At 64.6% G+C, this 57163-nt stretch carries 53 protein-coding genes, 1 tRNA gene, 1 pseudogene and 1 riboswitch (2 of these 56 running past the window's edge); of the genes and pseudogenes, 26 read left to right on the top strand and 29 right to left on the bottom strand.

Going from position 1 to position 57163, the window contains the following annotated elements; genetic code table 11:
* From OKW38_RS25455 to OKW38_RS25435, 5 genes and pseudogenes are all read right to left on the bottom strand, one after another.
* Window positions 1–748, bottom strand: a pseudogene (locus OKW38_RS25455) (glycoside hydrolase domain-containing protein) (its annotated part extends 248 nt beyond the left edge of the window); the annotation flags it as partial.
* A gap of 13 nt (window positions 749–761) precedes the next feature.
* Entirely contained in the window at window positions 762–1601 is an 840-nt protein-coding gene (locus OKW38_RS25450) for a competence/damage-inducible protein A (RefSeq protein WP_429363583.1), read from the bottom strand.
* Between the two features lie 19 nt (window positions 1602–1620).
* On the bottom strand, window positions 1621–2454 hold the full coding sequence (locus OKW38_RS25445; protein ID WP_429334901.1) for an EI24 domain-containing protein: 834 nt from the start codon (window positions 2452–2454) through the stop codon (window positions 1621–1623).
* A gap of 197 nt (window positions 2455–2651) precedes the next feature.
* Window positions 2652–3650, bottom strand: coding sequence for a sterol desaturase family protein (locus tag OKW38_RS25440; RefSeq protein WP_090800869.1), 999 nt, complete (start codon window positions 3648–3650; stop codon window positions 2652–2654).
* A gap of 90 nt (window positions 3651–3740) precedes the next feature.
* Window positions 3741–4760 (bottom strand): beta-propeller fold lactonase family protein, encoded by a 1020-nt coding sequence (locus tag OKW38_RS25435; protein ID WP_429363582.1) that lies wholly within the window; start codon window positions 4758–4760, stop codon window positions 3741–3743.
* A gap of 580 nt (window positions 4761–5340) precedes the next feature.
* Between OKW38_RS25435 and OKW38_RS25430 the strand changes: the two genes are divergently transcribed.
* Window positions 5341–7851, top strand: coding sequence for a YadA family autotransporter adhesin (locus OKW38_RS25430; RefSeq protein ID WP_429363581.1), 2511 nt, complete (start codon window positions 5341–5343; stop codon window positions 7849–7851).
* 149 nt (window positions 7852–8000) lie between these two features.
* Here OKW38_RS25430 and hrpA read toward each other — a convergent pair whose 3' ends face one another.
* Window positions 8001–12335: an ATP-dependent RNA helicase HrpA gene (gene hrpA, locus OKW38_RS25425; RefSeq protein WP_429363580.1), complete on the bottom strand. Its 4335-nt coding sequence runs from the start codon at window positions 12333–12335 to the stop codon at window positions 8001–8003.
* Between the two features lie 23 nt (window positions 12336–12358).
* Between hrpA and argA the strand changes: the two genes are divergently transcribed.
* From argA to proP, 3 genes are all read left to right on the top strand, one after another.
* Window positions 12359–13747, top strand: coding sequence for an amino-acid N-acetyltransferase (gene argA / locus OKW38_RS25420; protein WP_090800877.1), 1389 nt, complete (start codon window positions 12359–12361; stop codon window positions 13745–13747).
* A 74-nt stretch (window positions 13748–13821) separates the two neighbouring features.
* Window positions 13822–14094, top strand: a complete 273-nt coding sequence (locus OKW38_RS25415; RefSeq protein WP_026225286.1) for an oxidative damage protection protein — start codon at window positions 13822–13824, stop codon at window positions 14092–14094.
* A 745-nt stretch (window positions 14095–14839) separates the two neighbouring features.
* A complete protein-coding gene (gene proP, locus OKW38_RS25410; RefSeq protein WP_090800879.1) occupies window positions 14840–16309 on the top strand; it encodes a glycine betaine/L-proline transporter ProP in 1470 nt (489 codons plus the stop codon).
* Window positions 16310–16375: 66 nt separating this feature from the next.
* On the opposite strand, the gene OKW38_RS25405 is transcribed toward proP, so the two are convergent.
* The 9 genes from OKW38_RS25405 to OKW38_RS25365 form a co-directional block, all read right to left on the bottom strand.
* The gene (locus OKW38_RS25405; protein ID WP_429363579.1) at window positions 16376–16864 is read right to left on the bottom strand and encodes a metallophosphoesterase family protein; all 489 of its coding nucleotides are present in this window, start codon (window positions 16862–16864) and stop codon (window positions 16376–16378) included.
* Between the two features lie 8 nt (window positions 16865–16872).
* Complete coding sequence (locus OKW38_RS25400) at window positions 16873–17142, bottom strand: hypothetical protein (protein ID WP_429363829.1); 270 nt, start codon at window positions 17140–17142, stop codon at window positions 16873–16875.
* A gap of 2 nt (window positions 17143–17144) precedes the next feature.
* Window positions 17145–17720: a TMEM175 family protein gene (locus tag OKW38_RS25395; RefSeq protein WP_184022166.1), complete on the bottom strand. Its 576-nt coding sequence runs from the start codon at window positions 17718–17720 to the stop codon at window positions 17145–17147.
* A 144-nt stretch (window positions 17721–17864) separates the two neighbouring features.
* On the bottom strand, window positions 17865–18218 hold the full coding sequence (locus OKW38_RS25390; RefSeq protein ID WP_429363577.1) for a cupin domain-containing protein: 354 nt from the start codon (window positions 18216–18218) through the stop codon (window positions 17865–17867).
* A gap of 28 nt (window positions 18219–18246) precedes the next feature.
* A complete protein-coding gene (locus OKW38_RS25385; RefSeq protein ID WP_429363575.1) occupies window positions 18247–19644 on the bottom strand; it encodes an FAD-containing oxidoreductase in 1398 nt (465 codons plus the stop codon).
* A 169-nt stretch (window positions 19645–19813) separates the two neighbouring features.
* On the bottom strand, window positions 19814–20002 hold the full coding sequence (locus tag OKW38_RS25380) for a hypothetical protein (protein WP_184063847.1): 189 nt from the start codon (window positions 20000–20002) through the stop codon (window positions 19814–19816).
* Between the two features lie 136 nt (window positions 20003–20138).
* On the bottom strand, window positions 20139–22454 hold the full coding sequence (locus tag OKW38_RS25375) for a putative bifunctional diguanylate cyclase/phosphodiesterase (RefSeq protein WP_429363573.1): 2316 nt from the start codon (window positions 22452–22454) through the stop codon (window positions 20139–20141).
* 330 nt (window positions 22455–22784) lie between these two features.
* Complete coding sequence (locus OKW38_RS25370) at window positions 22785–23075, bottom strand: helix-turn-helix domain-containing protein (RefSeq protein ID WP_090800890.1); 291 nt, start codon at window positions 23073–23075, stop codon at window positions 22785–22787.
* A gap of 48 nt (window positions 23076–23123) precedes the next feature.
* Window positions 23124–24557, bottom strand: a complete 1434-nt coding sequence (locus OKW38_RS25365; RefSeq protein ID WP_429363572.1) for a PLP-dependent aminotransferase family protein — start codon at window positions 24555–24557, stop codon at window positions 23124–23126.
* 151 nt (window positions 24558–24708) lie between these two features.
* Here OKW38_RS25365 and OKW38_RS25360 point away from each other — a divergent pair, with 151 nt between their 5' ends.
* On the top strand, window positions 24709–27042 hold the full coding sequence (locus OKW38_RS25360; RefSeq protein WP_429363570.1) for an FdhF/YdeP family oxidoreductase: 2334 nt from the start codon (window positions 24709–24711) through the stop codon (window positions 27040–27042).
* 47 nt (window positions 27043–27089) lie between these two features.
* Here OKW38_RS25360 and OKW38_RS25355 read toward each other — a convergent pair whose 3' ends face one another.
* Window positions 27090–27593, bottom strand: a complete 504-nt coding sequence (locus OKW38_RS25355; RefSeq protein WP_090800896.1) for a M48 metallopeptidase family protein — start codon at window positions 27591–27593, stop codon at window positions 27090–27092.
* 240 nt (window positions 27594–27833) lie between these two features.
* Here OKW38_RS25355 and OKW38_RS25350 point away from each other — a divergent pair, with 240 nt between their 5' ends.
* The 4 genes from OKW38_RS25350 to OKW38_RS25335 all read left to right on the top strand — a co-directional run bounded on the left by OKW38_RS25350 (window position 27834) and on the right by OKW38_RS25335 (window position 30209).
* Window positions 27834–28604 (top strand): hypothetical protein, encoded by a 771-nt coding sequence (locus OKW38_RS25350; protein WP_090800898.1) that lies wholly within the window; start codon window positions 27834–27836, stop codon window positions 28602–28604.
* Window positions 28605–28861: 257 nt separating this feature from the next.
* Entirely contained in the window at window positions 28862–29080 is a 219-nt protein-coding gene (locus tag OKW38_RS25345) for a hypothetical protein (protein ID WP_429363568.1), read from the top strand.
* Window positions 29081–29449: 369 nt separating this feature from the next.
* Complete coding sequence (locus tag OKW38_RS25340) at window positions 29450–29956, top strand: DUF2778 domain-containing protein (RefSeq protein ID WP_167368599.1); 507 nt, start codon at window positions 29450–29452, stop codon at window positions 29954–29956.
* Window positions 29937–30209, top strand: coding sequence for a hypothetical protein (locus OKW38_RS25335; protein ID WP_429363566.1), 273 nt, complete (start codon window positions 29937–29939; stop codon window positions 30207–30209). The genes OKW38_RS25340 and OKW38_RS25335 overlap by 20 nt, the downstream gene beginning before the upstream one ends.
* A gap of 182 nt (window positions 30210–30391) precedes the next feature.
* Here OKW38_RS25335 and OKW38_RS25330 read toward each other — a convergent pair.
* Window positions 30392–30476: transfer RNA gene (locus tag OKW38_RS25330), tRNA-Leu, on the bottom strand.
* 144 nt (window positions 30477–30620) lie between these two features.
* Here OKW38_RS25330 and OKW38_RS25325 point away from each other — a divergent pair.
* The 8 genes from OKW38_RS25325 (at window position 30621) to OKW38_RS25290 (ending at window position 38311) form a co-directional block, all read left to right on the top strand.
* The gene (locus tag OKW38_RS25325) at window positions 30621–31715 is read left to right on the top strand and encodes a LacI family DNA-binding transcriptional regulator (protein ID WP_187610939.1); all 1095 of its coding nucleotides are present in this window, start codon (window positions 30621–30623) and stop codon (window positions 31713–31715) included.
* 84 nt (window positions 31716–31799) lie between these two features.
* Complete coding sequence (locus tag OKW38_RS25320) at window positions 31800–32882, top strand: ABC transporter substrate-binding protein (protein ID WP_090800906.1); 1083 nt, start codon at window positions 31800–31802, stop codon at window positions 32880–32882.
* Window positions 32879–33703: an ABC transporter permease gene (locus OKW38_RS25315; protein ID WP_429355803.1), complete on the top strand. Its 825-nt coding sequence runs from the start codon at window positions 32879–32881 to the stop codon at window positions 33701–33703. Before OKW38_RS25320 ends, OKW38_RS25315 begins: the two co-directional genes overlap by 4 nt.
* 50 nt (window positions 33704–33753) lie before the next feature.
* A complete protein-coding gene (locus OKW38_RS25310; RefSeq protein WP_090805379.1) occupies window positions 33754–34668 on the top strand; it encodes an ABC transporter permease in 915 nt (304 codons plus the stop codon).
* The gene (locus tag OKW38_RS25305; RefSeq protein ID WP_090800910.1) at window positions 34665–35711 is read left to right on the top strand and encodes an ABC transporter ATP-binding protein; all 1047 of its coding nucleotides are present in this window, start codon (window positions 34665–34667) and stop codon (window positions 35709–35711) included. Before OKW38_RS25310 ends, OKW38_RS25305 begins: the two co-directional genes overlap by 4 nt.
* Window positions 35712–35768: 57 nt before the next feature.
* On the top strand, window positions 35769–36593 hold the full coding sequence (locus OKW38_RS25300) for a phosphodiesterase (protein ID WP_429363564.1): 825 nt from the start codon (window positions 35769–35771) through the stop codon (window positions 36591–36593).
* Between the two features lie 141 nt (window positions 36594–36734).
* A complete protein-coding gene (locus tag OKW38_RS25295; protein ID WP_429363562.1) occupies window positions 36735–37934 on the top strand; it encodes an MFS transporter in 1200 nt (399 codons plus the stop codon).
* Between the two features lie 23 nt (window positions 37935–37957).
* Complete coding sequence (locus OKW38_RS25290; RefSeq protein WP_429363560.1) at window positions 37958–38311, top strand: DUF1493 family protein; 354 nt, start codon at window positions 37958–37960, stop codon at window positions 38309–38311.
* A gap of 23 nt (window positions 38312–38334) precedes the next feature.
* Here the strand turns inward: OKW38_RS25290 and OKW38_RS25285 are convergent, their stop codons facing one another.
* From OKW38_RS25285 to OKW38_RS25265, 5 genes are all read right to left on the bottom strand, one after another.
* A complete protein-coding gene (locus OKW38_RS25285; protein WP_429363558.1) occupies window positions 38335–38766 on the bottom strand; it encodes a response regulator in 432 nt (143 codons plus the stop codon).
* Between the two features lie 20 nt (window positions 38767–38786).
* Window positions 38787–39419, bottom strand: a complete 633-nt coding sequence (locus OKW38_RS25280) for a response regulator (RefSeq protein WP_429363556.1) — start codon at window positions 39417–39419, stop codon at window positions 38787–38789.
* A 162-nt stretch (window positions 39420–39581) separates the two neighbouring features.
* A complete protein-coding gene (locus OKW38_RS25275) occupies window positions 39582–40127 on the bottom strand; it encodes a ferritin-like domain-containing protein (protein ID WP_429363554.1) in 546 nt (181 codons plus the stop codon).
* Window positions 40128–40335: 208 nt separating this feature from the next.
* Window positions 40336–40497, bottom strand: coding sequence for a DUF1328 domain-containing protein (locus OKW38_RS25270; RefSeq protein ID WP_006052455.1), 162 nt, complete (start codon window positions 40495–40497; stop codon window positions 40336–40338).
* 93 nt (window positions 40498–40590) lie between these two features.
* Window positions 40591–40767: a DUF1328 family protein gene (locus tag OKW38_RS25265; RefSeq protein ID WP_090805380.1), complete on the bottom strand. Its 177-nt coding sequence runs from the start codon at window positions 40765–40767 to the stop codon at window positions 40591–40593.
* A 24-nt stretch (window positions 40768–40791) separates the two neighbouring features.
* On the opposite strand from OKW38_RS25265, the gene OKW38_RS25260 reads away from it, so the two are divergent.
* Both OKW38_RS25260 and OKW38_RS25255 read left to right on the top strand, forming a co-directional pair.
* Window positions 40792–42447 (top strand): sensor histidine kinase, encoded by a 1656-nt coding sequence (locus OKW38_RS25260; protein ID WP_429363552.1) that lies wholly within the window; start codon window positions 40792–40794, stop codon window positions 42445–42447.
* A 218-nt stretch (window positions 42448–42665) separates the two neighbouring features.
* Entirely contained in the window at window positions 42666–42803 is a 138-nt protein-coding gene (locus OKW38_RS25255; protein ID WP_018421109.1) for an entericidin A/B family lipoprotein, read from the top strand.
* Between the two features lie 203 nt (window positions 42804–43006).
* Here the strand turns inward: OKW38_RS25255 and OKW38_RS25250 are convergent, their stop codons facing one another.
* The 6 genes from OKW38_RS25250 to OKW38_RS25225 all read right to left on the bottom strand — a co-directional run bounded on the left by OKW38_RS25250 (window position 43007) and on the right by OKW38_RS25225 (window position 47658).
* Complete coding sequence (locus OKW38_RS25250) at window positions 43007–43936, bottom strand: EamA family transporter (protein ID WP_429363550.1); 930 nt, start codon at window positions 43934–43936, stop codon at window positions 43007–43009.
* A 387-nt stretch (window positions 43937–44323) separates the two neighbouring features.
* The gene (locus OKW38_RS25245) at window positions 44324–44566 is read right to left on the bottom strand and encodes a pentapeptide MXKDX repeat protein (protein WP_429363548.1); all 243 of its coding nucleotides are present in this window, start codon (window positions 44564–44566) and stop codon (window positions 44324–44326) included.
* Window positions 44567–44658: 92 nt separating this feature from the next.
* Window positions 44659–45462 (bottom strand): molybdopterin-dependent oxidoreductase, encoded by an 804-nt coding sequence (locus tag OKW38_RS25240; protein ID WP_090800928.1) that lies wholly within the window; start codon window positions 45460–45462, stop codon window positions 44659–44661.
* A gap of 70 nt (window positions 45463–45532) precedes the next feature.
* Window positions 45533–46177 (bottom strand): cytochrome b/b6 domain-containing protein, encoded by a 645-nt coding sequence (locus OKW38_RS25235; protein ID WP_184022043.1) that lies wholly within the window; start codon window positions 46175–46177, stop codon window positions 45533–45535.
* A 48-nt stretch (window positions 46178–46225) separates the two neighbouring features.
* Window positions 46226–47089, bottom strand: a complete 864-nt coding sequence (locus OKW38_RS25230) for a DUF1223 domain-containing protein (protein WP_429363547.1) — start codon at window positions 47087–47089, stop codon at window positions 46226–46228.
* 110 nt (window positions 47090–47199) lie between these two features.
* Window positions 47200–47658, bottom strand: a complete 459-nt coding sequence (locus tag OKW38_RS25225; RefSeq protein ID WP_429363546.1) for a hypothetical protein — start codon at window positions 47656–47658, stop codon at window positions 47200–47202.
* Window positions 47659–48252: 594 nt separating this feature from the next.
* Between OKW38_RS25225 and OKW38_RS25220 the strand changes: the two genes are divergently transcribed.
* From OKW38_RS25220 to OKW38_RS25195, 6 genes are all read left to right on the top strand, one after another.
* Complete coding sequence (locus tag OKW38_RS25220; RefSeq protein WP_176078894.1) at window positions 48253–48654, top strand: GreA/GreB family elongation factor; 402 nt, start codon at window positions 48253–48255, stop codon at window positions 48652–48654.
* Window positions 48655–48796: 142 nt separating this feature from the next.
* Window positions 48797–48914, top strand: a riboswitch (TPP riboswitch).
* Window positions 48915–49002: 88 nt separating this feature from the next.
* Entirely contained in the window at window positions 49003–50934 is a 1932-nt protein-coding gene (gene thiC / locus OKW38_RS25215) for a phosphomethylpyrimidine synthase ThiC (RefSeq protein ID WP_090800936.1), read from the top strand.
* A gap of 145 nt (window positions 50935–51079) precedes the next feature.
* Window positions 51080–51304 (top strand): glycine zipper 2TM domain-containing protein, encoded by a 225-nt coding sequence (locus tag OKW38_RS25210; protein WP_090800937.1) that lies wholly within the window; start codon window positions 51080–51082, stop codon window positions 51302–51304.
* A 243-nt stretch (window positions 51305–51547) separates the two neighbouring features.
* The gene (locus tag OKW38_RS25205; protein ID WP_429363544.1) at window positions 51548–52021 is read left to right on the top strand and encodes a hypothetical protein; all 474 of its coding nucleotides are present in this window, start codon (window positions 51548–51550) and stop codon (window positions 52019–52021) included.
* Between the two features lie 295 nt (window positions 52022–52316).
* On the top strand, window positions 52317–53915 hold the full coding sequence (locus OKW38_RS25200; protein WP_429363542.1) for an L-lactate permease: 1599 nt from the start codon (window positions 52317–52319) through the stop codon (window positions 53913–53915).
* A gap of 291 nt (window positions 53916–54206) precedes the next feature.
* Window positions 54207–55133, top strand: a complete 927-nt coding sequence (locus tag OKW38_RS25195; RefSeq protein WP_429363540.1) for a DMT family transporter — start codon at window positions 54207–54209, stop codon at window positions 55131–55133.
* 169 nt (window positions 55134–55302) lie between these two features.
* Here the strand turns inward: OKW38_RS25195 and bamC are convergent, their stop codons facing one another.
* The gene (gene bamC, locus OKW38_RS25190; protein ID WP_090800943.1) at window positions 55303–56538 is read right to left on the bottom strand and encodes an outer membrane protein assembly factor BamC; all 1236 of its coding nucleotides are present in this window, start codon (window positions 56536–56538) and stop codon (window positions 55303–55305) included.
* Between the two features lie 398 nt (window positions 56539–56936).
* Here bamC and OKW38_RS25185 point away from each other — a divergent pair, with 398 nt between their 5' ends.
* A protein-coding gene (locus tag OKW38_RS25185) for a DUF2844 domain-containing protein (protein ID WP_429355820.1) crosses the window boundary here: on the top strand, window positions 56937–57163 show its 5' end (the start). The gene runs 238 nt beyond the window's last position; 227 of the gene's 465 nt are visible here — the first part of the coding sequence; its start codon is at window positions 56937–56939; the stop codon falls past the right edge of the window.

Here is a 57163-nt window from a genome sequence, read left to right as displayed (position 1 = left end):
CATTGCCTTCGACATAGTTGTCGGTGCTGCTCTGCGTCTGCGCAATCCAGCTTCCGTCCGAGTTGCGCGCGGCGATCGGAGGCGGCGGCAGCGACGTGTTGAGCAGGTTCTGCCAATAGGCCGAGCGGCTCAGCAGCATCTTCTGGATCGTTGAATTGCCCAGTTGGCCGGCAAACTGCGAAATGGCGAAATCGCTGCTCGCGTATTCGAGCGTCGACGATGCCTGCCCCCATTCGCCATTCGTGATGTCGCCGAACTGCAGATAACTGGCGCGGCCGCCGTTCGTGGTCACGCCGTTGCACGCCGTTCCGGGAACGTTGGCCATCTTGATCATGTGCTTCAGCGCGCCCGAGGTATCGAACGCTCGCGCGCCGAATGCATAGGCGCCCGCCACGATCAGCGAGCCGGCTTCGCCGGGCATCACTCCATCCTCGACGTTGTCGTTGACCCAATGCGGAATCGCGCCGCACTGATCCGCATCGTTGACTAGCGACTGCGCCATATCGCTGGTTTCCTGAGGAAACAGCGTGGCCTTGAGCGCAATCAGCGAGCGATGGATGTCCCAGCCCGAAAAGCTGGTGTACTGCGCCGCGTGGCCCGCGCTAACCGTATGGACCTGCTGGTCGAAGCCGATATATTGGCCGTTGGAATCGCTGAATCCGCTCGGCGCCCACAGCGCGTGATAGAACGCCGTATAAAACTTCGTCAGCGCAGCCGTGTCCTGACTACTTACCTGAATCGTATTGAGGGCCCGCTCAGCTTCACGGCTTACCCGTGGCCGCTGCTGCCGCCGCCGCTTCAGGCTCGACGATATCGCCACCGAGCAGATGCACCCCCTCTCGCAGCTTCACGAACGCCGCGGCGACGGCTTCCGGTTCACCCTTCACACCCAGATCGATGTGATGCCGCGCATACACGCCGCCGCGCTCCGCATCCCCTACGCTCGGCAGGCTGAACACCCGCACGCCCGGAAAATCGCGCTCGATTTTCTCCATCAGCGGTGTCACGCGCGACTCCGGCAACTCGAACACCAGCAGCGATTTTTCAGCGTGCGGCGTCGTGTGATGCAGATGCGCGTACCGCGTGTCGAGCACCCACTCGATCATCGGCCAGGCCATCACCGGGAAACCCGGCACGAAATGGTGTTGGCGGATCGAAAAGCCCGGAATCTTGTTGTAGCCGTTCGGAATGATGTCGGCGCCCTGCGGGTACGTGCCCATATTCAGGCGATGCCGGTTCTCGGCCGAGTTCAGATCGAGCGGCGCCGGCGAGTTCGCGGGATACATGTCGCGGATACGCTCCTGAATCAGCTTCGCGGCCTCCGGATGCAGCTCGAGCGGCACGCCGAGCGCGGCCGCCGCGCACTGGCGCGTGTGGTCGTCCGGTGTCGCGCCGATACCGCCCGTCGAGAACACGATGTCGCCCGACGCGAACGTGCGCCGCAGCGTCGCCGTGATGCGCTCCGGATCGTCGCCGATGTACTCCGCCCAGCCGAGCGATAGCCCGCGCCCGCTGAGCAACTCGATGACCTTCGGCAGATGCTTGTCGACGCGTCTGCCCGAGAGGATTTCATCGCCGATGATGATGACGCCAAATGCCATTGCCGCCTCTTTAGTTTGATCAATAGGGAACCGGCGCGACCTCGCGCGCGCCACCAGGCGCTTCCGCCCGCATGCGCTGCAGCGCGCGCAGGCAGTAGTTGCCGAACCATAGCGCCGAGAACACGAGGATGAACGCGTAAATCCAGATCGTCACCGTCGTGATCACCGGGAACAGCACAATCAGCCATACCGACGAAGCCCACAACAGCGTCGGCAGCGAACCTAGCAGGCCGCTCACGATACCGATCAGCAGCAACGGCAGCCGGTGGCGCCGCACCAGTTCGCGCCGCTCGTCGCGCGTCGCATGCAACGAGAGCGCATCGTAGGTCATCACGCGATACGTGAGCCATCCCCACAGCAGCGGCGGAATCAACGCGAAGAACGGCGGCACGAGCCACAGCGGCAACGTGACGATCAGCAGCGCCAGACACAGCAGCGTGGTCCAGAGCGCTTGACCGAGGCTACCGTACCACGTTCCGCCGCGGCGCATCTCCAGCCCGGCGAACTGGCGGGCCGCGAGAAAGCGGATCACGGCCGGCATCGACAGCATGGCGATCAGCAGCAGCACCGTGACGACGATCAGCGGGATCGCCATCGCAATCACGATGAACGGCGCGATGACCGAGTGCAGCGTCGAAAAACCGAGCACGTCGAACAGATGATAAAGCGTGGCGGTGAAAGACCAGTCGTCGAGCCAGGTGCGGGTCGCGCCGGTCAGCGTCTGCCAGAAGAACCACAGGAGTACGCCCCAGCCGACCGTCGCGACGATAAACGGTTTGAAGGTCAGCCAGAGCATGCGCGGATGCAACGCGCTTGCGAGTGCGCGCCCAAACGAGCGCAACAGATCATTCATGCGAGCCAGTGCCTGCGAACGAAACGATGGACGGGAAAATCGCGCCGCGCCCGGGCCAGGCATGCAGGGGCACTGGAGGGTGCGCTCGAACGTGCACAGCATAAACCAAGGGACGCGCCGCCGGCGGAAGTGAGCAGCGCGGCAAAGTGCGCGCTCGAATGGATCCGCAATGGACTCAGAACGGACTCTGAACCGACTCAAACGGCAGCGGTGTCGTTGCCGGGTGCGCGGCGCTTCGATACGAGGCGATGCGCGATGCGCACGAAGGCGAACCAGTGCTGCGCCCAGAATCCATCGCCATAGCGGCGGCCTTCGAGCTGATCGCTGATACCGGTCGGCTCCATATCGCGGCTCCACGACACGCTGCGGAACAACATGTCCCACCACGGGAACAGCACGCCGAAATTGCAACCGTAATTGAGCCCTTCATGACCGTACCCGATCGCGTGGTGACGGCGGTGGAACGCCGGGCTGACGAGCAGCCGCTCGCCGAGCCAGCCGTAATACAGGCGGATGTTCGCGTGCTGCACGCTTTGCGCGAGATTCGTGATCGCGACCAGCACGACGAACTGCGACGGCGGCACACCGATTGCGAGCGCGATCATCGCGAAGAACGACGCCTGCAGCAGATCGTCGAGCAGATGGTTGCGATCGTCGGACCACAGCGACATCTGCCGCTGGCTATGGTGTACCGCATGCAGCTCCCACCACACGCCGAAGCGGTGCTGCCAGCGGTGATACCAGTAGCCGGCGAAATCGAGTACGAGCAGATACATGACGAACGTGACGAGCGGCTGCGTGGTCACGCCGGGCCACAGGTTGTCGAAGTTCAGGTTCGCGATGCCGTGCAGCCGAAGCCAGCCTTGCACGTTGTCGAAGAACGGTTGCAGCGCGAAGAAAAAGAACAGGTTCAGAATGCCGAGCTTGGCGATCCACGTGTACAGCACGTCGACGCGCACGGCCTTGCGGTTCTCCCATTGCTCGACCGGGCGCAGCGCCTCGAGCGGACGCAGGATCGCGTACATCGCGAGCACCTCGAGCACACCGACGATGACCCAGTACAGGCTGTCGTAGGTGTCCTCGTCGTAGTCCATCAGATTGAACCGGAACAGCAGTGGCTGCACCACGTCGACGTACAGCCACGTCTGCGCGGCTGAAACGAAGCTGTCGAGTGAGGAGAAAATCAGATGGAACATGATGCTGGCCTGTTACTTCATCCTTGGTGGCTCGTGGCGTCCTGGCTCTGCCCTGTTGCCCTCAGGCACTGTCGGGCGCCCTCAGGCCCCTCAAGCGCCGTTCGGCGCCGTCACCGGCGCGCGGTCGAAGAAATAAATGCCGTGCGGCGAGCGGCCCACCGAAATGGTCTGGATCAGCTTGCGCGTGTTGAGATCGATGATGCCAACGTGCTTCGCGAAGCGGAAGGTCACCCACAGATAGCGTTTGTCGGCGGAAAGTTCCATATCGTCCGGTCCCGGCATCAGGCCGGTGATGTCGCCGACGTTGGTGAGCGTGTCTTCGTCGATGATGCTGATCGTGCTGGCGACGCGGTTCGACACCGCGACATGCTTGCCGTCGGCGAGCGAGCGGAAATTGTGAGCGCCCTTGCCCGTGTGAATCGTCTTGACGATCTTCTGGTTGCGCCAGTCCACCACGGCGACGCAGTCCTCGCCGGTCATGCCGACGAGCAGGTACTTTTCCCCCGGCGTCATCCACAGACCCGCGGGCACCTTGCCGACCTTCATCTTCCATTTGACGGTTTGCGTGGGCAGGTCGATGGCGGCGAGCTCGCCCGAGATCTGCAGCGAGACGAACACCGTCTTGCTGTCATTCGAGAACGCCATGTGGCTCGGCATCACCGCGAGCGGCAGCCGTGAAGCCAGCGTCATCTGGTTTTTCGGGTTGTCGTAGTGATAGATGTCGAGTCGATCGAGCCGCAGTCCCGTAGTGACGAGCCACTTGCGATCAGGCGAAAAACCGATCTGATAGGGATCTTCGATGTTCTCGACCCAGCGCTGTAACTGCCCCGTCTTCGGATCGACGAACATCAGGCTGTTCGACACCGAATTGGCGACGATCAGCGAGGAATTGTCCGGCGTGGCCATCAGGTGATGCGGTTCCTTGCCCGTGGGCACGGTGCCGACGACCTGGTGGCTGTTCTCGTCGATCAGGCTCAGCGTGGCCTCGCCGGAATTGAGCACGATCACGTTATTGGCGTGCGCCGCCGGAGAAAAAAAGCCTGCGGCGGCGACCAGCACCGCGGTCGCGGCGAACGTGGCACTCAAGCCGGGAAGAAAAAATTTACGCATGAAAACTCGCTTCGGAGAACAACGGTCATTGTAGAACGTTTGCCGGTCCGGGCGGTTGACGTAAGTCACTGGCGACGACCGAAAAATGACGGGTGCGATGAAGCGCGGCCGCGAGCGGGAGGTTTCGTCTGCCACGTTCGGTTTGATGCTCGCGCCGCGGGTTTTCGAGTGAGGAATCAATGTGCTCTCCCTGTCAGGGTCAATCATGCATCAGCCACACGTTAAAATCGCGCAAATGATTATCGGGAACAATAAGAATAATCCTCTTTCCTTATCAATAAAAACCTAGCCGTATTAATATATTTTTTAGCCCGATTGAATTTCGGAGTTTGCTGATATCTGGATTGCACGCGGACATCGGAGAATTCTCCATACGCGCCGCCCCGGTAACGCCTCCCCCATGAATCCCGAGCGTACATCGCCGGGCTGACGCGCGCTCGGCCAAATAACGCAAGCCTTACCAATGACCGGCGTTTTTGTATTTTCAATATTTTCAAACCCACCAGGCAATAACTTGACGTCAAAGTCGGAATACGCGCTGCGTGCCACCAACTACAATAATGCGGAGGATTTTTAATTGATGAACAAGAATATTTCGATAATTCGCCATACCACGTCTCAAATAAAAGTCGCAGCACGGCGAACTGCCTGCCTGCAAACACACCGTGCTTCCGCGCGCCAGAAAAGCATCGCCCGGGCGGTTCGAAGTACCGCGGGTGTTGCAATAGCGGCGGCGGCCCTTTACGTCACGGAAGCGACAGGCGCCGGCGTCGATTCCGTCGAGGTAGGCACGGCCAGCGCGCCCGGCGACTTCGCGGTCGCGATAGGTGCACAAGCCACCGCAAGCGGCAACTCATCGCTGGCGGTCGGCTCGCAGGCGAACGCGCAAAACGACGGCGCGATCGCGGTAGGGGCGAACGCCACGGCACAGGGCGATAGCGCCGTCGCCATGGGCCTCTCCTCTTCGGCACAAGGCGAAGGCGCGAGCGCCTTCGGGCCTTATGCGAATGCGCAAGCGGAACGCGCGACCGCGGTCGGTCTGAACGCGTCGGCGCTTGGCGTCGACTCGGTCGCAGCGGGCTCCGGTTCAATGGCGGCGGACTCGGCCGCCTCCGCGTTTGGCTCCCTATCCACGGCAACCAGCATCGGATCGACCGCGCTCGGCTATGTCGCGCAGGCCGGAGGCGCCAACTCGCTCGCCGCCGGAGCATGGGCCTCGGCGCTCGCGGACTCGAGCGTCGCGCTTGGCAGTAATGCCGTCGTCAGCGGCGTCGGCGCCATCGCCCTCGGCGTTGCCGCGCAGGCACGCGGCGCCTACGCCAGCGCAATCGGCTTCGGCGCAACGGCCGCGGGAGCCGGCGCGATCGCGCTCGGCAGCAACGCAAACGCGAGCGCCGACAATAGCGTCGCGCTAGGCGCCAACGCCAGCACCACGACGGACCTGTCGCAAAGCGCGTTTGTGCCCGTGGGAACGGGCGCCACCCCGATCGCGGCCTCCAGCGCGACGGGCGAAGTCTCGCTCGGCTCGGCGAACAACGAGCGTCGCCTGACCAACGTCGCCGCGGGCGCCGCGCCCACCGACGCGGTCAACGTGAGCCAGTTGAGCGCGGTCGACAACAAGGTCGATGCACTCGCTCAAAGCAGCGCGCTGCATTACTTCAGCGCTGCTGACCCGGTCGACGGCTCCAACGAGGCGCTCGCAGACGGCACGCACGCGCTTGCCGCGGGCAGCAACGCCAGCGCTATGGGCAGCAACGCAACCGCATTCGGCACCAGCGCCAGCGCCAGCGCAACCGACTCGACCGCGATCGGCGCGGGCGCCGTCGCCGGCACGGCCGACGCGACCTCGCTGGGCGCGTCAGCGTCGGCCTACGGCTCCGGTGCGACGGCGCTCGGCTCCAACGCCACGGCGAGCGGCGCCGGCGCCCTCGCGCTCGGCTCCGGTGCCAGCGCAGCCGCCGACAACGCACTTTCGCTCGGATCTAACTCGAGCGCGCTAGTTGCAAACTCCGTCGCGCTCGGCCAGGGCTCGATCGCCGATCGCGCGGGTACCGTGTCGGTCGGTTCAACGGGCAACGAGCGCCAGATCACCAACGTCGCGGCTGGCACCGCCGACACCGATGCGGTCAACGTCGCCCAGCTGAAAGCGGTGAGCGACCAGAGCAGCGCGACCGCAGCGAAGCTCGACGGCGCGGTCATGTACGACACGAACGCCGACGGCAGCATCAACCGGAACAGCGTTACGCTCGGCGGCGATACCACGGAGGGCACCGTCATCCACAACGTCGCGGACGGCGTACAGGCGTCCGACGCGGTCAACCTCGGTCAGTTGAACGCGGCGCTCGAAGGCGCGATCAATAACGCGACGATCGGCTCGGCCGACGCGTTGTTCAGCGCGGCAGGCGATAGCGCGACTGAGAGCGCGCAGGCGTCCGGCGCGCACGCGATTGCGGCCGGGGCGAACGCGCGGGCGAGCGGCGTCAACACGGTCGCCGAGGGTGCGAACGCAGAGGCGGCCGGCACGAACGCGATTGCCGTCGGCGCGAATGCACAAGCAAGCGGCACCAACGCGGCAAGCATCGGAGCGAACGCCATCGCCAGCGGCAACAACGCGACGGCGGTCGGTGCCGCAGCCAGCGCGAGCGCCGACAACTCGGTGGCGTTAGGCCAGGGCTCCGTCGCCGACCGAGCGAACACGGTATCGGTTGGCGCGGCGGGCCAGGAACGCCAGATCGCCAACGTCGCGGCCGGCGTGCGAGGCACCGACGCGGTCAACGTCAATCAGTTGCAGCAAAGCGTGAGCGGCGCGATCAGCGCGTCGAATCGCTATACCGACGACCAGATCCGCTCCGCCCGTCGGGACAGCTACGGGGGCACGGCATCGGCGCTCGCGATGGCAGCTTTGCCGCAAGCGGTGCTGCCGGGACACGGCATGGTCGCCATGGCGGGTGGCACGTACGGCGGTCAATCTGCGCTCGCAATCAGCGTGTCGCAGTTGTCGGACACCGGCAAATGGATCTACAAGGTCCAAGGCAGCACCGACTCTCGCCGACAGTTCGGCGCATCGATCGGCGCGGGGATGCATTGGTGAAATCAGCTCGAGTGAACGTATCGGACCGAGTCCGGCCGCGACGGCGCTCAGAGGACGCTCGGTGTACCCCGCGCGCACCGGTGCGCGGGCCCGCTCATCGGCCGCGGTGCACACCCAGTGTCCAGCGTCCGCGAGCGAGCGCCCTGGCTTTAGCGCTGCATCGACTCCCACACCTTGTGCAGGCGCTTCACCGAAACCGGCATCGGGGTGCGCAACTCCTGCGCAAACAGCGAGATGCGCAATTCTTCGAGCAGCCAGCGGAATTCCGCGAGCCGCGGATCCACGACGCCGCCGCGCTGCGACACCGCGCGCTGATAGTGCTGCAGCAGCGGCTGGAATTCGGCGAACTGGCGCGCGTCGCGTATGGCGTCCGCGCGCAGCTTGTCGATACGCAGCGCCATCCCCTTCAGATAACGCGGGAAATGTGCGAGTTGGGCATACGGCGTATCGACGACAAAACGCTTGCCGATCAGCGCATCGAGCTGATTCTGCAGATCGGTGTACGCGGCCACGAATGGCTTCGCCTGCAGGAGCTTCTTCGTCAGGCTCGCGTATTCGCCAAGAATCTGACCGACCAGCCGCGAAATTTCCTGCGCGAGCAACGTGAGGCGGCTACGCCCTTCGTCGCGGCGGACATGGAAGCTCGCATCGTCGTCGGGCAGCGGATCCTGCAGACACGCGCGGTCGAGTGCGGTGTCGATCAGCTGATCGCGCAGCTCCTCCTGCGTGCCGCGCGGCATGAACTGCATGGCCATTTCGCGCAGGCCTGGCAGATTCTTCTCCAGATACTTGATCGGCTCCTTCAACTGCAGCGCGAAGAGCCGACGCAAGCCCGCCCGATGAATCCGCGCGGCTTCTTCCGGCGAATCGAACACCTCGACGTCGCAATGGGTGCCACGGTCCACGAGCGCCGGGTAGCCAAACAGCGTCTGACCACCACGGCGAATTTCGAGCAACTCGGGCAACTTGCCGAAATTCCACGTGGTCAGGTTTTCATACAGCGCGGTGGCTGGTGCGCCTTCGGGTGTCGCGGGTTGCGGCGCGGCCGCGCCCTTGCCGCGCGACGCGCCACTCTGAGCCAAATCTGGAGAGCGTGCAGGTGCCGCAACACCGCCGCCGCCCGCGTCGGCCAAGGCGGCGCCCGCCGCGCCCGAAACGAGCTTCTGGAAATGCTGCTGCGCCTGAGCGCCGAGCTCGGCGCGCAGTTGCGACAAATTGCGCCCCATCGCGAGCTGCCTGCCATGTTCGTCGATGACCTTGAAGTTCATGAACAGATGCGCGGGCAGCGTCTCGAGCTTGAAGTCGGACTGCTTCATCGTGACCTGGGTCTGCTCGCGCAGGTCGGCGATCAGCGCCTCGAGCAAGCCTCCTCCTCCGAAGCGCTGTGCGCCGTGCCGTTCGGCGAAGCCCGCCGCGTACTCGGGGAGCGGCACGCAATGCCGACGCAGCTTTTGCGGCAGCGACTTCAGCAGCAACTGCGCCTTTTCTTTCAGCATCCCGGGCACGAGCCACTCACAGCGGCGCGCGTCGACCTGGTTCAGCGCGTACAGCGGCACTGCGAGCGTCACGCCGTCGCGCGGCGTGCCCGGCTCGAAGTGGTAGGTCAGCGCCATCTCGATGCCCGCCATCGTCAGCCGCTTAGGGAACAGATCCGTCGTGACACCCGCCGCCTCGTGCCGCATCAGATCGTCTCGGGACAAATACAACAGCCGCAGCTTGTCCTCCGCCTGGGCACTCTTTTCGACCTCGTCGCGATACCAGCGCTCGAACGCGGCGCCGGTATGGATGCCGTCCGGGAGCGCCTGATCGTAGAACGCGTAGATCAATTCGTCGTCGACCAGCACGTCCTGGCGGCGCGACTTGTGCTCGAGCTGCTCGATGTCGGCGAGCAGCCTGCGGTTGTGCGCGAAGAACGCAAGCTTCGTGTCGAACTCGCCTTCGACGAGCGCACCGCGAATGAACAGCTGGCGCGCCCGCGCCGGGTCCTGCTTGCCGAATGCGACGCGCCGCCGGTGATAGATCGGCAGGCCGTACAGCATCGCGCGCTCGAACGCGGACACCTGCGCCGCGCGCTTTTCCCAATGCGGCTCGGACAACGACTTCTTGAGCAGATGCGCGCCGACCTTCTCGACCCACTCCGGCTCGATTTTCGCGATACAGCGCGCGTACAAACGGCTCGTTTCGACGAGCTCGGCGGCCATCACCCACTTGCCTGCTTTTTTCACGAGCGCCGAGCCGGGCCACAAATAGAACTTGATGCCGCGCGCGCCGAGGTAGTACGGCTCGTCGTCGGCTTTCAGGCCGATGTTGCCGAGCAGACCGGTCAGCAGCGCCAGATGGATCTGCTCGAATGTCGCCTCCGCTTCGTTCAGCCGCCAGCCGTGCTCGCGCACCACCGTCAGCAGCTGCGAGTGAACGTCGCGCCATTCGCGCAGCCGCAGTTGCGACAGGAAGTTCTTGCGGCACTCGTCCTGCAGTTGCCGGTTCGATTTCTTGTGCGCGATCGCTTCGTCGAACCAGTTCCAGATCTTCAGCCACTGCAGGAATTCGGAGCGCTCGTCGGCGAACCGGCGATGCGCCTGGTCCGCCTGCTCCTGCGCTTCGATCGGGCGATCGCGCGGGTCCTGCACGGACAGCGCACTCGCGATGATCAGCACTTCCTTCAGCGCCTGCTGGTCGCGCGCGGCGAGGATCATGCGGCCGACGCGCGGATCGAGCGGCAGTCGCGCGAGTTCGCGGCCGAGCGGCGTCAGGTGGGTGTCGTCGTCGACGGCGCCGAGCTCGTTGAGCAACTGGTAGCCATCGGAAATCGCACGGCCCGGCGGCGGTTCGATAAACGGGAAGGTTTCGATCGCCGTCAGATGCAGCGACTTCATGCGCAGAATCACCGAAGCAAGCGACGAGCGCAGAATTTCCGGATCGGTGAAGCGCGCGCGGCCCTGGAAGTCGCTGTCCTCATACAGACGAATGCAGATGCCATCGGCGACCCGGCCGCAACGCCCCGCGCGCTGGTTCGCGGCGGCCTGCGAAATCGACTCGACCTGCAACTGCTCGACCTTGTTGCGATACGAGTAGCGCTTCACGCGCGCAAGGCCGGTGTCGACCACGTAGCGGATGCCGGGTACCGTCAGCGAAGTTTCGGCGACGTTGGTCGCGAGCACGATGCGGCGCGCGTTCGACGCGCGGAACACGCGCTCCTGCTCGGCGGCCGAGAGCCGCGCGAACAGCGGCAGGATCTCCGTGTGGGGCGGATGATGTTTGCGCAGCGCCTCGGCGGCGTCGCGAATCTCGCGCTCGCCGGGCAGGAACACCAGTACGTCGCCGGGGCCTTCGCGGCACAGTTCGTCGACGGCGTCGACGATCGCCTCCATCAGATCACGATCAGTCTCGCGCTGCGTCTTCGGGCGCTCGCGGCCAGACGAGGTTGCACTCGAGGTTCCTTGCGCCGCCTTGACCGCCGGGCTGTCCTCGACGACCGGCCGGTAACGTACCTCGACCGGATACATCCGGCCGCTCACTTCGATCACCGGCGCGGGTTTGTCGTCGCTGCCGAAATGACGCGCAAAACGGTCGGCGTCGATCGTCGCCGAGGTGACGATCAGCTTCAGGTCGGGACGCTTGGGAAGAATCTCCTTCAGGTAGCCGAGCAGAAAATCGATGTTGAGGCTGCGCTCGTGTGCTTCGTCGATGATCAGCGTGTCGTAGGCATTCAGCAGCGGATCGGTCTGCGTTTCCGCAAGCAGAATGCCGTCGGTCATTAGCTTGACCGATGCGCCCGGCGCGAGGTTGTCGTTGAAGCGCACCTTGTATCCCACCACTTCGCCGAACGGCGTGCCGAGTTCCTCGGCGATACGGCGCCCGGTCGCCGACGCGGCGATCCGGCGCGGCTGCGTATGGCCGATCAGACCATTGCCGCCGGCACCGAGACCACGGCCAAGCGCGAGGCAGATTTTCGGCAACTGCGTGGTCTTGCCCGAGCCGGTTTCGCCCGACACGATCACGACCTGATTCTCCGCGATCGCCCGCGCGATCTCGTCGCGACGACCGGAGACAGGAAGCGCTTCGGGGAACGTGACCGGTGGAATCGGATTCGGCTCGACGACCCGCGACGGCCGCGCTTCGCGCGGCGCGCGAGGTTGTTCCTTGCGCGGCTCGCCCGATTGTTTGTCGCGCAATCCGTGACGCTGCTCGCCACGAGCCCCACCGCCCCGCTTCGCACCAGACGCGTCATCCGATTCATCGCGGGATTCACCGCGCCGTTCGTCACGCGCGCCAGCGTGCTCTTCGCGACCTTTTCGACCTGCACCGCCCCCTTCAGGCGGCACCTTTCGCGCAGACGCGCCCGCCCCCCGACGCGCGTCACGCGCCTGATCGGGTTTCGCATCCTGCGCTGGGCGGCGCATCGTGTCGCCGGGGTTGGCCGGCTCGCCGGCCGACGCCGGTTTCTCGTTCGCCCCAGCGGGACTTTTGGGTACATTCGACATGGGGGCGCATTATAATCCCCGGCATGAATTCCCAAACCGACCTCGTCCCCGCGCCCGCGAGCGTCCCGGCCCCCGCCGACTCGCCGGAAACCCTCGCCCAGCACGCGCAATTCGTCGACTGGATGCGTTCCGTCGCCCCGTATATCCACGCGTTCCGAAACAAGACATTCGTCGTGGGTTTCGGCGGCGAAGTGGTGCATCAAGGGCTGCTGAATGCGCTCGTGTCCGACATCGCGCTGCTGCAGGCAATGGGCATCCAGATCGTGCTCGTGCATGGCTCGCGCCCGCAGGTCGAGGAGCAGATGAGCCTGCACGGCGTCGAATCGGAGTTTTCACACGGCATGCGCATCACCGACGCGCGCGCGCTCGAGTCCGCGAAGGAGGCGGCCGGCGAAGTGCGTCTCGACATCGAAGCCGCGATCAGCCAGGGTCTGCCGAACACGCCAATGGCGCACGCGCACATCAGCGTCGTATCGGGCAACTTCGTGACGGCGCGCCCCGTCGGCATTCTGGACGGCGTCGACTTCCAGCACACGGGCCTCGTGCGCAAGATCGACGCGGATTCGATCCGACACTCGCTTGCGAGCCGCAAGCTCGTGCTGCTGTCGCCGCTCGGCTTCTCGCCCACCGGTGAGGCATTCAATCTGTCGATGGAAGACGTGGCCTCGGCCGCGGCGATCGCGCTGCGCGCCGACAAGATCGTGTTCCTGACCGAAACGCCGGGCCTGATGGAAACCGGCGAAAGCGGCACCGAGCTGATCCGCGAACTGTCGCTCGACGACGCCTACAAGCTGCACGAAAGCGGCGAAGTGACCGGCGACGCCGCGTTCTACCTGAAGCATTCGATCCGCGGCTGCCGCGGTGGCGTGCCGCGTGCGCACATCATCCCGTACGCGCTCGACGGCAGCCTGTTGCTCGAACTGTTCCTGCACGATGGCGTCGGCACGATGATTTCGTACGAGAACCTCGAAAGCCTGCGCGAAGCAACGCCGGACGACGTCGGCGGCATTCTCGCGCTGATCGAGCCGCTCGAAACAGACGGCACGCTGGTACGGCGCGGCCGTCACCAGATCGAACGCGATATCGACCATTTCTCGGTGATCGAGCACGACGGCGTGCTGTTCGGCTGCGCGGCGCTGTATCCGTATCCGCAGGAGCGCATCGGCGAAATGGCGTGCCTGACCGTCGCGCCCGAAGCTCAAGGCACCGGCGACGGCGAGCGCCTGCTCAAGCGCATCGAACAGCGCGCGCGGGCACGCGGCCTCACGCGCATTTTCGTGCTCACCACGCGCACCGAACACTGGTTCCTGAAGCGCGGCTTCGTCAAGGTTACGGTCGACGACTTGCCCGAAGACCGCCGCCGACTCTATAACTGGCAGCGCAAATCGCTCGTGCTGATGAAACAGCTTTGAGTACTTCGTGATCGCCCCCATCTGATCCGAACCGGCGTCTGCCCGCCCCACATCGATTACAGGAGAAGCACAGCATGACTCGTATGGTTCAATGCGCGAAGCTCGGCAAGGAAGCCGAAGGCCTCGATTTCCCGCCGCTGCCGGGCGAACTCGGCAAGCGGATCTACGAAAGTATCTCGAAGGAAGCCTGGCAGAGCTGGTTGAAGCAGCAGACCATGTTGATCAACGAAAACCGCCTGAACATGGCCGATCCGCGCGCGCGGCAGTACCTGATGAAGCAGACCGAAAAGTTCTTCTTCGGCGAAGGCGCGGATACCGCGTCGGGCTACGTGCCGCCGTCGGCCTGAGCTTGCCTCGTCGAGGACGACACGAGACAACGCGTCGCCCAAACCACCGAGCCAACACACGCCTGAAAGTCCGCGCCGCAAGCGCGGATTTTTTTCGCGCCAACATCGGCCGCGCATCGCGCCCGCCGCTCGCGTCGTCTTCGCCTCAAAAAGCGCTCGCCAATGTTCTAAGCGGTCCGTTTTTCAGGGCCATTCCGACCCCGCCAGATCTCCCGTCCCGCAACGGATCGAGTCCCATTGGGGGCTCTGCCTCGCACCGCCGATTTGCATGATCCTCTGGCATCGTGCTAACATGTGCCCTCGTTTCAGCCGCAATTCACCTTCATTCGTGTTCTTTCGAGTTGGTTCATCGTGTGTTTTTCCGCGCACGCGCCATCCTGAATTGAACTGTTTTTAAACAAGAAGGCTCGTCGGTCGTTTCCCCGCCTAAAGCGGAAAATTCAAGACCGGCCTTTTTCGTTTCAAGCCTTCAGTGGCGCATGGGTCAGTTTCCCGCCAGCCCCGCGTCCCTCATGCATCTGCCCCCCTTCCACGGCCACGCAGGTGCAACAGTCAGCACAATCTAGTCGAGTGTTTTTTCGCGAACTTACCGCGAGGCACGGGCGTTTGCTTCTTTTCGCCATCCGTTGCGCCGCCCGATAACCGGTGCCGCGAATAGCCTCGCCTTGCTCACGAAATTACACTTCCCAGCAAAACCGTGGCGGAACGCATCACGAGTTTCGTCGCAGTCATTGGAGTTTCAACCTTGACCGCTTCCAGCAACGGCTTCTGGCGACATCACAAACCGGAGCAGCGTCTTTCCCTCGACGACATCACCGTCGTCGATCACTCCCTCCTGAAGCGGGCCGTCGGCGCCATGGCGCTCGGCAACGCGATGGAATGGTTCGATTTCGGCGTGTACAGCTACATCGCGGTCACGCTCGGCAAGGTGTTCTTCCCCTCGTCGAGCCCTTCGGCGCAACTCATTGCGACCTTCGGCACGTTTGCCGCGGCGTTTCTCGTGCGGCCGATCGGCGGCATGGTGTTCGGGCCGCTCGGTGACCGCATCGGCCGTCAGCGCGTGCTGGCAATGACGATGATCATGATGGCCGCGGGCACCTTCGCGATCGGCCTGATCCCCAACTACGCGACGATCGGCATTCTCGCGCCGGCGCTGTTGCTGCTTGCGCGCCTCGTGCAGGGCTTTTCGACCGGCGGCGAATACGGCGGCGCCGCGACCTTCATCGCCGAATTCTCGACCGACAAGCGCCGCGGCTTCATGGGCAGCTTTCTCGAGTTCGGCACGCTGATCGGCTACGTGCTCGGCGCGGGCACGGTCGCGCTGCTGACGGCGACGCTGTCGAACGACGCGCTGCTGTCCTGGGGCTGGCGCGTGCCGTTCCTAATCGCCGGACCGCTCGGCCTGGTGGGTCTCTACATCCGCATGAAGCTCGAGGAAACGCCCGCGTTCAAGAAACAGGCCGAAGAGCGCGAAGCCGAGGACCGCGCGCTGCCCAGCCAGTCGTTGCGCCAGCTGCTCGTGCAGCAGTGGAAGCCGCTGCTGCTATGTGTCGGCCTCGTGCTGATTTTCAACGTGACCGACTATATGGCGCTGTCGTATCTGCCGAGCTATCTGTCCGCCACGCTGCACTTCAACGAAACGCACGGTCTGTTCCTCGTGCTGCTCGTGATGATCCTGATGATGCCGATGACGCTCGCCGCCGGCCGTCTGTCCGATGCGATCGGCCGCAAGCCCGTGATGCTGCTCGGCTGCGTCGGTCTGTTCGCGCTGTCGATTCCCGCGCTGCTGCTGATTCGGATGGGCACGGTGCTGCCGGTGTTCGGCGGTCTGATGATCCTCGGCGTGCTGCTGTCGTGCTTCACAGGGGTGATGCCGTCGGCGCTGCCGGCGCTGTTCCCGACCCGGATCCGCTACGGCGCGCTCGCGATCGGCTTCAATATCTCGGTATCGCTGTTCGGCGGCACGACGCCGCTCGTGACCGCATGGCTCGTCGACCGGACCGGCAATCTGATGATGCCCGCGTACTACCTGATGGGCGCATCGCTGATCGGCATCGTGTCGGTACTCGCGCTGCGCGAAACCGCGCGCAAGCCGCTGCTCGGCTCGGGTCCGTGCGTCGCGACGCGCGCTGAAGCGCACGCGGTGCTGCGCGGTGAGCGCGAGGCCGAGGAAATGGATGAACGATTCGCGGCGGCTGCGACCGCGCGCGCCTGACCTGCGCAGTCATCACGCCAGGCGTAGTTTCTGAAGCGGGCCGGCGACATTCGCCGGCCCGCTTTTTTACGTCAGCAGCGAATCGAACGTCGCGCCAACCTGCGCGCCTTCGACGGTCAGCGTGCCCGCGCACACCGGCAGCCTGAAGCGCCGCGGCCCCGCGCTGCCAGGATTGACGTACAGCACGCCGTCGCGCTCGGCGATCGACGGCTTGTGCGAGTGGCCGCTCACCACGACGCGAATGCCATCGTGCTGAGGCACGCAGCCCAGCTCGGCGATATCGTGCACGACCAGAATCGTCACCTGCTGGATCGTCAGCCGCGCATGCGTCGGTAGAGACGCGGCCCAGTCACCGGTATCGTTGTTGCCGCGCACCGCGGTCAGCGGCGCGATCCGCGCGAGCGCGTCGAGCACCTCCGGGTTGCAGATATCGCCCGCGTGAATGATCGCGTCGCAGCCGTCGAGATAGCGCAACGCTTCGGGACGCACGAGGTTGTGCGTATCCGAGATGAGCCCGATGCGGGTAGCGGTCGAAGGTGAGCGATGTGAAGCCATGCGCAGTCTCACTCGGTCTGCGGCTGCGCCAACTCTCGCGCCGCCGCCTGGGCACGGCGCTGCCCAGCCAGCATGCGCCGCGTCAACCCCTGCACGACGACCGACACCACCGCCGCGAACGCCGGCCCGCGCTCGACTGCGAGCAGCAGCATGATCGGTCCGGCGACGACCGGCAGTCCCGCGAGCCATCCCGCGACCGACGGCCCCCAGACGCGCGCGGCCGCCGTCAGCGCGGCGAGAAAGGCCGGCACCAGCACGAGCTTCAGCGCGAGCAGCATGCTCAGGCCTCCAGCACGTGTTCGATGCGACGGTCCGGTACGAACCACCACGCGGCGGCGAGCGCGTACAGCACGGCCGACGCCCACGGCACGACGAACGCGAGCCCGATGCCGGTCAGGTAAATGACGACGGAGACCTTGCCCTTGAAGTCGTTGCCGAGCGCTTTGGCCAGCGTCGAGTCGTGTCCATGCTGCGAAATCAGCGTGCGCGTCAGGATGAAATACGCGATCGCCGCCATGAACAGCACGATGCCGTACATCGCGGTCGGCCACGCGGCCAGATGGTTTTCGCCGACCCAGTGCGTCACGGCCGGCAAGAGGGATAGCCAGAACAGCAGATGCAGGTTCGCCCACAACACCTTGCCGTTGACCTTCTGCACCGCATGGAACATGTGATGGTGATTGTTCCAGTAAATGCCGACGTAGACGAAGCTCAGCACGTATGCGCAGAACACCGGTACGACCGGGCGCAGCGCCGCGAGATCGTGGCCTTCGGGCACCTTCAGCTCAAGCACCATGATCGTGATGATGATGGCGATTACGCCATCGCTGAAGGCTTCGACGCGTCCCTTGCCCATGCGAGTCCCGAAGATCAATGCGGTGGGGCGCACAGCCCGCCTTCGCCTTGCGCGCGGGCCGCGCCGCTGCCGATTATCGGTGATGGTGTGAGGATTTGTCGATGCGCGAGAGCCGGCCGCGCGGATGGCTCGATCCGCCGCGGCTCACGGGTAATGGACGGCGAGCCACACGCTCGGCTCGGTGTCGCTCGTCCATGCGACGCGGTGGCGGCAATGCGCCTCGATCAGCACGTGATCGCCGGGCTTCATCCGATGCGGCTGGGGGTCGTCGTCGAATTCGAGCATCGCCGCGCCGGTGAGCAGCACGACCCATTCGGCGCGCGGGCTGTCGTACCAGAAACCGGGCGGACTCGCCTGCCCGGTCGAGACGATCCGCTCGATCGTCACGCCGCCCCGCTCGACGAGCGCGTCGACCTGCTCCTCGGGCGTCGTCCCCAACTGCGCGACGAGGTCGAACAGATTGCCGCTGTTACATGCGGGTTTGAGCGAGCTTGTCATCAGCGTGTCGCGCCAGCGTCAAGGCAGTTCATTGCATCGGCTCGAGCCCATCGAGCAGCGTCGGCACCAGTTCGCTGATGGTCGGATGCACGTGCATCGCGTATTGCAAAGTCGGATACGGCGCGCCTGCGGTCATGATGTCGACGAACGTATGGATCGCCTCGTCGCCCTCGATGCCGTGAATTGCCGCGCCGAGTATCTGTTTGCTGTTCGCATCGACGAGCGCCTTCATGAAGCCGTCGGTCTCGCCACGCTCGCGCGCACGGCCCACGCGCGACATCGGCATCGTCGCGATCAGCGCTTCGCGGCCGCTGTTGCGCACCTCCTGCTCCGACATGCCCACGCGCGCGAGCGGCGGGTCGACGAACACCGCATACGTCATGATCCGCGTGTCGACGCTGCGCGCGCCGCCGTCGAGCAGGTTCGCCGCGACGATCCGGTAGTCGTCGTAGGACGTGTGCGTGAACGCGCCCCGGCCGTTCACGTCGCCGATCGCCCACACGCCCGGCACGCTGGTGCGCAACTGGCCGTCGACGATGATCGTGCCGTGCCGGTCGGTCTCGATGCCGGCGACGTCGAGGCCGAGGTCGTCGGTATTCGGCCTGCGGCCGGTGGCCAACAGCAGGTGCGACGCCTCCATGGCCGGGATGTTCTGCTCGAAGCCGATGCACACGTCGTTCGCGTGATGCGCATGCGGCTCGACGCGCGTCGGCTGCACGCCGAAATGAAACTCGACGCCCTCGCGCGCGAGCACCTTCTGCACCGACTCCGCGAAATCGGCATCCTCGCGGTTCAACACGCGCTCGCCGCGCACCAGCACGCTGACGCGGCTCCCGAAGCGGCGAAACACCTGCGCGAATTCGAGCGCGATATAACTGCCGCCGACGATCACCAGATGATCCGGCAACGCGGTCAATTCGAGCAGCGTCGAGTTCGTGTAGTACGGTATCCGCTGGATGCCTTCGAGCGGCGGCACGACGGCGCGCGTGCCCGTGTTGATGAAGATTTCGAACGCGCTGAACTCGTTCAGCAATTCCCCGTCGCGCCCGCAGATAGCGAGCGTGCGCGCGCCGGTGAAGCGCGCGTGGCCGTTGAACACCGTGATGTTTTCCGTGCCGCGCAGCCATTTTTCGACGCCGCTGCGCGACTCTCCGATGATCCGGTCCTTGCGCGCCTTCACGGCCGCCAGATCGACGCCGACCGAACCCACCTGCACGCCGAGCTCCGCCGCATGGCGCGCCACGTGCGCCGCGCGGGCGCTCGCCACATAGGATTTGGTCGGCGTGCAGCCGACGTTCACGCAAGTGCCGCCGAACTCCGCGCGTTCGATCACCGCGGTGCGGCGCCCGCTTTGAGCGAGGCGCACGGCGAGCGGCGAACCGCCTTGTCCGGTACCGATCACGACTGCGTCGAAGTGCTGTGGCATGGCAACTCTCCCCGGCTGGGTGCAGGTCGTAGCATCTTACGCTTAGTGCCACGCGCTGCCATGTCATGTCTGATTGCGCGGGCGCTTTGGCGACGGCCCGTCTTCCCACGCGCCGCGCGCGAGGCGGCGCCAATCAGTTGGGATTACTGCGTATGCTGCGCGGGAAATCTCAGGCGTGGCAATGAACCGCGCAAATCAACTCGCGCGAACGTTGCAGTGCGGCCTGCGCGCCGCGCGCCGCGAACACCCAGCCGACCTGGCCGAGATTGAAGTCCTGTGACACCATCACCTGCATCAGCGCGACCATCGGCAGTACGACCGCTGGCCGGTAAAACTGGTTTCTGATCAACTCTGACATGACGACCCCCAAACGCGGGGCGCCGCTTCGGCACCGCGCACCAATAATGTTTCGATGGGGGAATTTTAGGGAGTGCGTCGCCGCCGATAAATAGCGGCAACGCGAAGTCACTTGTTCGGCAATCTGAACAATCGCGTCAGGACGCCTTCGCCATGCCGATCAGCTGCGCGTCGTACAGCGTGCGCGCATACGCGCTCGCGCCGACCGGCCGGCTGTACAGGTAGCCCTGCTGCTTGTCGCAATCGATCGCGCGCAGGAACGCCGCCTGCTTGGCGGTCTCGACGCCCTCGGCGGTGACGTTCATGCCGAGCGAGTGCGCCATCGCGACGACCGCCTGCGTGATCGCGACCGAATCGCGATGATCGGGCAGCCCCGCGACGAACGAGCGGTCGATCTTCAGGTTATGCAGCGGAAAGCGCTTCAGGTACGACAGCGACGAATAACCGGTGCCGAAATCGTCGACCGAGACGCGCACGCCCATTGCGTTCAGCGCGCTCAGCATCGGCAGCACGGTATCGCTGTCGCTCATCAGCAATCGCTCGGTGATCTCGAGTTCGAGCGCGGCCGGTTCGAGCCCGGACTGCGCAAGACAACGTTCGATGCGCTCGAGCAGCCCGTCGTTGAACTGCCGCGGCGACAGATTGACCGCGACGATCAGATGCGGCGCGAGCGAGCGCCGCCACTGCGCGACCTGCTGGCAGGCGTGCTCGAGCACCCAGTCGCCGATCTCGACGATCAGCCCGGCATCCTCGGCGACCGGAATGAATTCGCCCGGCGACACGTTGCCGAGCTCGCTGTTGTACCAGCGCAGCAGTGCTTCCGCACCGATCGTGCGGCCGCTCTGGCTATCGACGATCGGCTGGTACACGAGGCTCAGCTCGTTGGCCGCGAGCGCGCGCCGCAGCGACTGTTCGATCGTGAAACGCCGCTGCAGATGCTGGTTCAGCTCGGCGGTGAAGAACTGGAAGTTGTTGCGGCCGCGCTGCTTCGCGTGATACATCGCCGAATCGGCGTTGCGCATCAGCGTCGCGACGTCCTGGCCGTCTTCGGGAAACAGGCTGATGCCGATCGACGCGCCCAGGTAGTACTCGTTGCCCGCCACCGCGAACGGCACCGCGATCATGTCCAGAATGCGGTGCGCGAGGCCGATCAGCTCGCCGGTATTGCCGTACGCACTGGCGACGATCACGAACTCGTCGCCGCCGACGCGCGCCAGCGTGTCGCCGCACCCGACGCAGGCCGACAGCCGTTCGGCGACGCTGCACAGCAAGGCGTCGCCGGCTTCGTGACCGGCGGTGTCGTTGACCTTCTTGAAGCTGTCGAGATCGACGAACAGCACGGCGACGCTGGTGAGCTCGCCGTCATGGTGGCCGGCGGCGCGCGGCGCGAACAGGTCGCGCATCCGCTCGGTCAGGTAGGCGCGGTTGTAGAGGCCGGTCAGCGAATCGCGCGTGGCGAGGTACTTCAACTGGCGCTGCGCCTCGCGCACCGGCCCGATGTCGGAAAACGAAATCAGCACGGAGTCCGGCTCGCTGTCGCCGGGCCGCAGGATCGGCACGACGTTCTGCGTGATCCACACGACCTCGCCGCCGATCAGTTCGAGGCCGACCGTCACGCCGAGCATCGGCTTGCCGGTCGCAAAGACCTGCGAGACCGGACGGTTGACTTCGCCGATGACCGAGCCGTCCTCGCCGAACGCGCGTGTCATCACGGTCCGCATGCTGCTGCCGACGACCTCCGGTGTCACGTGCAGCATGCGCTGCGCACTCGGATTACAGGCGAGCACGATGCCGGTGCGCGACTGCACGACGATGCCCTCGCTGAGATGATCGACGACCAGCCGGTGACGCTCCTCGCTATGCGCGAGGCGCTGCGCCATCGCGTCCTGATGGACCGCGAGGCCGACGCTGCTGCCGATGTCGCGCAGCATCGCCTCTTCCTCGGGGGTCGGACAGCGGGTGGCGCGGTAGTAGACGGCGAACGCGCCGAGCACAATGCCCGCGTCGTTTTCGAAGGGCACGGACCAGCATGCGCGCAAGCCGTGCGGCAACGCGAAATCGCGGAAGTTTTCCCACAGCGGATCGGATTCGATGTCGTCGACGATCACCAGACGCCGCTCGAACATCGCCGTGCCGCACGAGCCGACGCGCGGACCGATCGCCGCGCCCTCGATCGCGGCGCTGTACGCGGGCGGCAGCGACGGCGCGCCGCCGACGCGCACATGCACGCCGTCCGGGTCGAGCAGCAGGATCGAGCAGCACGCGCCGTCGCCGAGCAGCGCCTCGGCGCGACGGCAGACTTCGTCGAGCAGCTCGGGCAGCGGCGTGTTGCGGGTGATCAGCCGCAATACGCCGCGCTCGGACGCGAGTACCTCCTCGGCCCGTTCCGGCCGGTAGCGGGCGCCCTCCGGCGCAGCTGTCGTCGTGCCACGTGATGTTGCTTCGCAAAGCATAGTTGCGCCCCCCAAACCCAACATCGGCAAGTTAGTGTACGCGGCACACCGGGGTTTACGCTAAGTCCAGCGTGAAAATCTGCCATGCATCGCGTGCGGACGGCTCCGGTGTGGCGTGCCAGCATCGGTTGATGCCGGTACCACGGGCGACGGCAGTGCGGGCGCCGTCTGTTCGTGGCCCGCAGGCGCCGCAGCGGCTCGACGCTGGGCCGGCCGCGGCAGACTGCGACGGCCCATTTGGTTCGGCGGCGGATGCCCGGCGCCCGGTCGCGGCGGCGGGGGCGGCGCATGACGCGCAATTGCGCGCCGGCGGCAGTTGCGCCGGGACGCTCAGCCGGCGGCCGACGGCTCGCCGCCCTCGCTCGTGCCGAACAGCTCCGCGCAAAGCTGCGCGCCGATTTCGCTCAGCGACGCGGCTCCGGTGCCATCGTCGTGGAACATCGTATCGACGAGACCGCTTCCCGAGAGCGCCGTCAATTGCCGCCGCAAGCTGCTCATCGGCACGCCGGCCTGCTTCGACAGCTTCGCGAGCGACCACGCGCGCCAGGGTGTCTCGCGATGCGCGCGCCATAGCTGCGCGAGTATCGCGGCGAGTTGCGGGTCGATGTCGTCGTCATCCATGTCGGTCTACCTGTCGTGATGTGTCGTTTTGCATCGCCGTGGCGCCTGTCACGCCATCGCCGTAGCCAGCTCACCGAGCGTCTTCAACGCCGCTTCGGCCTGCGCGGTCCACGGATAGCTGTAGTTGAGCCGGATGAAGTGCCGAAAATCGTTGCGCGTCGAAAACATCATCCCCGGCCCGACCGTGATCCCGCGTTCGAGCGCCGCCTGATAAAGCCGCATCGAATCGATCGCAACGGGCAACTCGACCCACAGTACGTAGCCGCCCCGCGGCGTCGACACGCGCGTGCCGACCGGGAAAAAGCGCAGCACCAGCGCGCTCATGATGCTCGCCTGCTGCCGGTACACGCGGCGCAGGTGCCGCAGATGACGGTCGTAGCCGTCCTGACGCAAAAAATCGGCGACCGCGATCTGGGGCACCGACGGCGTCGTCAGCGTATTCAGGAACTTGAGCTTCTCGACCTGCGCGCGATAGCGCCCCGGCAGCGCCCAGCCGATCCGGTACGACGCCGTCAGGCTTTTCGAAAACGACGCACAGTGCAGCACGAGCCCCTGGGTGTCGAAGGTCTTCAGCGTCGACGGCCGCGTCTCGCCGAAATACAGCTCCTGGTAGACATCGTTCTCGATCGCCGGAATCTCGTGCGCGGCCAGCAGTTCGACCAGTTGCCGCTTGCGCTCGTCGGACATGCAGAAACCGAGCGGATTCTGGAAATTCGGCATCACCATGCACGCGGCGATCTTCTGCCGCGCGATCGCCTTCGCGAGCGCGTCGATATCGATGCCGTCGACCGGATGCGTCGCCACCTCGATCGCGCGCATGCCGAGGCGCTCGATGGCGTGCAGCATCGCGTAGTAGGTCGGCGACTCGACCGCGACGGTGTCGCCCGGCTTGGCGACCGCCTGCAGGCTCAGGTTGATCGCCTCGGTCGCGCCGAGCGTGATCACGATTTCGCCCGGATCGACCGGCAGACCGTTTTCCGCATAGCGCCGCGCGATCTGCCGGATCAGCTCGGGATTGCCCGGCGGCAGATCGTCGATCAGATTCCAGCTCGCGTGCCGCCGCGCGATCGCGTTGGCGTACTGGTTGATGCGCCGCCACGGGAACAGCGACGGATCGGGATACGGCGAGCCGAACGGCACGGCGTCGTGCGCACGGATGCTGCGTAGCGTCGACAGCACGAGCCGACTCACGTCGACCGTCGCGGGCACTGGCGGCGGCGCGGACTTGCGGCCCGCGCGGGCCGCGGCGGGCGCCGGCGCGAGCGCCCGCGCGGCCGCGTCGCGCACGAAATAGCCCGACTGCGGCCGGCTCTCGACGATGCCGCGGCTCTCCAGCAGCGCATACGCGTGCAGCACCGTCTTGATGCTGACGCCGTGCTGCTGGCTCGCCTGACGCACCGACGCAACCCGCTCGCCGGCCGCGAACACGCCGCGGCGCACGGCTTCGGTGATTTCGTCGGCGAGTTTTTCGTAGAGCTTCATGCGATTCGAGTGGATTCGGGCGGCTTCAGGCATCGTCGCGCAACTGTACTCCTATTCTTTCCGATTTTCTGTACCCGACGTAGTTTATGGAACACAGTACGCTCTCCGGCATTGGTCTGCAAAGCCTGTCGAATCTTTCCACCGCCACGTCATGAAGAACGAAACACAAGCCGAAGCCCGCATCGAGCCGTACAAGCACCCCGCCGCTGGCTGGGGCGCGCTGAAGTATGTCGCCATCAACTTGCTCAAGGAGAAGGTCGCGGGCGGCAACTACCGCACGCTGCTCAAGCAGAACCAGCCTGACGGCTTCGACTGCCCCGGCTGCGCGTGGCCGGATCGCGAGCACGCGTCGACATTCGAGTTCTGCGAAAACGGCGTGAAGGCCGTGGCCGCCGAGGCCACCGGCAAGCGCGTGACGCCCGCGTTCTTCGAGCGGCACAGCGTCACGGAGCTGATGACGCAATCCGACTTCGAACTCGAGCAGCACGGCCGCCTGACCGATCCGCTCGTCTACGACGCCGCGCGCGACCGCTATGTGCCGATCGGCTGGGAGGACGCATTCGCGCTGATCGCGAGCCATCTGAAGCGTCTCGACGATCCTGACCGCGCCGCGTTCTATACCTCGGGCCGCGCGAGCAACGAAGCCGCGTTCCTGTACCAGCTGTTCGTGCGCATGTACGGCACCAACAATTTTCCCGATTGCTCGAACATGTGCCACGAGGCGACGAGCCGTGGCCTGCCGCACACGGTCGGCATCGGCAAGGGCACGGTCACGCTCGATGACTTCGAACACGCGGATACGCTGCTGATCTTCGGCCAGAATCCGGCCACCAACCATCCGCGCATGCTCGGCGAGCTGCGCGAATGCGCGAAGCGCGGCGCCACGATCGTGTCGATCAATCCGCTGAAGGAGCGCGGCCTCGAACGCTTCGCGAGCCCGCAGCATCCGGTCGAAATGCTGACGATGGGCAGCACGAAAATCAGCTCGGTATTCACCCGTCCGAAGCTCGGCGGCGATTTCGCGCTGATCAAGGGCGTCGCCAAACGCGTGCTCGAACTGGATGACGAGGCGCTCGTGTCGGGCCTCGAGCGCGTGCTCGACTTCGGCTTCATCGCCCAGCACACAGTCGGCTTCGCTGCCTTCGCCGACGATCTGCGCGCCGAGCGCTGGGACACGATCGTCGCCGAGGCAGGCGTGCCGCTCGACGAGGTGCTGAAGCTCGCCGATATCTACGTGAAGGGCCGCGCGGTGATTTCGACCTGGGGCATGGGTCTCACGCAGCACAAGAACTCGGTCGCGACGGTACAGCTGCTGTCGAATCTGATGATGATGCGCGGCAATATCGGCCGGCGCGGCGCGGGGCTGTGCCCGGTGCGCGGCCACTCGAACGTGCAGGGCGACCGCACGGTCGGTATCGAAGAAAAGCCTACTGAAGCGTTTCTCGACAAGCTCGGCGCAGCCTACGACTTCGCGCCGCCGCGCGAGCACGGACTCGACGTCGTCAACACGATTCAGGCGATGCTCGACGGCAAGGTGAAGGTATTCATCGGGCTGGGCGGCAATTTCTCGATCGCGACGCCGGACACGCCGCGCACGTGGGACGCGGTGCGCGCATGCGATCTGACCGTGCACGTGACGACGAAGCTCAATCGCAGCCACCTCGTGCATGGCCGCGACGCGCTGATCCTGCCGACGCTCGGACGCACCGAGATCGATGTTCAGAACGGCGTGGCGCAAGGCGTCAGCGTCGAGGATTCGATGAGCATGGTGCACATCTCGTATGGGATGAACAAGCCGGCGTCGGACAATCTGCTTTCCGAAGTGGCGATCGTCGCGCGCATGGCGCATGCAACTTTGGGCAGCGGCAAGGTGGACTGGCTCGCCCATGCGGCCGACTACGCGCTGATTCGCGACGGCATCGCGAAGGTGATCGACGGTTTCGACGACTACAACGAGCGTCTGAAGAAGCCGGGCGGCTTCCATCTCGGCGTCGCATCGCGCGATCGCATCTGGAAAACGCCGAGCGGCAAGGCACAGTTCATCGTCCACGCGATCGCGCTCGACACGCCGATTCATCAGGCGAAGAAGCAACATGGCGAACGCCTGATGACGCTGATGACCACCCGCTCACATGATCAGTACAACACGACGATTTACGGTCTCGACGATCGCTATCGCGGCGTGTACGGACAGCGGCGCGTGCTGTTCGCCAACAAGGACGATCTCGCGATGCTCGGGTTCGCGGCTGGTCAGCGCGTCGATATCACGAGCGTGTGGGCCGATGGCATCGAGCGACGCGTGGACGGTTTTCTGCTCGTCGAGTACGACATTCCGCGCGGCTGCCTCGGCGCTTATTATCCGGAGACGAATCCGCTGGTGCCGCTCTCCTCGGTCGCCGATGGCGCGGGTACGCCGACGTCGAAGTCGATTCCGGTGTTGTTGACGGCGTCGATGGTGGAGGATGCCGCGGAACTGGCGGCTTGAAGTCAGCTCCGTTTGTCGCGCCCGCCGCGCCCGCCGCGCGGCGTACCTCACACGGTCTTCTTCGCCAGATCGCGATGTGTCAGATACAGACGTAGATCGAATTCGATCTGGTGGTAACCCGGCTGCATGAACTCGCACAGACGATAGAACGCTTTGTTGTGGTCGCTTTCTTTCAGATGAGCGAGTTCGTGCACGACGATCATCTTCAGAAACTCCGGCGCCGCGGCCTTGAATAACGACGCGATGCGGATTTCCTTCTTCGCTTTCAGCTTGCTGCCCTGCACCCGCGAAATGCTCGTGTGCAGGCCGAGCGCGTGACGCATCACGTCGAGTTTGCCGTCGTAAGTGACCTTGTCGATCTGCTCGGCGTTGCGCAGGTGTTCGCGTTTGAGTTCCGCGCAGTACTCGTAGAGCGCGCGGTCGGTTTGCACCTCGTGCGTGCTCGGGTACTTCTGCGCGACGTAGGAGCCGAGCTGATCGGCGGCGATCAGCTTTCTCACCTTGTCTTGCAACGGTGCGGGGTAGCCGGTGAGGTATTTGAGGGGGGACATGAAGGCGGAGTGAGGTTGGCGGGACCGATCTTACGCATAGTCGCGCTGATGGACAAGGTTGGGCATTTTCCGGATGCCGCTCCGTTCGAAGTACCGAAGATTCGTGAAGCGCTTTTTTCTGTTTCATCGAAAGCCGCGGAGATTTTGGGCTGTCGCCCATGTACGGACTGCCTGTCACAAGGTATTCATCTGACTGCTGTCAACCCCGGCAGCGACTTCAGATAGATCATCGACACACCTATGTCCCAGTCCGTATTTGAGATGCACTCCGTGGAGCTGTTCTGCCAGCGGCCACCGGGTGCCCGTTATGTCATCTGCGACGAATGGCACTACAAGGCGTGCCTCGGCAAGGCCGCAGACCTTCAGAGGGCCAAGGCAGAGACCAGGGAATTTCTTGACATTGCCCAACTGAATGGTAGGACGTGGCAGGAGGACCGGAAGCTGGTCAAGGATCTCATTGGCTGTCACTGGCTGTTTTTTCATGGTGTACGGGACCGGAACCCTGACACCGATGGCTGGTGGGTCATTCTTGCTCTTCTCGAAGAGGTTCGCCGGGGCAACTTGCTTGCCATTAAAGGCCCGCGTAATGGCCTGTTTCCGTCACCCTACAGCAGCACGCCGTTGAGGAATCCCGTAGCGAGGACCGGCAGTCACCCGGACGGCGAACGCATTCTGTCCGTCCAGTATGATCCGGCCACTTCGCAAGCCCGGTTGGCCGCTGCGCGCGCAACCAGGGCTGGCGATGGAGGCGCATCAACGCTGCCTGGCGATGCGCAGCCGTTCGACTATCAGCCGGACATGCCTAATGTGGACGCCATGCAGGTCGCGGGTAGTGAGGGAACACCTCGCAACAATCAGGCGCAAAACAAGCAGTTTAAGGCTGTTGTAAAGGCGCTGGGGCTGAATAAAAATCAGGCTAGGCAACTCCATGACGATATCAGTAAGCACGGCCTCGGGTATCACGAAATGTTGGAGCGGGGGCAGCACATGTTTGGAGGTGGTGATGATTGATACAAGGACAGAAATTGCGGGGCGGCTTGCTGTGCTCGTCGGGATTGGATTTGAGCTGGGTTAGCCATGCGGGAGACATGGTCACTATGCAATTTGGCCCACAGCGACGGTACACACTTAGGGGAAGAAGTCGGGAGGATGGAGCGTGGGCGCTTCATGTGCAATGTGCCTGGCAGCTCGAACGAGAGGGCTTCACCGTAGCGACGAGAGAGGATCTGCGGGGCTCGGATGAAAAGGCGCACGCCACGGCCCGGCGCTTGCATGAAATACTCGTAGGGCAAGGGCCTATCAGGGTCGAGGATGCATCGGCAGACGACGCAGGCGGCATCGTCGTTTCGTTCTCGCGAGGGTATCGCCTTGTGGTGGTCCCGGACGGCGTTGAAGATGACGAGGACTGGCGCTTCTTCGCGCCGGGCAACGATGCCGCACATCTGGTAATTGAGGGGGGCGCGGTCGCCTCCGAGTCTTTCGACTGACACGCAAAGGCCGACTCTCGCGAGTCGGCTTTTTTGTGCGGGCCTGTAAGCCACAGCGTGAGTGCTATGGGCCGCACCTCTGAATCAACCCTCCGCCTTTCGCTGACATGCGCCGCCCACGCTTCCGTATCAGATGAATTTATCAATCATTCACCTTTGCAACGAGGCTGCGTCACGCGTCGAATGCCATGCCCTGCGCCGGGCGCCTGCACCTGTACCTGCAATTGCACGATTCCCCATAAAAATCGGCACATTCCTACCGCAACTCAAAATAAAGCCATATAAATAATCCTTTCCGCATTTTGTGTGACCCAGCAATGCAATATCACAATTGCGCGGCGTTCATCACCCACCCAAGAAAGAACATACGTGGCTTATCAAGGAAAGTTTCTAGCGAATAACGCACCCTTGTCGCCGCTGACCATTTTCGGCGTCGGCACTTTTAACGCGTTTTCAGGTAATGGCATTTATCGCGATCGAGGTGGATGCACAGCCATTCCCGATCCCGGCCGGGAAATACTGGATCGTGGACCGCCCTACAGGCGGCGTCCGCTCCCAGCTATTGCTGCCGCGAAAGACGTGTGGAATACGGCTAATGGTCGCCCATCTCATCACAATGAATGGTTCGCGCTCTATCGCGACGATGGAAACATTGATGACTTTGCATGGGTCAACGGCATCAAGCGCGGACAGTTCAGGCCGCATCCGGTCGGCGGTAGTGGACTTTCACTCGGCTGTATTAGCCTGCCGAGCTATAGTGACTTCGAAATAATCCGCCGCGCTCTTCAGCACACCGTCACTGTCCCGGTCCGCACTTCCGGGCTTGGCGCGTATGGAACTATAGAGGTCGTCACGTATGGCAACACTTGCCCGTAGGCTCTGCAAGGTCGCCCTGTTTATCGGCCGCTTCCTCGTTTCAGCTCGCTATGTCCATACGTATCCGTGGCCTATGCCCGAACGCCAGGCGCTTGCCTGGCTTTCCATCGCGAACGGGTTTGGTCTGCACGATCCTGACGATATTTATATCCCGGCAATGGTAGTTATCGAACTGCTCGTTACAGTTCTTGCCTATATGGGAATCGTGAGACTATGGCGCAAATATCGGAGGAGAAGTAAGCGCGTAGGTTGATGACGCGACGTAGGCTACGCATATCGTGCCCGAACCTGATGTGTTCGCGCTTCCATAGTGACGCGGATGCCTGATCCAGGGAATCGGCTCGCTCGCACGCGGGCCGCTCATTTGTGTGGAACGTCCACGCCCGTAATCCAATCAGGGCGCCGGCTTTGTGCTCACAAGCTTGTGAACTCTAGTGGTGCCGGGGACCGGACTTGAACCGGCAAGCCCGAAGGCGGCGGATTTTAAGTCCGCTATGTTTACCAATTTCATCACCCCGGCAGAGGTGGCAATCGCGCGTGGTCGCGAATTCTACCATCGCCTCGCGGCAGCCCCAAAAAAGCGCCCGACACCCGCATTCATCCCCAAGTCACAAACGTTGCCGATAATCCGCTCACGAAAACGATTACAGCGGGCCGAAAACCGATGACGCCGACGATCAAGGATGTCGCCGCCCACGCGGGCTTTTCCATCGCCACGGTATCGCGCGCGATCAACGCGCCGCACACCGTGAACCCCGTCACGCTCGACAAGGTACGTCAGTCGATCGACGCGCTGAACTTCCGCCCGAGCCCGCTCGGCCGGCAATTGCGCGGCGAGCGCACGCGCCTCGTGGGTGTCGTCCTGCCGACGCTAGCGAACCCGGTGTTCGCCGAATGCCTGCAAGGCATCGACGATCTCGCGTCAGCGCAAGGCTATCGGCTGATGCTGATGACCACGCAGTACGACGTGGACCGTGAACGTCACGCAATCGAAACGCTGCGCGAGCATCGCGTCGAAGGACTGATCCTGACCGTCGCCGATGCCGACACCCATCCGCTGCTCGACGAACTCGACCGCGACGGCCTGCTATACGTGCTGATGCACAACGACACGGTGCGCCGCCCGTCGGTGTCGGTCGACAATCGCCTCGCCGCCTACGACGGCGTGCGCCGGCTCATCGCGCACGGCCATCGCCGCATTCTGATGCTGGCCGGCTCGTTCGCGGCCTCGGATCGCGCGCGTCAGCGTCATCTCGGCTACACGCAGGCGATGCAGCAGGCCGGCCTCACGGCCGCGCCCGCGCTCGAAGTCGATTTCAACGCCGACGAACTCGCGCCGTCCGTGCTCGCGCACCTGACGCACGGCGCAAACCGTCCGACCGCCCTCTTCTGCAGCAACGATCTGCTCGCGATGGTCGTGATGCGCGGCCTGCGCCGCGCGCGCCTGAGGATTCCGCAGGACATGTCGATTCTCGGCTTCGACGGCCTCGCAATGGGCGAACTGCTGTCGCCGGCGCTCGCGAGCATCTGCGCGCCGAATCGCGAAATCGGCTGTGCGGCGTGGCAGCGCTTGCTCGCACGCATCGGCGGCGCGCGCGACGAGCGCGCGTTCTGCGCAACTTCGCGCGCGTTGACGCTGCCGCACAGCTTGCGCGAAGGCGCGACGATCGCGGCGCTCGGCTCGCACGCGAATCTCGACGGAGCGTCGCCGCCCCACGTCCCGAGCGCTGCGGCCGCCACCGAAAAGCCGCTCGCATAAGAAGCCCAATGAAGGCACGCGCATACGCGCGCCCTGGCTGTTATCCCCAACCCGCGCAACCCATCCGACACAGGGAGACCCGCAGTGCCCCGCTCAACCTCACGCTTCGCATCCTCGCTCATACCGCTGTGGCAGAAACTCGCGCGCGCCGCCGCGACCGCACTGCCGGCGAGCCTGCTCGTCGCCGGCGCGGCGCTCGTCGCGCTCGCGCCGCAAGCCGCGCGCGCCGACGAAACCGCGATCTGCTACAACTGCCCGCCCGAATGGGCCGACTGGGCGAGCCAGATCAAGGCGATCCAGCAAAAGACCGGCATTCGCGTGCCGTTCGACAACAAGAACTCGGGACAATCGATCGCGCAGCTGATGGCCGAGCAGAAAAGTCCGGTCGCCGACGTCGTGTATCTCGGCGTATCGTCGGCGTTCCAGGCCAAGGACAAGGGCGTGATCCAGCCGTACAAGCCCGCGCACTGGGACGACATTCCCGCCGGCCTGAAAGACCCGCAAGGCTACTGGTTCACGATCCACTCGGGCACGCTCGGCTTCTTCGTCAACAAGGACGCGCTCGAAGGCAAGCCGGTGCCGCGCTCGTGGGCCGATCTGCTGAAGCCCGAATACAAAGGCATGATCGGTTATCTCGATCCGTCGAGCGCGTTCGTCGGCTATGCGGGCGCGGTCGCGGTGAACCAGGCGCTCGGCGGCACGCTCGACAACTTCGAGCCGGGTCTCGACTGGTTCAGAAAGCTCAAGGCGAACGCGCCGATCGTGCCGAAGCAAACCGCGTACGCGCGCGTGCTGTCCGGCGAAATTCCGATCCTGCTCGACTACGACTTCGACGCGTACCGCGCGAAGTACAAGGATCACGCGAACGTCGAGTTCGTGATTCCGAAGGAAGGCACGATCTCGGTGCCGTACGTGATGAGCCTCGTGAAAGGCGCGCCGCACGAAGCGAACGGCAAGAAGGTGCTCGATTTCGTACTGTCCGACGAAGGCCAGAAGCTGTGGGCGCAGGCGTATCTGCGGCCGGTGCGCGCGAGCGCGATGAGCGCCGAGACGGCTGCGCAGTTCCTGCCCGCGAGCGAATACGCGCGCGCGAAGCCGGTCGACTTCGCGAAGATGGCCGACAAGCAGTCGAGCTTCGGCGAGCGCTATCTACAGGTGATGCATTGAACGAAGTCACGTTCCCGCTGCGCTGGCGCATCGCGTTGCTCGCGCCCGCGCTCGCGGTCTTCATCGCGTTCTGGCTGCTGCCGATGGTCGCGCTCGCGCAGCTCTCCGGCGGCGGCCATGCGTTCGCGACCTATCGCGCAATGCTGACGAATGCGCGTTACATGTCGAGCCTTGGCGCGACCGTCGTGCTGGCGGCGGGGGTCACGGCGGCCACGCTGGTGCTGTCGGTGATCGCTGGGCTGCTGCTCGCGCGTCGAGAGTTCGCCGGCAAGCGCACGCTGCTCGCGCTACTGACGTTTCCGCTCGCGTTTCCGGGTGTCGTCGTGGGCTTCATGGTCATCATGCTGGCGGGACGTCAAGGGTTGATCGGCGCGCTGTCGCTGAAACTCGCGGGTGATCGCTGGGTGTTCGCGTATTCGATGAGCGGCTTGTTTCTGGGCTATCTGTACTTCTCGATTCCGCGCGTGATCGTCACCGTGATGGCTTCGGCGACCAAGCTCGATGCATCGCTCGAAGAGGCCGCGCGCTCGCTCGGCGCATCGCCGTGGCGCATCATGCGCGACATTGTGTTGCCGGCGCTGTCGCCCGGACTGATCGCGGCGGGCGCCGTGTGCTTCGCGACCGCGATGGGCGCGTTCGGCACGGCGTTCACGCTCGCCACCGACATCGACGTGCTGCCGATGACCATCTATACCGAGTTCACGCTGAACGCGAACATGGTGACGGCCGCGGGCCTGTCGATCGTGCTGGGCATCGTCACGTGGGCGGTGCTGGCGATCGCGCGCAGCGCGAGCGGTTCGGGCGTGGCGGCGAGCGCGTGAACGGCGCGTCGCCAAAGCCGCGCGTTCGCGAACGCAACGACTACCTACCTATGAACTCAATCACCGCCCCTTCGCCGTCTTCGCAACCGGCAGCGGGACCGCGCGCGCGACGCGCGTGGCCTTCCACGCGAACATGGCTCGCCGCGGGTCAATGGTTCGTCACACTGCTGCTGTGCGCGTTCCTGATCGTGCCGGTCGTCATGTCGATCGTCGCCGGGCTGACGGTCAACTACTTCAAGGGCGTGTCGAGCGGACTCACGCTGCGCTGGCTCGTCGAAGTGTGGACCCAGTATCACGACTCGGTGTGGCTGTCGCTCGAAGTGGCCGCGGCGACGCTCGTCGTCACGCTGCTGACCGGCGTGCCCGCGGGCTATGTGCTCGCGCGCAGCAAGACGCGCTTCGCACGCATCGTCGAAGAGTTTCTGGTGCTGCCGATCGCGCTGCCCGGCCTCGCATCGGCACTCGCGCTGCTGGTGATCTACGGCGGCTTCACGGCGTTTCGGATGAGCGCGGCATTCATCGTCGTCGGGCATGTGGTGTTCACGCTGCCGTTCATGGTGCGCGCGGTCGCGGCGGTCTGCGCGAGCAGCGATCTGCGTACGCTCGAAGAAGGCGCGGCGAGCCTCGGCGCGAGCTTCTTCACGCGCTTCGTCACGATCGTGCTGCCGAACGCGCGGCCGGGCATCGTCGCGGGCGCGCTCGCGGTGCTCACGCTGTCGATCGGCGAATTCAACCTCACGTGGATGCTGCACACGCCCGACACGAAGACGCTGCCGGTCGGCCTCGCCGACACCTACGCGTCGATGCGCATCGAGATCGGCAGCGCGTACACGATCCTGTTCTTCATCATGACGATGCCGCTGCTCGTCGCAATGCAATGGCTCGGCGTCGATGCGACCGGCCAGCGCAGCGCGTCGAAGAAGCGCGGCGCCGCCTCTTCCTCGAAGCCCATCGACACGCCATGAAACTGACCTCGGTTCCCATCACGCTCACGCAGTGCGCCAAAACGTTTCGCGGCACGCGCGTGCTCGAACCGCTCGACCTGACGATCGGCGCGGGCGAAACCCTCGTGCTGCTCGGACCGTCGGGCTGCGGCAAGACGACGACGCTGCGCCTGATCGCGGGCCTCGAAACACCTGACGCGGGCGGCCGGATCGCATTCGGCGACGACGACGTGACCACGCTGCCGATCGAAAAACGCGCGGTCGGCATGGTGTTCCAGAGCTACGCGCTGTTTCCGAATCTGACCGTGCGCGGCAACATCGGCTACGGCCTGAAGATCAAGCGCGTGCCGGCCGCAGTCGCGCGACGACGCGTCGACGAACTGCTCGGCATGATGCGGCTCAACGCGCACGCCGACAAACCGATCGATCAACTGTCGGGCGGCCAGCGTCAACGTGTAGCGCTCGCGCGCGCACTCGCGGTGCAGCCGCGCGTGCTGCTGCTCGACGAACCGCTGACCGCGCTCGACGCGCGTCTGCGAGACGCATTGCGCAGCGAGATGAACGCGCTGTTGCGCGAACTCGGCATCACGACCGTCTACGTGACGCACGATCAGGCCGAAGCGATGGAGCTCGGCGATCGCATCGTCGTGATGAGCGCGGGACGCATCGAGCAGATCGGTTCGCCGCGCGACATCTACTATCGTCCGGCCAATCGCACGGTCGCGCAGTTCGTCGGCACGATCAACCGTGTCGCGGGCGAGCCGCGCGACGGCATGCTCGCGACGAGCGGCGGCGCCGTGCCGTTGCCCGCGCATGCGTCGAACGCACGCGGCGCGCACGAAATCTTCTTTCGCCCCGAGGATGCCCGGCTCACCGACCCCGCGCTCGCGCAGCTGCGCGGCCAGATCGAAAGCACCGCGTTCCTCGGCGAACGCACGCGGCTGACGATTGGCGGTGCCGCGCCCGAGCCGCTCTTCGTCGACGTCGCGGGCCGCATCGAGCTTGCGCGCGGCACGCCGGTCGGCATCTCGATCGAGCCGGACGCACTGATTGCGCTATCGTAGGTAAAAACAGCGCCGCATCCTGGCGCCCGACACGAAGCAACCCGAAGGACCTCTGTCATGCTGCTGGCTCAAATTAGCGACCTGCATATCAAGCAACCCGGCGCACTCGCGTATCGCCGCGTCGATACCGCCCCCTACCTCGCGCGCTGCGTCGACGCGCTCAACGCGCTCACCCCGCGCCCCGACGCGGTGCTGATCACCGGCGACCTCGTCGATCAGGGCGACCCGCAGCAGTACGCACACCTGAAAACACTGCTCGCGCCGCTCGCGATCCCCTACTTCCTGATGGTCGGCAATCACGACGAACGCAACGCGCTGCGCGCGGCGTTTGCCGAGCGCGAGGAATTGCTGAGCGGCGGCGAGTTCGTGCAGTACGCGCTCGACGTCGGCCCGCTGCGCGTGATCGCGCTCGATTCGCTGGTGCCCGGTTCGAGCGCCGGCATGCTGTGCGACACGCGGCTCGCGTGGCTCGAGCGGCAGCTCGATGCGGCGCGCGGCAAGCCGGTCGTGGTCGCGCTGCATCACCCGCCGTTCGCGTGCGGCATCGGGCATATGGACGAGATCCGGCTCGACCGGGCGGCGTCGCACAAGCTCGCGGCGTTGATCGCTCAGCATCCCAACGTCGAGCGCGTGCTTTGCGGGCACGTGCATCGGTCGATGTTCGTGCGCTTCGGCGGCACGATCGCGAGCGCGATTCCAGCGCCCGCGCACCAGGTGGCGCTCGATTTTCGCGAGGACGGACCGTCGGCGTTCGTGATGGAGCCGCCCGCGTATGCGCTCCATTACTACGATCCGGCGACGGGCATCGTCACGCATCATGCGTATGTCGACGCGGCCGACGGCCCGTATCCGTTCCACGACGCTGGCGCGTTGATCGACTGAACCGCCGGACACACTTCGCAACCGCCTGATACCGGCTGCGCGGGCGAGCCTCGCGCGGCCGTCAGCACGAACCCCGCCGCTCCGGTATGATCGGCACGCTTGAGGACCGCGCATGGGCCGGTCCGTCGATCCGCCCCTGTCATGTCCACTTCCGACGCTTCCACTTCCGCTTCCTCCGCCCGGTCGTTGCGCGGCGTGTTGCTGCTGCTCGCGACGATCGCCGGTGTCTCGGTCGCAAACATCTATTTCAACCAGCCGCTGCTCGATAACTTCCGCCAGTCGTTTCCGGGCAGCGCGTCATGGGTCGGCGCGGTGCCGGCCGTCACGCAGCTCGGCTACGCCGCCGGCATGCTGTTGCTCGCGCCGCTCGGCGATCGCTTCGACCGGCGTCTGTTGATCCTGCTGCAGATCGCCGGCATGTGCGTCGCGCTCGTCGTTGCGGCGTCGGCACCGACGCTCGCGGTGCTGATCGTCACGAGTCTCGCGATCGGCGTGCTCGCGACGATCGCGCAACAGGCGGTGCCGTTCGCGGCCGAACTCGCGCCGCCGTCCGAGCGCGGCCACGCGGTCGGCACCGTGATGAGCGGCCTGCTGCTCGGCATCCTGCTCGCCCGGACCGCGGCGGGCATCGTCGCCGAATACTTCGGCTGGCGCGCGGTGTTTGGCGCATCCGTCGTCGCGCTGCTCGCACTCGCTGTCGTCATCGTTTTGCGTTTGCCGAAGAGTCAGCCCACCTCGACGTTGCCGTACGGCAAGCTGCTCGTGTCGATGTGGCACCTGGTAACCGAGCATCGCGCGCTGCGCGAGGCATCGCTGACCGGTGCGGCGTTGTTCGGCGCGTTCAGCATTTTCTGGTCGGTGCTCGCGCTGCTGCTCGCGGGCGCGCCGTTTCATCTCGGGCCGCAGGCGGCAGGGCTGTTCGGTATCGTCGGCGCGGCCGGCGCGCTGGCCGCGCCGCTCGCCGGCAAGTTCGCCGACCGGCGTGGACCGCGCGCGATCATCACCGTGTCGCTCGTGCTGGTCGTGATCGCGTTCGTGATTTTCGGCGCGTCGGCGAAGAGCATCGCGGGCCTCGTGGTCGGCGTGATCATTCTCGACATCGGCGTGCAGGCCGCGCAGATTTCGAATCAGTCGCGCATCTACGCATTGAAGCCCGATGCGCGCAGCCGCGTGAATACCGTGTACATGGTCGCGTATTTCATCGGCGGGGCGCTGGGCTCGGGTGTCGGCGCGATCGTGTGGCCGGTGTTCGGGTGGGTCGGCGTGACTATCGCGGGGATCGCGTTTGCCGGGCTCGGCGCGTGGAATCATTTGCGGTTGCCGGCGCGGGCTGGGCATTGATATCAGCCGGAGGATCGTCTGTAATGAACGACACGTGGCTCGATCTCGCTCGGTTCATCCGCGAAATGCGCACTCCCGCCGGGCTGCCTCTCGACGACAAGCTGACCCGTGACATGGATCTGTATCACGATCTGGATTGGGAGCCGGCGAAAATCGTCGAGGTGATGCAGGCATGGGCTGACCGCTTCCACGTGGACCTGCGCGATTTCGACGTCGCTTACCACGTTCCATCCGCCAACATGCGCAAGCGCGACATCGTCGTGGCCGCGTTGAAGTCCCCGTTCAGTTCCAGCGCGCGAGAATTGCTCGACGGACGTTCGCTTACCCTTGGGATGACCGAAGAAGCGATGAAGCGCGGAGTGTGGAAACAGGACTAGAAACGCCAACTACGGTCGAGTCGTTACACCCCGCCACTCCTCCCCAACGCATACTCATGCAGCGCATCGAGCACGCGATCGAACTCGAACGATTTGTCGTAAAAGTGCCGCACGCCATACTGCTCGCAGCGCTCGCGGTACGCGGGCAACGCGTGATTGGTCAGCACCGCCGCGAACATCGAATCGATCAGCCCCTCGCGCTGCAGATATGCGAGCACCGGCACGCCCGAGCCCAGCTTCAGCTGCAAATCGACGATCACCGCGTCGAACGCTTCGTCGCCGAGCAGCGCGATCGCCTGATCGGCGGAATCGGCATAAGCGGCCACGCGCAGCAGGCCCGACGCATCGATCGCCTCCACGAGGCTGCGGCGGATCAGCGGCGAATCCTCGATCAGCAGCACGCGCAACGGCGCGCGGCTGGCTGACTCGGTAGCGGGGTTCGGTTCGCTGTTCATCGGGATATCTCGATCGTCCGTCATTCGATCAGGCCATTCTTGATCGCGTAATACGTGAGGTCCGCGTTGTTCGCGAGACGCATCTTCTCGAGCACCCGCGCGCGATACGTGCTCACCGTTTTGACCGACAGATGCAGCTCTTCAGCAATCTCGGTCGGCAACCGGCCGGCCGCGAGCTTGCAGAAGATCTGGAATTCGCGCTCCGACAGCGCTTCATGCGGACGCCCGGCGGCAGGCTTGTCGAGATTGTCGGCAAGCGTATCGGCGACCGCCTCCGACAGATAGCGATGCCCGCGCGCGACCGAGCGGATCGCGCGCACGATTTCTTCCGGCTCGCAGTCCTTGTTCAGATAGCCGCTCGCGCCCGCGCGCAGCAGATTGATCGCGTACTGGCTCTCGGGATAGCCCGATAGAATCAGCACGCCCTGCTCGGGACGCACCTGCTTGATCACACGCAACGTATCGATGCCGTTCTTGTCAGGCATCGCGATGTCGAGCAGCACGACGTCGAATGCCTGCTCGCGCACGAGGCCGATCGCTTCCTCGCCGGTGGCGGCCTCGGCGGCGACGCACATGTCCGGCTCGTCGGCGACGAACTGTCTGAATCCACCTCGAACGATCGCATGATCGTCAGCTATCAGCACTCGAATCATCGGTTGGGTTCCGTGCAAAGGGAGTCGCTCCGATGCGGACATGGTAATGATCCGGGGCCACGGCCGGACGCGCAATGCGAGGGCGGCTTCGCACCGCAGTTGCCGGCATTCCCGAGTTCGCCCGCGACCCGGTCCTTCGACGCCTCCCTGTCGCCTGGCGCGCTACTCGCGCCCCGCGAGCAGATCCGCCATATCGTCGGCATGTTCTTCTTCGACCGCGAGAATCTCCTCGAACAGCCGGCGCGTGGTCACGTCCTTCTCGCCGAGATACCGTACGATCTCGCGGTACGTGTCGATCGCGATGCGCTCCGCGATCAGGTTCTCGCGAATCATGTCGGTCAGATCGGTGCCTTCCTTGTATTCCGAATGCGCGCGTGCCTTGATGCCGTCCGGCGCGAAATCCGGTTCGCCGCCAAGCTGCACGATGCGCTCGGCGATGCGATCGGCGTGCTCCTGCTCCTCGGTTGCGTGCTCGGCAAATTCCCTCGCGACCGCTTCGGAATTGATGCCCTTCGCCATGAAGTAATGGCGCTTGTAGCGCAGCGTGCAGACGATCTCGGTGGCGAGCGCGTCGTTGAGCAGCTTGAGCACCGTCTCGCGATTCGCGCCATAGCTCTGCGTGACCGGACCATCCGACATATGCTTGCGCGCGTCCTCGCGGATCTTCGTGATGTCCATCACGAACGTGTCGCCAGATTGCTTCGTCATCGAACTTCTCCTTTATCCGGTATTGGGTGAATCGCGCATCAGCACGAATCGCGCCTGATGCGCCGAGGGTGGAATGACGGCGCGCTTCGAACGCGGGCGCCTCAATCGGGGATTCAAACGCCGCGCGTTCACGCGCCTTGTTGACTACCTGTTCCTACATTGCATACTTCGCTGCCTACCTCATGTTGCGTTCATCCGGCTCGCGCGGCTAGGTTCGAAACACGCCGAGCAGCAACGTGACCACGAACACGACGAGGAAGATGTAGAACAGGATCTTCGCGATTTCGGCCGCGCCGGCCGCGATGCCGGTAAAGCCGAACACGGCTGCGATGATCGCAATCACGAAGAAGACGATGGCATAGTGAAGCATGGCATTTCTCCCTTTTGTTGGCCTTCCAATCGACTACCAGCAAATCGCTCGCCTGCTGTGAGGGCGCGGCTTGCCGCCACCGCGATGGCCGCGCTAATCGATCATTTTCTTCGTCACGACGAAGCCCAGCACGAGGAACACCACGCACAGCACGACAAAGACGAAGAACAGGAACTTCGCGATCGCCGCTGCGCCGGCCGCGATGCCGGTGAAGCCGAGAAGACCGGCGATCACCGCGACGATCGCGAAGAACAGTGCCCACTTCAACATGATGGCTTCCTCCCGAAACATTGCATGAACGATCGGGTCCATGCTATCGATGCGCGGCGCCGCGCGCATTCCGACGCTCGCCGTTTTTCGTGTGAGAATCCGCTTACATTGGGTTACGACGACATTACGCGCGCGGCTTCGCGCGATGCCGGAGTCGACGCCGGTGTCGATGCCCTCTTTCTGGAGCCGAAAGTGTCGAATCTGCAGAACCCGCCGGAACAAGCTGGCGCGCGCGCCACGGCGCGGCTTGCCGAGTGGATGCGCAATCGCAGCTGGGCGATCGCGATGACGGTGGCGATCGTGATCACGGTGGGAGGCCTCGTGATTCTGGAGACCGCGCGTCAGCGCATCACCGCCGAGTATGAGACCGCGCTTGAAGCGCGCGACGTCACCGTGCGACTAAGCACACTCGCGAGCGAGCTGTCGCGCCTCACCGCGCAACAAAACCAGTTTCTTCTGACGAAGGACGACGCATCCGCCCACGCGTTCTGCGCGAGCGCCGCGCGCATCCGCGACACCACGCAGCAGTTAGACCACTTCTATCGCGGCGGCCGCGCGGACAGCGCGGAACTCGCGAGCTTCACGCAGATTCTCGCGCTGATCGACGCGCGCATCGGCGCGGGCGCCGCCGCGATGCAGCACGCCGCGCCGCATCCGCTCGATCTCGGCGCATGCGGGAGCGCGAGCGACGTCAACCCGGCGGACGCGTCGTTGATCGACAGTACGCTCGCGCTGCTGCGCGACAACGAGGAGCGCCGCGCTCAGCACGCGCTGGCCGCGAGCCGCGCCGACCAGCGGCTGTCGACGCTGTGCGCGGCGGGTCTGTCGGCGCTGAACATCGTGCTGTTCATCCTGCTGTTTCGCAATCTCGGCATCCAGATCGACCGGCAGGCGCGCGCGCAGCGTCAGTTGATCACGCAGCAGGAGGAACTCGACCAGCTCGTCAACGAGCGCACGCGGCAGCTCGAAGCGCTCGGCTGGCATCTGCAGGCGGTCAGCGAAAACGAAAAGACCCAGCTCGCGCGCGAGTTGCACGACGAGCTCGGCGCGATTCTGACCGCATGCCGGATGGACGTCGCATGGGCGCGCCGCAAGCTGAAGGACAGCGAGCCGGACATCGCCGACAAGCTGCAGCGCGCGCTCGCCAATCTCGACCAGGGCATCGCGTTGAAGCGGCGCATCATCGAGGACATGCGGCCGACCGTGCTGGCCAATTTCGGGCTCGTTACCGCGCTGCGCACGCTCGCCGACGAAGCCGCGCAGCGCAACAACTGGACGCTCGAGCTGCACCTGCCCGCCGACGATATCCAGCTCGACGAGCAGACCGAAATCGCGCTGTTTCGGGTCGCGCAGGAATCGCTGACGAACGCCGCCAAGTACGCGCGGGCCTCGAAGGTCGGAATCGCATTGCGGGTCGGCGACGGCGAGGTCGCGCTGCATATCGCGGACAACGGCGTCGGCATCATGCCAGCCGACCTGAAGCGCACACATACGCACGGCCTGCTCGGCATGCGTCAGCGCGTGGCCGCGCACGGCGGGCGCTTCGACATCCGCCGTGGCGCGCAAAACGGCACCGACATCGACGTCGTGATGCCGAGCGCGAGCACCGCGACGCCTTCGGTCGATCAGCCGCTGACCTCGCCGGCCACGCCGCCCACTTCGTCGCAAAGCCCCGTCTGACAGATGCTCGCCGCAGCGCCCCCAAGCCGTTGTAGGAGTGCGCCGACGCAAACACCGGAGCACGCCTACGACAAAATCGCGGCACGGCCGACAGCGCCGCCCCCGCCCTTTTTTTACCATGCAATCAGACCGGTTCGAAACCGGATCGAGATCTGATCGACTGGCATGGCCCCGGTCGGACGACATCAACCGATGCATTCTCGACAAGGAGAAGTTTCATGACTCGACTGATCGCTTTGCTTGTGCTCGCAGGAACTGCCATGCTTGTCACCGGCTGCAACACGATGGCGGGCGCCGGCGAAGATATTTCGAAGGGCGGCCACGCCATCACGAACGAGGCGGATAAGGCGAAATAAGCCGGCACATGGCAGCAGGATTTGCAAAGCCCGTCGCGGGATGCCGCTGCGGGCTTTTTTTTCGTGAATGATTGGGTGCTGGCTGGCACTCGACGCGACGCGTTTTCAGAACGCGATGAAACGGCACGGCGATCCGCGAGGGCGCGGAGCTGGCGGCAAGGCTTTGACAGCGGGCGCGCGGTTCGACGAGAACCGCGCCGCTATCAGGCGCTGCGCTTGTTCCGGTAATCGAACCAGAAAGACATGCCGACGCTGATCAGAATCACGACCGTCGCGATTACCGTCGAGCGGGTGACCGGCTCGCCGAGCAGCAGCGCGCCCAGCGCTACCGCGACGACCGGATTCACGTACATGCAGCTGCTCGCGATGATCGGGCTCGTGTGGCGAATCAGATAACCGTAGGCGACGTACGCCGCCATCGTCCCAATCAACATCAGATACAGGAACGCGACGAGAGGCAGAAAATGCAGCTCGAGCATCCGCTCGCCCGACGCCCACGCGACCAGCGTCGACATCGCGCCGCCGAGGCCGATCTGCAGCGAGGTCGACAGAAACAGGTCCGACGGCAGCTTCAGCTGCCCGGCCAGATGCGCGCCGCCGGCCCAGAACAGCGCGCCGCACAGAATCGCGAGACTGCCGCCCGTCGAGCCCGGCGTGCTGTCGCCGTGACTCAGAATCACGATGCCGGCGAGCCCCAGCCCGACCGCGAACCATTCGCCGCGGCCGATCTTGCGTCCGGCGACGGCCGCGATCACGGTCGCGAACAGCGGCACGGTCGCGACCATCACGGCCGCGGTGCCGGTGCCGACCGTGCGCATGCCGTAGGCGAGCATGCCGCTCGACAGACCCACCAGCATGGTGCCGACGAGGCCGGCGTTGCGGATTTCGGCGAAGCTCGGCCAGATCGGCTTGCGGCGCGCGGCGAACACGAACAGACCGATGCCGGCGAACAGGTTGCGCAAGCCCGACATCAGCAGCGGCGGGAACGAGCCGAGCGCGACATGCACGCCGAGGTACGTCGAGCCCCACACCAGATAAACGACGGCAAGCGCGAGCGCGATCCGCCCGTTGCGCGACTGCGGCAGACGCAGCGGCCAGCCGCGCGGAGAAAAAGCTGAACGTTGCAGAGACATGCTTCAGTCCGCCGTCGCCACTCGACCCGCGCGATGCGCTCGATGCCCGCGAGGCGCCGAGCCTGCGTCGATACCTTTCGGGCGGGATGGCGGGCACCGCATCGGCGATGCGGTCGGACGGGCGAGGCTGGCGGACATGTCGGTGGAACGGTAAGACGATGGGCGGCGCCGGAAGCGCCAGAAACGGCGGTGGCGGCGGCGTCGGTCAAAACGACACGATGCAACGCGGCCGGGCTGCGCGGCCGCAAGCGTGGCAAAGCCCCGGCGCGCACCGCATTATGCAGTAAGCGCCGAGAACGCCACGCGAGAGAATCGTAACTTTTGGGTTTCCTGCAACAGAAAAGCCGGGGACGCATCCCCGGCTTGCTAAGCACGCTCGGCGCCGACTCAGTTGCCCATCGCGCCCGACGCCTCGTGCTTCATCGCGTCGCCGCCCTTTTTCATCGAGTCGTGCTTCATCGTGTCCTTTTTCATGCCGTCCTTCGACATGCTGTCTTTGGACATCGAATCTTTCGACATCGCATTCTTCGACATCTCATCGTTCGACATCGCGCCGCTCGCCTGCGCGAAGGCCGCGCCGCCGCTTGCCAGCATCAACAACGCGATCGTGGTAACTGCAATCTTCTTCATGGGATGACTCCTTGGTGGTGGATGAATCGAAGCCGGCGAGAGCCGGCGTGCTTCCGAAGCCGCTGCCGCAAGCGCGCGTGCGCCCGCATGCGTCAGGAGCCTCCGAACCAGTTGTAGCCCTGGTCGACCCAATAGCCGCCGGGATACGTGTTGGTGACGAATATTTCGACGATGTGCTTCGGATTCTTGTAGCCGAGCTTGGTCGGCATGCGCAGCTTCATCGGGTAGCCGTATTTCGCGGGCAGCCGTTCGCCGTCGTAGGAAAACGTCAGCAGCGTTTGCGGATGCAAAGCGGTCGGCATGTCGATGCTTTCGTAGTAGTCGTCCGCGCATTTGAAGCCGACGTACTTCGCCGTCGTGTCCGCGCCGACGCGCCGCAGAAAATCGCCGAATGGCGTGCCGCCCCAGCGGCCGATCGCGCTCCAGCCTTCGACGCAGATATGTCGCGTGATCTGCTCCGCGTGAGGCAGCGCGTACAGCTCGGGCAGCGTCCACACGCGCTGGCCGGTCACGAGGCCGCTCAGCTTCAATTGATAATCTGAGCCGTCGACGTGCGGCACGTCGTCAATGCCATAGTACGCGTTGAATGGAAACGGCCGCGTGATCTGCGCTTCGGTGTAGGTCGGCGCGAGCTGCTTCGGATCGAACAGCGCGGCCTGCGCGCGATCGTTCAGCCGCGACACGGCGGTGAGAAAACGGTTCACGGAAGCGTCGTCGGTCAGCGAGCAGCCGGTCAGCATCGACAGGCCGCCGAGCGTCAAGAGCTGCTTGCCGAACAGGCGTCGCGACGGCATCGCCAGTTCGCGCTTCGCATCGAGCAGGATCGATGCGCGGTCGAGCTTGTGGCTCACACGATGTGTGGATGGGTCCGCTGGTTTCTCTATCGGCTTGTTCATGATTCGGTATCCGTTTGGAATTCGCGTTGCGATTTCATGAGCGTGAGCATGCGCGTGGGTAGCCGCGGGCTCAACGTCCGCGCAACATCGCGAGCAACGAGCGCGGCACGAGCGCGACCATCGCCAGATGCACGGCGAGAAACGCGGCCAGCAGCGACATCGCGCTGAAGTGCACGATGCGCGCGTTGTCATAGCCGCCCATCAGTTCGCGCAGCAGCGGAAACTGCACCGACTTCCAGATCGCAAGCCCCGATAGCACGAGCACGATCAGATCGGCGATCGCGAACAGGTAGGCGAATTTCTGCACCGCGTTGTAGACGCGCAGATCGCCATGCGAAAGCTTCCCGCGCAACGCGGCGACGAAATCGCGCAGTACCGCGCGCGGCGTCAGCGGCAGGAACTTGCGCACGAAACGCCCGCTCGCGAGATTCAGCGCGATATACATGAGACCGTTGAACACCAGCAGCCACATCGCCGCGAAGTGCCATTGCAGCGCCCCGCCGAGCCAGCCGCCCAGCGTGATCGCGGTCGGGAAGCTGAACGCCGGGAAGATCGGCGACGCGTCGTAGATGCGCCAGCCCGACAGCATCATCACGATCGCGGCGAGCGCATTCAGCCAATGCGTGATGCGCAGCCACAGCGGATGAATGACGCCGCGCTTCGGCGCGGTGGGCGCGGCGGGTGCGCTGGGGCGCAAGGCGTGGGGTGTGGACATGGGGCTCTCCTCGAGCAGCGGTAGTGAATGCGGCGCGCGCGAGGTCGATCAACGGCACGCGGGAAGGTCGGTCGCTTGCAGCACGTCGCCGCTCGCGTCGCTTTCGACGAACGCGACCACGCCGAAGCGGTCGGCGGCGTTGGCGCTCGGATCGGCTTGCGCATCGACGCTCGCAGCGTGTACATCGATGTCCTGATGGATCCGCGCGTGACCGGAGACGAGTGGCACAGGCCCGAACCAGGCGCGCACGACGCGCTCGTGATGCAGCGTCGCGCCGCGGTTTTCGCCCGCGCCGACCTGCGTCGTCAGCGCGTTCTCATAGATCGCGAGATAGGCGCTCAACGCACCCGTGGCGGCGGCTGCCGTCGTGCTGAACTGCGCATCGACATCGAACGCGCCGGGCGCACGCGGGCTCAGCGCAAGTGCGACGCTCGCCTGGGCGGGTTCGGCGACGAGCTCGTCGATGCGGCGCTCGAAACTGTCGCGTTGCGACCAGTCGCGCAGCTCGCGGCCCGCGACGAACACTTCCGGCGTATAGACCGTGTGCGCGCCCGCGAGACGCGTCAGCGTTTGCTGACGTTCCGTGAAGCGATGCTGGGAAAAGCGGTCGGTCCAGCCGAGGCTGTTCCAGTAGTCGACGTGCAGCGCGAGCGGCACGATGCCGTGCGCGGCGCCGTCGCTTTTCCATTGACTGAGCCAGCGGTCGGCGGGCGGGCAGCTATCGCAGCCCTCGCTGCTGTACAGCTCGACGAGCGCGACGCGGTGCGCGGGGCTGTGCGTGACGCATAGGGGCCCGGCCGCGTCGGCCGCACTGATGCCAGAACCGCTCAGCAGAAAAAGCGCAAGGCCAACGGCGGGCGTCGAAAAAGTCGTAAAGCGCTGAAGTATCGAGCGATTGTGCGCGGTCGACATGACGTGCTCCGATCGTAATCTGCACGTTTGTCGAGCCGCGCGGCCGGTTATGACAAGCCTTTTTTAGTTTTTTTCCGGCATGGGATAGCCAGCCAAAGCTCGCCCGCGACTCAGTCGTAACTGACCACCACCGTCACGCGCGTGTCCATATCGGTGCGCTTCGCGTTCAGCGACAGCACGCCGCCCGCGCGATCGACCGCGTAGTGGCCGTCGCGGGCCGTCGCGACACGCCCGGTGCCATCGACGAACCGCGCCGCCACCAGATCGCGCGACTGCGTGCCGCCGTTCACTTCGAGCGCGACATCGGCCCCGCTGACGACGCCCGGCGGCGCGCTGAACGTCACCGTGCGCGAAAAGCGCTGACCCGCCACGCTCGCGCTACCGACGGCGACGCCAGGGGGCGCCGTATCCACGCTGATCTGCATCGGCGGTGCAACGATCATCCCCACGAACCGGATCACGCCGCCCGTCACCGTCGATGCCGCCGGCGCCGCCAGCGGCGCGGCAAGCAATGCCACCCCCGCGACTGTGCGACCGAACGTTCGCCACCGCCTGCTTTCCGCTTTCATGTGCACCTCTTTGTCAATCGGCGCGAGTCGCCTCGCGCCCTTCACGCGCCATCCCGCGAATCGCTTCGCTGGAGTGCGGCCTTCGCTGCACTTTGTTTAACGGCAATCCTCTGACTGGCTTGAACGCAATGCGGACCACACCGCTTTCTTCTCGCACCGCACAAAAACGGTCAATCGACGGGCGCGACGTCGCAAACGGAGCTGCGTGAGACAGCGTGCTAACATCAAACTTTCGTCTCGCTGCTGCCGCGCGGCCTCACGCTTTGTCGCCCGGCACCTCTCGATCGCTTTTCCCCAACACTTGGTCGTTTTGCCCGTGACTTCTCTGCGTCGTCCGACTTTCCGTGCTCTCGCCCGCTTGCGGCCATGCCGCGCAGGCGAGTGCGCGCGCGCGGACGTCGCGTCGCACGGCCCCGGCGAGACGTCCCGAACGGTCCCGCTTCACGCCGCCCGGCGCCCTCGCTGACGCAGCCCGCCAATACCCAGGGCCGCGTCGCCGGGCACCGGGCTCTCCCATTCGTCCACTCATCCGCCGACCACCCCTTGGGTCGTTGCACTCGGCCATCCATGACCGCCTTATCCGGAGTCCTGATGATGAAGAAGATCAAAACCTGCTACCTGACCGAACTCGACGTGACCCGCCTCGAGAAATACGCGGCCACCGACGCCAAGTTGCAGCACATGCTCGACGATGTGCTCGAACGCGCGGTGATCGTCGACTCGCACGACATCCCCGCCGACGTCGTCACGATGAACTCGCAAGCGACGCTGATCGACGCAGCGAGCGGCGAACAGATGACGTGGACCGTCGTCTATCCGCCCAACGCCGATTTCGCGCAAGGGCGCCTGAATGTGTTCTCGCCGGCTGGCCTCGCGCTGCTCGGCGCGCGCCGCGGCGAGAGCGTCCGCTTCACGCCACCCAGCGGCGATCAGAAAGTGCTCAAGCTCGACAAAATCCTGTATCAGCCTGAAGCCGCCGACGATTTTTCACTGTAAGGCGGCCGTTCCCTCGCTGTAAGTTGCCCTGTCTGATGCGGTCTCGAATCAAGCATAGGAGATGTCTGGTTTCATCCGGACCAGTTTTTTTGAGTCATTCAGACAGGTTGCCAAACCGCGGGCGGCCGGTGTATCGTGTGCGCTGCTAACGCGGGGGTCCTGCGTAGCGCGGAGCTGGAGGTCCGTGTTGCGTGGGTGAGAAATACCCTTTGAACCTGATCTGGATAATGCCAGCGCAGGGAAGCGTACGGATTTCGCTCCAGCCCCAAGTGCCTCACCTCTCCGCGATTTCCGACTACTTCCATCTCGGTCTCCTGCTTAGCCGCCCCACTTTGTACGGAGACTTACATGAACGCCAACCCGAAGTTTATTTCCGCCGAAGCCCACGTGGACGAGGCCGCCGTCGCGCCGTTGCCGAATTCGCGCAAGGTCTACGTGACCGGCTCGCGCCCCGACATCCGCGTGCCGATGCGCGAAATCTCGCAGGCTGACACGCCCGACAGCTTCGGCGGCGAAAAGAATCCGCCGATCTACGTGTACGACACGTCGGGCCCCTACTCCGACCCGGACGCGGAGATCGACATCCGCGCGGGTCTGCCCGCACTGCGCGAGGCGTGGATCGAGGAGCGCGGCGACACCGAGCCGCTGACCGGTCTGTCGAGCAGCTTCAGCCGCGAGCGCGCCGCCGATCCGGCCACCGCGCAGCTGCGCTTTCCGGGACTGCATCGCACGCCGCGCCGCGCGATCGCCGGCAGGAACGTGACGCAGATGCACTACGCGAAGCAAGGCATCATTACGCCGGAAATGGAATACATCGCGATTCGCGAAAACCAGCGCCGTGCCGAGTACCTCGAGACCCTGAAGACGAGCGGCCCGAATGGCGCGAAGCTCGCCGCGATGATGGGCCGTCAGCACCCCGGCCAGGCATTCGGCGCGAGCGCGTTCGGTCCGAACGGCCTCACCGAAATCACCGCGGAATTCGTGCGCGAGGAAATCGCGCGCGGCCGGGCGATCATCCCGAACAACATCAATCACCCGGAAAGCGAGCCGATGATCATTGGCCGCAACTTCCTCGTGAAGGTCAATGCGAACATCGGCAACTCGGCGGTGACATCGTCGATCGGCGAGGAAGTCGACAAGATGACGTGGGCGATCCGCTGGGGCGGCGACACGGTGATGGATCTGTCGACCGGCAAGCACATTCATGAAACGCGCGAATGGATCATCCGCAACAGCCCGGTGCCGATCGGCACGGTGCCGATCTATCAGGCGCTCGAAAAGGTCAACGGCAAGGCTGAAGACCTCACCTGGGAAATCTTCCGCGACACGCTGATCGAGCAGGCCGAGCAAGGCGTTGACTACTTCACGATCCACGCGGGCGTGCGTCTGCAATATGTGCCGCTCACGGCGAACCGGATGACCGGCATCGTGTCGCGCGGCGGCTCGATCATGGCGAAGTGGTGTCTCGCGCATCACAAGGAAAGCTTCCTGTACGAGCATTTCGAAGAGATCTGCGAAATCATGAAGGCCTACGACGTGGCCTTCTCGCTCGGCGACGGCCTGCGTCCCGGCTCGATCTACGACGCGAACGACGAAGCGCAACTGGGCGAGCTGAAGACGCTCGGCGAACTCACGCAGATCGCGTGGAAGCACGACGTGCAGGTGATGATCGAAGGTCCGGGCCATGTGCCGATGCAGCTGATCAAGGAAAACATGGACCTGCAGCTCGACTGGTGCGACGAGGCGCCGTTCTACACGCTCGGGCCGCTGACCACCGACATCGCGCCGGGCTACGACCACATCACGTCGGGCATTGGCGCCGCGATGATCGGCTGGTTCGGCACCGCGATGCTGTGCTACGTGACGCCGAAGGAACACCTCGGTCTGCCGAACAAGGACGACGTGAAGACCGGCATCATCACGTACAAGCTCGCCGCGCATGCCGCCGATCTCGCGAAGGGTCATCCGGGTGCGCAGGTGCGCGACAACGCGCTGTCGAAGGCGCGCTTCGAATTCCGCTGGGAAGACCAGTTCAATCTCGGTCTCGACCCGGACAAGGCGCGCGAATTCCACGACGAAACGCTGCCGAAGGATTCGGCCAAGGTCGCGCATTTCTGCTCGATGTGCGGCCCGCACTTCTGCTCGATGAAGATCACCCAGGACGTACGCGAGTTCGCCGCGCAACAAGGCGTCACCGACGACGAAGCGCTGAAGAAAGGCATGGAAGTAAAGTCGATCGAGTTCATGAAGCAAGGCGCGGAGATTTATCAGCGGCAATGAGCGGGTTGCGCGATTTGCGCGAACCAGCACTGCAGTATCGAAGCCCGCCGGCATGGCGGGCTTTTTTATTCCACCGCATCGAGCAGGCACGTTGCGTGCTGAGAGAAGGAAACATCTGTTTCCAATAACGAGCGGAGTCAGCATCATGAAATCGATCCGTCATCTCGGTACTCGTCTTGGTACGGTCGCAGCCGCCCTTTCACTTGTCGCGGGTCTCGCGGCATGCGGCGACATGTCCCCACGCACACGCGATACCGCGATCGGCGCGGGTGTCGGCGGCGCCGCTGGCGCGGCAATCGGCGGCAATGGCTTGTCGACCTTGGGCGGCGCGGCGGTAGGCGGCGTCATCGGTAACCAGGTCGGCAAGTGAGCGGCAAGTGAGCGTTGCGTCAGATGAGCGTCTAACGGTTCATACAGGACAGCAAACGATTTTTTCGGACCACGATCCGGACTGCCAAGGGCGCCGGATGCGGTGCGCCCTCGTCCCGACAACGCGCGTGGAAATAGGCTGAAATATGCGGTTGCGGTTTTGCCACAGCGCTGCCGCGGCAAGAGCGTAAGCTCCTCATAACGACGTCGCGCAAGGCGGCATCGGTTCATCGAGGAGCGCGCCATGAAGTCCCGCGTCGTCACCCATCTTTGCGTGGTGCGCCTCTCGACGCCACGCGATTCGTCCAGTTTTTCCGCGAGGTTCGCGCGGCCCGCCACCGCGATTTGCTTGCTCGCCTCGAGTCTCTTTTTGGCAGGCTGCTATTACCCCGCCGGCTACTATCCCGCCGGCTATTACCCGTCGTACTATTCGACCGCGCCCGCGACCACAGCCGACCAAACCGCGCCGGCGACCGATCAACAGCAGCCGCCTCAAGCCCAGGCGCAAATGCAGGTCGCACCGCAAGACATGCCGCCCGGTTATGCGGTCCCCGCGCCCGTGTATGCGGCGCCGCCGGTTTATCCCGCCTACTATCCGCCGCCGCCTTATCCCGCTTATTACGGCTACCCCGCCTACTACGGACCGTCGATTGCGATCGGCATTGGCGGTTATTGGGGCGGCCATTGGGGCGGTCATGGGGGCGGCCACTCGCATTGACCTGTCCTCTTTCGTCGCGGAGCGTGCACGCGCCGGCACTTCAACTGCCGGCGCGCGCGCTTCTTCATGAGTCGTTTTTCCGCGCATATCGCCCTCCACCGCGCATACCCCGCTCGTACTTTCCCGGCTTGACGCGCCGGTAAGGCGCTCTATCCTTGGAAGGTTTCATGCAGCACGCGCTTAAATCGGGCGACGCCGCTTTGTCGAGGCCACTTGCGAGCGTCCGCCGAATCAGAGCGACGCGCCGTCATGCGCAATCCCCCGCGTCGAATTACACAACAACGAAGGAGACGTGATGTTTCATCAACTACTCACTCCGGTTGGCAATTCGCTTTTTCCGTCGTTCATCGTCGCCGCGCTGCCGATCATCGCCGTGCTCGCGCTGCTCGGCTGGGCGCGCAGGCCCGCGTGGCAAGCGTCGCTCGCGGGACTGATCATCGGTTTGATCGTGGCGATTTTCGTCTGGCAGTTTCCGGTCGGGCTCGCGTTCAACTCGGTCGCGGCTGGCGTCGTGTTCGCGATCTGGCCAGTGATGTGGATCGTGTTCACCGCGATCCTGCTGTACAACATCGCGCAGCGCTCGGGACGCTTCGAGGCCTTCCGCCTGTGGATGATCGACAATCTGCCGAACGACCGGCGCACCGTGCTCGTCGTGGTCGGCTTTTCGTTCGGCGCGCTGCTCGAGGGCATTTCGGGTTTCGGCACGCCGGTCGCGATCACGAGCTCGCTGCTGATCATGCTCGGCTTTCCGACGCTCGAAGCGCTGACCTTCACGCTGATCTTCAACACCGCGCCGGTCGCGTTCGGCGCGCTCGGCGTGCCGATCACGGTGCTCGGCGCGGTCACGCATCTGCCGTCCGATGTGCTCGGCAAGATGGTCGGGCGGCAATTGCCTTTCTTCGCGGTCCTGCTGCCCTTCTATGTGATCGCCGTGTACGCGGGCTTTCGCAACATGCTGCGGATCTGGCCGGTGCTGCTGGTCTCGGGCCTGAGCTTCGCGCTGACCCAGTTCGTCGTCTCGAACTTCATCAACTACAGCCTGACCGACGTGCTGTCGTCGCTGGTTTCGCTGATCCTCACCGTTGCGTTCCTGCGCGTCTGGAAGCCCGCCGGCGATCCGAAATTCGCGGTCAACGTCGATCGCATCAGCGAGGTGCGCGGCAAGATCGGCGGCGCACAGGGCTGGTATCCGTGGATCATCGTGTCGGTCGTCGTGATCATCTGGACGATCGCGAGGATCTTCACGATCGGCGACCTCAAGGTGTCGTGGCCCGGTCTCGACAAGGCCGTGTTCATCACGCTCTACAACACGCCGTACGGCGCGATCTGGGACTTCCAGCCGCTCGCGACCGGTACCGCGATCCTCGTCGCCGCGCTCATCACGGCGTTCGTCGTACGGCTCTCGCCCGCCGAGTTCGGCAAGGCGATCTCCGATACGTGGGTGCAAACGCGCATCGCGATCCTGACCGTGGCAACGATCGTCGGCCTCGCTTACCTGATGAACTACTCGGGACTCACCTACACGCTCGGTCTCGGCGTTGCGTCGGTCGGGCCGCTGTTTCCGCTCGTGTCGGCGTTCCTCGGCTGGGTGGCGGTGTTCCTGTCCGGTAGCGATACGTCGGGCAATGCGCTGTTCGGCAATCTGCAGGTGGTCGCGGCCAAACAGCTCAATCTGAATCCGGTGCTGATGGCGGCGACCAACTCGTCGGGCGGCGTGATCGGCAAGATGATCTCGCCGCAGAACATCGCGACCGGCGTCGCGACCACCGAGTTGAAGGGCAAGGAAGGCGTCGTGTTCGCCAAGACCTTCAAACATTCGATTCTGCTGACAGTGCTGCTCGGCGTGCTCGTCTGGGCGCAGCAGAACGTCCTGCAATGGATGATTCCGCATTGAGGTCGCGCCAGTAACGGCGCAATGCAATTCACCTCTTTTCGGACGGCCGCCCGCGCATCGCGGGCGCCGTTTCCGATCCCATCCCCACTGCCGTTCCGCCGATCGCAATTTTTCTCACATATCGGCGAGAATTGCTCGTTTGGCGCGCGCCCTCGCAGCGCTTACCATCGACCTCATCGGACGCGGCTGTCTCCCGGATCTTGCCGTTTCATCCTGTACTGAAACGATTCGCGCGATCGCACTGTTACGATGAGCTGGCGTCCTGACTCAACTGCGCGCGGCGCCATTCCAATGAAAACCAGAAACCTGCTGCAACTGCTGATCCTCGCTGCCCTGTGGGGCGCATCGTTCCTGTTCATCCGCGTCGGCGTGACCGACTTCGGCGTCGCGCCGCTGATGGCGCTGCGCGTCGGCATCGGCGCCCTCTTTCTCGCGATCGTGCTGATCGCGCGACGGCCGCTGCAACAGTCCGCCACCGTGTTGCGCACGCACGCAGTGCCGCTGCTCGCGGTCGGTATCGTCAATTCGGCGGCACCATTCTGCCTGTTCGCGTATGCCGAGCTGACACTGTCGGCGGGCGTCACGTCGGTGATCAATGCGTGCGCGCCGCTGTGGGGCGCGCTGGTCGGCTTCCTGTGGCTGCGCGACCGGCTCAGCGCACTGCGCACGCTCGGTCTCGTGGTCGGCTTTCTCGGCGTGCTGATGCTCGTGTGGGATCAGATCGCGGCGCCGGCCGGCTCGGCCGCCTCGCCGCTGAGCGTCGCGCTCGCGGCCGGCGCCGCGCTCGGCGCCACGCTGCTCTACGGCATCGCCGCCAACTACACGAAGCGTCACCTGACTGGCGTCGACGCGCTGACCGTCGCGACCGGCACGATGATCGGCGCGACGATCGTGCTGCTGCCGCTCGCGGTCATCTACTGGCCCGCCGCGCCGATCTCGCTGCGTGCGTGGGGCGCGGTGATCGCGCTCGGCGTCGCCTGTACCGGCATCGCGTACATGCTGTTCTTCCATCTGATCGCGGTCGCCGGGCCGACGCGCGCGATCACCGTGACCTTCGTGATTCCGATCTTCGGCATTCTGTGGGGCGCGTTGTTTCTCGGCGAGACGGTGTCGCCCGGCATGCTCGAAGGGTGCGCTGTGATTCTGGTCGGCACCGCGTTGGCGACCGGCGTAGTCAAGCGCTTGCCGTGGATGGGGACGCGGCGCGCGGATACCTGAGCGCACGCAGTCAATCGGCAACCGCGCCGGGTCGCGGCTTGCCGTCTGGTCACGTTACATCGGCTCACGCGCGGGCCCTTCGCGCGTCAAATGCATAGTCAAAAAAAACCGCCCGGATTTCTCCGGGCGGTTTCGTCGAACCGGCGGCGTCGGCCGCGAGGCTCTCGTATCAGTGCAGCTGGTCGGCCATCAGGCTCATGATCTGCTTGGCCTGCGAGCTTTCGTCGAGTTGCCCCTTGTCGTCGACCACGGCCACGCGGGTCTGGTTCGGCGTCACGGCGCGCACGTTCACGCGATACTGCTTGGCGACCTTCTCCTTCTTGCCGTGGAAGACCTGGCTCCAGAAGCCCTGCTCGGCCGACGACATATCCTTCGGATCGACGTAGCGCACGAAATAGAGGCCGCGGCTCATGTCGCGATCGTCGACCGTGAAATTGCTGCGATCGAGTGCGAGGCCCACGCGCAGCCACGCGCGGTCATACGGCTCGCCGAGCGTGAGTTCGGTCGATGAGAGCTGCGCCGACGTGTTGTTGGACGAATCCGCGTCCGGCATAGGCGGTTGCGCCGCGAGCGCGACGTTCTGCGCGACAACGGCGGCCGTCGCCGACTTCGCACCCGCCGTCGCCGCGTTCGGCGCGATCTGCGTGCCCGCGGGCGACAGCTCGGCGTTCTGTGTGCCACCCGCGTTGCTACCCGAATCGGCCCGCGCCAGCGAGACCATCAGGCGCTTCAGGTATTCCTGCTCGAGCGCCGGGTCGTTCGGTTTGGGTTGCCACTGGGTCGACTCGTTGTTCGTACCGGTGATCGCCTCACGCATGCCTTTCTGGCTGACGAACACATAGGTGCCGCCATTCGGCGCCGCTTCGAGACGCGTGCGGAACTTGTTGCGCTCCGAACTCACGTAGCTGTTGCCCATCGCCTTCGACAGCGTGTTGCGGATAAAGCCGTCGTTGATCTGCGCGTGGGTTTCGTTCCAGTCGGTTTCCATCACGCCCTTGTCGCGCTGGTCGACGACGAGCAGGAAGCCCTGCTCCTGCCAGAAGCGGCGGATTTGCGGCCAGGCCTGATCGGGCGTTTTGTTGTCGATCACGAGCCAGCTCTCGGTGCCGTCGCGCTGGATGTGGATGCCCTGGACGGGCGGCACGACCGCGACCGCGTCGCCGGCCGGCGCCTGTGCCTGCACCTGTTTCAGCGTGGACAGCGAGGTTTCGCCGCCCTGCGGCGGCAGCGAACGCTGATCGGCCGTCTCGTCGATCATGTTCGGCGGTACGGCAAGCGATACCTGCTTAGAACGGGAGTCGCTCCTATAGTCGATTTTGGTCGGCGACGAGGTGCCGCAGCCGGCGACCAGCCCGCCTGCCATGAGCATTACTGCAAACCGCTTGGTGAGACGAAAATCAGTCATGTTCGGGGAATCCTTCCGCTACGCCACGGCAAGTTTCCGTGGATCAACCCAACATTTTACCGGTCCCGGTGAGGCCTGTGCAAAAACTGGGGTTTGCCCGCGAATCGCCACATGCCACGGCTACGAAGCGACCACGGGAAAAAAGTCCGCGCCCATCATGCTATTTGCCTTCTTATGAGGTAAATTTAACACTAAATAACACTTTCGAGTTGACCTTGGGAGTATTCCCAAGTCTTTGCCGGAGGCCCGCCGAATAAGGGCTTCCGGTCTGCATGCGGCTTGTTTTTAAACATGGCGTGCGGTCCTGTCCGCCGCGATGTGCAAAGACCAGAAAAAACCAGCGCTAGACTAATCGAGTTATCTCAATAAAAAATCCGGCGCCAAAAGAGGAAGGCCTCATGTCCCAGTCCTGTCTCAATCCATCCGCGATCGCCTCGGCGATCGCCCTCGTCGCGTGCTGCGCGAGCTTCGGCGCGCATGCCGAATTGGGCGGCACGATGCCGAGCCAGGCGGTGTCGGGCGCGAGCGCGCCGCGCACGCTGCTCAATGGCGCACTGCGCGAGCGCACGTGGACCGACGCTGGCAATACGACCATCAACGAATACGCGACCAGCACCGGCCTGAT

This window comes from Paraburkholderia sp. MM5496-R1, from assembly GCF_050436205.1.
GTDB lineage: Bacteria > Pseudomonadota > Gammaproteobacteria > Burkholderiales > Burkholderiaceae > Paraburkholderia > Paraburkholderia tuberum.
Note: the sequence above shows the minus strand (reverse complement) of the source record. Positions and strands in the feature narration are given on the sequence as shown.

Coding starts and splice junctions, on each gene's coding strand:
- OKW38_RS25450 (WP_429363583.1), bottom strand. CDS start 1,601: ATGGCATTTGGCGTCATCATCATCGGCGATGAAATCCTCTCGGGCAGA.
- OKW38_RS25445 (WP_429334901.1), bottom strand. CDS start 2,454: ATGAATGATCTGTTGCGCTCGTTTGGGCGCGCACTCGCAAGCGCGTTG.
- OKW38_RS25440 (WP_090800869.1), bottom strand. CDS start 3,650: ATGTTCCATCTGATTTTCTCCTCACTCGACAGCTTCGTTTCAGCCGCG.
- OKW38_RS25435 (WP_429363582.1), bottom strand. CDS start 4,760: ATGCGTAAATTTTTTCTTCCCGGCTTGAGTGCCACGTTCGCCGCGACC.
- OKW38_RS25430 (WP_429363581.1), top strand. CDS start 5,341: ATGAACAAGAATATTTCGATAATTCGCCATACCACGTCTCAAATAAAA.
- hrpA (WP_429363580.1), bottom strand. CDS start 12,335: ATGTCGAATGTACCCAAAAGTCCCGCTGGGGCGAACGAGAAACCGGCG.
- argA (WP_090800877.1), top strand. CDS start 12,359: ATGAATTCCCAAACCGACCTCGTCCCCGCGCCCGCGAGCGTCCCGGCC.
- OKW38_RS25415 (WP_026225286.1), top strand. CDS start 13,822: ATGACTCGTATGGTTCAATGCGCGAAGCTCGGCAAGGAAGCCGAAGGC.
- OKW38_RS25405 (WP_429363579.1), bottom strand. CDS start 16,864: ATGGCTTCACATCGCTCACCTTCGACCGCTACCCGCATCGGGCTCATC.
- OKW38_RS25400 (WP_429363829.1), bottom strand. CDS start 17,142: ATGCTGCTCGCGCTGAAGCTCGTGCTGGTGCCGGCCTTTCTCGCCGCG.
- OKW38_RS25395 (WP_184022166.1), bottom strand. CDS start 17,720: ATGGGCAAGGGACGCGTCGAAGCCTTCAGCGATGGCGTAATCGCCATC.
- OKW38_RS25390 (WP_429363577.1), bottom strand. CDS start 18,218: ATGACAAGCTCGCTCAAACCCGCATGTAACAGCGGCAATCTGTTCGAC.
- OKW38_RS25385 (WP_429363575.1), bottom strand. CDS start 19,644: ATGCCACAGCACTTCGACGCAGTCGTGATCGGTACCGGACAAGGCGGT.
- OKW38_RS25380 (WP_184063847.1), bottom strand. CDS start 20,002: ATGTCAGAGTTGATCAGAAACCAGTTTTACCGGCCAGCGGTCGTACTG.
- OKW38_RS25375 (WP_429363573.1), bottom strand. CDS start 22,454: ATGCTTTGCGAAGCAACATCACGTGGCACGACGACAGCTGCGCCGGAG.
- OKW38_RS25370 (WP_090800890.1), bottom strand. CDS start 23,075: ATGGATGACGACGACATCGACCCGCAACTCGCCGCGATACTCGCGCAG.
- OKW38_RS25365 (WP_429363572.1), bottom strand. CDS start 24,557: ATGAAGCTCTACGAAAAACTCGCCGACGAAATCACCGAAGCCGTGCGC.
- OKW38_RS25360 (WP_429363570.1), top strand. CDS start 24,709: ATGAAGAACGAAACACAAGCCGAAGCCCGCATCGAGCCGTACAAGCAC.
- OKW38_RS25355 (WP_090800896.1), bottom strand. CDS start 27,593: ATGTCCCCCCTCAAATACCTCACCGGCTACCCCGCACCGTTGCAAGAC.
- OKW38_RS25350 (WP_090800898.1), top strand. CDS start 27,834: ATGTCCCAGTCCGTATTTGAGATGCACTCCGTGGAGCTGTTCTGCCAG.
- OKW38_RS25335 (WP_429363566.1), top strand. CDS start 29,937: ATGGCAACACTTGCCCGTAGGCTCTGCAAGGTCGCCCTGTTTATCGGC.
- OKW38_RS25325 (WP_187610939.1), top strand. CDS start 30,621: ATGACGCCGACGATCAAGGATGTCGCCGCCCACGCGGGCTTTTCCATC.
- OKW38_RS25310 (WP_090805379.1), top strand. CDS start 33,754: ATGAACTCAATCACCGCCCCTTCGCCGTCTTCGCAACCGGCAGCGGGA.
- OKW38_RS25305 (WP_090800910.1), top strand. CDS start 34,665: ATGAAACTGACCTCGGTTCCCATCACGCTCACGCAGTGCGCCAAAACG.
- OKW38_RS25300 (WP_429363564.1), top strand. CDS start 35,769: ATGCTGCTGGCTCAAATTAGCGACCTGCATATCAAGCAACCCGGCGCA.
- OKW38_RS25295 (WP_429363562.1), top strand. CDS start 36,735: ATGTCCACTTCCGACGCTTCCACTTCCGCTTCCTCCGCCCGGTCGTTG.
- OKW38_RS25290 (WP_429363560.1), top strand. CDS start 37,958: ATGAACGACACGTGGCTCGATCTCGCTCGGTTCATCCGCGAAATGCGC.
- OKW38_RS25285 (WP_429363558.1), bottom strand. CDS start 38,766: ATGAACAGCGAACCGAACCCCGCTACCGAGTCAGCCAGCCGCGCGCCG.
- OKW38_RS25280 (WP_429363556.1), bottom strand. CDS start 39,419: ATGATTCGAGTGCTGATAGCTGACGATCATGCGATCGTTCGAGGTGGA.
- OKW38_RS25275 (WP_429363554.1), bottom strand. CDS start 40,127: ATGACGAAGCAATCTGGCGACACGTTCGTGATGGACATCACGAAGATC.
- OKW38_RS25270 (WP_006052455.1), bottom strand. CDS start 40,497: ATGCTTCACTATGCCATCGTCTTCTTCGTGATTGCGATCATCGCAGCC.
- OKW38_RS25265 (WP_090805380.1), bottom strand. CDS start 40,767: ATGTTGAAGTGGGCACTGTTCTTCGCGATCGTCGCGGTGATCGCCGGT.
- OKW38_RS25260 (WP_429363552.1), top strand. CDS start 40,792: ATGAACGATCGGGTCCATGCTATCGATGCGCGGCGCCGCGCGCATTCC.
- OKW38_RS25255 (WP_018421109.1), top strand. CDS start 42,666: ATGACTCGACTGATCGCTTTGCTTGTGCTCGCAGGAACTGCCATGCTT.
- OKW38_RS25250 (WP_429363550.1), bottom strand. CDS start 43,936: ATGTCTCTGCAACGTTCAGCTTTTTCTCCGCGCGGCTGGCCGCTGCGT.
- OKW38_RS25245 (WP_429363548.1), bottom strand. CDS start 44,566: ATGAAGAAGATTGCAGTTACCACGATCGCGTTGTTGATGCTGGCAAGC.
- OKW38_RS25240 (WP_090800928.1), bottom strand. CDS start 45,462: ATGAACAAGCCGATAGAGAAACCAGCGGACCCATCCACACATCGTGTG.
- OKW38_RS25235 (WP_184022043.1), bottom strand. CDS start 46,177: ATGTCCACACCCCACGCCTTGCGCCCCAGCGCACCCGCCGCGCCCACC.
- OKW38_RS25230 (WP_429363547.1), bottom strand. CDS start 47,089: ATGTCGACCGCGCACAATCGCTCGATACTTCAGCGCTTTACGACTTTT.
- OKW38_RS25225 (WP_429363546.1), bottom strand. CDS start 47,658: ATGAAAGCGGAAAGCAGGCGGTGGCGAACGTTCGGTCGCACAGTCGCG.
- OKW38_RS25220 (WP_176078894.1), top strand. CDS start 48,253: ATGAAGAAGATCAAAACCTGCTACCTGACCGAACTCGACGTGACCCGC.
- thiC (WP_090800936.1), top strand. CDS start 49,003: ATGAACGCCAACCCGAAGTTTATTTCCGCCGAAGCCCACGTGGACGAG.
- OKW38_RS25210 (WP_090800937.1), top strand. CDS start 51,080: ATGAAATCGATCCGTCATCTCGGTACTCGTCTTGGTACGGTCGCAGCC.
- OKW38_RS25205 (WP_429363544.1), top strand. CDS start 51,548: ATGAAGTCCCGCGTCGTCACCCATCTTTGCGTGGTGCGCCTCTCGACG.
- OKW38_RS25200 (WP_429363542.1), top strand. CDS start 52,317: ATGTTTCATCAACTACTCACTCCGGTTGGCAATTCGCTTTTTCCGTCG.
- OKW38_RS25195 (WP_429363540.1), top strand. CDS start 54,207: ATGAAAACCAGAAACCTGCTGCAACTGCTGATCCTCGCTGCCCTGTGG.
- bamC (WP_090800943.1), bottom strand. CDS start 56,538: ATGACTGATTTTCGTCTCACCAAGCGGTTTGCAGTAATGCTCATGGCA.